A 56,284-nucleotide genomic window follows, 5' to 3' on the forward strand; every position below is an offset into this window, starting at 1 on the left:
CGCGCCGTTCGCGATCACCGTTCCTTCTGGAAGAAGCGCCGGAAGGGCCTTCACGACGTTTTCAAGCTTGACCGTGCCGGGCGATTCCACCGGCTGCAACCACGCCTCGTAGCCCCTGCGCAGCCCTTCGCGCCACGCCGCCCAATCCGCGCGTCCCTCGCGGTTCTGCGCAGCCAGCGCCGCGAGCATCGCCGGTGCCGGGGCGACGACCGACAGATCGGGGCGAAACACCCGGCCAAGCTCGTCGGGGTCGGGATGCACATGGATGATCGTCTTTCCCGGGTGCGCCGGGTTCACCGCATAGCCCCCCGAGGCCACATCGCCGAAGCGGGTGCCGAGCAGGAGCAGGAGATCGGCCTCCTGCATCGCCGCTTTCAGATCCGGCCGCATCCCGACGCTGAGATCACCGACGTAGTGGCGGTGCCGGTTGTCGACGTAATCCTGACGCCGGAACGAGGCCGCCACCGGCAAGCCCTGCGCCTCGACGAAGCGCACCAGATCGGCGCTCGCCTCCGGCGTCCAGAGCGGCCCGCCCACCACGACGAGCGGTTTTCTCGCCTCCGCAAGCCGCGCCATCACCGCCTCTGCCTCGGCTTGTGTCACCTGCGCGCGCATCGGGGCCACGGCCGGCAGATCAGGCACGTCCGCCTCGGCCGAAAGCATGTCTTCCGGCAGCGCCAGCACCACCGGGCCGGGGCGGCCCGACAGCGCGACGTGGAAGGCGCGGCTGATGTATTCCGGCAGCCGGGCGGTGTCGTCCACCTCCGCCACCCACTTGGCGAGGCCGCCGAACATCTGGCGGTAGTCCACTTCCTGGAACGCCGCCCGGTCGCGATGGGCACGATCGATCTGGCCGACGAACACCACCATTGGCGTCGAATCGTGCATCGCGACGTGAATCCCCGAGGAAGCATTCGTCGCCCCCGGCCCGCGGGTGACGAACAACACCCCCGGCCTGTTGGTAAACTTGCCATGGGCCTCGGCCATCATCGCCGCCCCGCCCTCGTGGCGGCAGACGACATTTTCGATCCCGCTGTCAAAAAGCCCGTCGAGTGCCGCGAGAAAGCTCTCGCCCGGCACCGAGAAAACCCGTTTCACACCCTGTATTGCCAGCGCATCCGCGAGGATCTTGCCGCCGTGCCGCATTCTGAACCCTTTCGCCTTGCGCCCCGTAGCCTTGTCCATACATTCGAGCCAAAGAATATGGAGGCGTCATGTCTACGTTCACACTGCTTGGCATTTCAGGTTCGCTCCGGCAAGACGCCTGCAACCGAAAGCTTCTGCGCGAAGCGGTGCGCCTCTTTGGCGATGCCGAGTTCACCGAGGCGAACCTGCGCCTGCCGCTCTACGACGGCGATCTCGAAGATGCCGAGGGCATTCCGGCCGACGTCACCAGGCTCGCCGACCAGATCAAGACCGCCGATGCCATTCTGATCTCGACCCCGGAGTACAACAAGAACATTTCGGGTGTGCTCAAGAACGCCCTCGACTGGGTGAGCCGGGTCAAGGGCATGCCGTGGAAAGACAAGCCCGTGGTGCTCATGGCCGCCGCCGACGGGCGCGCGGGCGGCGAGCGCTCGATGCACTCGCTCATCCTGTGCATGATGCCGTTCCGGGCGAAGCTGGTCTACGGCCCCGAGGTCTTCATCGCCAATTGCCGCGAGGCCTTCGACGAGACCGGCGAACTCAAGGACGAGGGTGCGCAGAAGTTCCTCGGGATATTGATGAAGAAGCTGCGGGGGGAGTTGGAGGGGTGAGGGCGACAATGGCAAGGCCATGGCGCGCAGCCGGGTCGAACGTGGTCGCGCGCCGGCTGCGGCCCGGTTACAGGCCGCAAGTGGACGATCCGGACGGGAAAGAGACTTTTCTGCGAAACGATCAACGTCCGCTCTGCGGGGCGAATCCGCCGTTCACCTCCAATGTTCAAATGTCTGCTTCCATGAATCTGGCTAGATAGACTTGGACCTTGGGTGTTGATTGGAATTCATTTTAGCCACCCAATGGCAGCGACGATCGCGAAGAAAATCGCGATCCAAGCCCAAAATGCTCTGCCAATTTGAAGGTTGCGCAGTTCGCTGCTGTACATGGCTGCGTACCAGTTTGCATCTTCGAGAGATGTCATTTTTTTGAAGGGTGGAAGGGAGCGCGGCACAAGAAAATTGTACCAAGGCACTTGAGCTGCTTCTTTGACCGCTTCCTCAGGATCAAATGATTTCATTCCGTTCTCCGTCCACAATGCAGAAGCATGGAATATGCTACTTCCATATTTCCAGGAGCAGACATTGGTACACGGCGCAGCATGTCGCAGTCGGGCTCAAACCAGCCTTTCGCGGCAATGAGCGTCTAGGTCGGCCCAGGGTCGCAAACGCTCCGCCCACTCCCTCTCGGCCTGACAGACCCGCCACCCAAGCCGTTCCCCCCAAAAAAAACAACAAACCCCCGGGGCGCGGGCCACGGGGGTCGTCGTGGCGGCAACCCCGGGGGGCTGCGCCGTGTTCGTGCGTCAACGCCTCAGAGAAGGCCTTCGCGCTGGGCTTTCTTGCGGGCCAGCTTGCGCGCCCGACGGACGGCTTCGGCCTTTTCGCGCGCTTTCTTGACGGAGGGCTTCTCGAAATGTTGCCGAAGCTTCATCTCGCGGAAGACGCCCTCACGCTGCAGCTTTTTCTTCAGGGCACGGAGCGCCTGATCGACGTTGTTGTCGCGAACGGATACCTGCATGTGGTTGTCACCACCTTTCTAGGTTTGTGTTGCATGAAATTGCAGGAGCGCGCCGTATAGCAAAGGATCGGCGGTTTGTCCAGATCTTCGGATGCAAGGCGCCGACGCCGCTGGAATTGTCGGCCAGCGGGGTTTATGCAGGGGGCAAATCAAGGGGGCCGAAAATGACAGCGACAGACAGATTGCTCGACGCGGCGCTCAATCACGCGCTGTTCGATGGCTGGAGCGCGGCGGCGATCGAGGCCGCGCGGGCGGATATCGGCATGAGTGCCGAGGAAGTGCACGCGCTTTTCCCGCGCGGCGCCGTCGATCTCGCGCTCGTCTACCACCGACGCGGCGATGCCGAGATGATCGCGGGCCTCGCAGGTGAAGACCTTTCCGCCATGCGCTTTCGCGACCGCATCGCGCTGGCCGTGCAGATCCGCCTCGAAGTGGCCGACAAGGAGCTGGTGCGCCGGGGGTTCAGCCTGTTTGCCCTGCCGCAGCACGCCGGCGACGGGGCGCGCGCGCTTTGGGAAACCGCCGACCACATCTGGACCGCCCTCGGCGACACGTCGCAGGATATCAACTGGTATACCAAGCGGGCCTCGCTCTCGGCGGTCTACTCGGCCACCGCGCTTTTCTGGCTTGGGGACGACAGCCCCGGCAACGCCGAAACCTGGGCCTTCCTCGATCGGCGAATCGAAAACATCATGCAGTTCGAGCAGGTGAAAGCGAAAGCGCGCAAGAGCCCGCTCTACGAGGCCTTCATGAAAGGACCGGGACGGGTGCTCGACCATGTCCGCGCGCCCGGCACCGGGCGCGAGGGCTATCCCGGACACTGGAAATCGGGAACCGGTGAATGACCCTGCCTGCCACCATGCGCGCAGTCGAGATTTCCGCCCCCGGCGGACCCGATGTGCTCACCCCCTGCACCCGTCCGGTGCCGGTGCCCCGCGCCGGCGAAATCCTCATCAAGCTTGCCCATGCCGGGGTCAACCGCCCCGACGCGCTGCAACGCGCGGGCAGTTACGCGCCGCCGCCGGGTGCCTCCGATCTGCCCGGCCTCGAAGGCGCGGGCGAGGTCGTCGCCCTTGGGGCCGGGGTGTCGCACTGGCAGCTCGGCGACCTTGTCACCGCGCTCCTCCCCGGCGGCGGATATGCCGAATACGTCGCCACGCCCGCCGTCCATGCCCTGCCGGTCCCCGAAGGCCTCACGCTCGCCGAAGCCGCCTGCCTGCCGGAAACCTTCTTCACGGTCTGGTCCAACGTCTTCATGCGCGGGGGCCTCAGGGCGGGTGAACGCTTTCTCGTGCATGGCGGTTCGTCGGGCATCGGCACCACGGCAATCCAGCTTGCCAGCATCTTCGGCGCGCGGGTGTTTACCACCGCCGGTTCGGACGAGAAATGCACGGTCTGCCGCGAGCTCGGCGCGGAAGTGGCGATCAACTACCGCGAGGCGGATTTCGTCGAGGTGCTGCGCGCGGCGGGCGGGGCCGACCTGATCCTCGACATGGTCGGCGGCGACTACATCGCGCGCAACATCCGCGCGCTGGCCGACGACGGCCGCATGGTGCACATCGCGTTTCTCGCCGGCCCCAAGGCCGAGATCAACTTCGCCCAGATCATGGCCCGCCGCCTCACCGTCACCGGCTCGACCCTGCGGCCGCAATCCGACGCCGCCAAGGCGCGCATCGCCGCAGAGCTGCGCGAAAAGGTCTGGCCACTGATCGACGCCGGCCGGATCCGCCCGGTGATGGACAGCGCGTTTTCGTTGGAGGAAGCGGCAAAGGCCCACGCGCGGATCGAAAGCGCCGGGCATATCGGCAAGATCGTTCTCAATATCTGACGCGAGGAAACCATGGCGAAAACCGTCATCATCGAGCAATTCGGCGGCCCGGACGAACTCAAGATCGTCGACCGGCCGGTGGGCGAACCCGGCCCCGGCGAAGTGCGTATCCGCCACGAGCGGGTCGGGCTCAACTTCATCGACATCTACCAGCGCACCGGGCTTCACCCGCTCGAATTGCCGCATGCCCTCGGCATGGAAGCAGCGGGGGTGATCGAGGCGGTGGGCGAGGGTGTGACCCATCTCAAGCCCGGCGACCGCGCCGCCTATGCCGCGATGCCGCCCGGCGCCTATGCCGAGGCGCGGGTGATGCCCGCGCGCCACGTCGCGCCCCTGCCCGACGAGATCAGTTTCACGCAAGGTGCCGCGATGATGCTGCAAGGAATGACGGTGGAATACCTCTTCCAGCGCACCACCCCGATCAAGGCCGGCGATACCGTGCTGTTCCACGCCGCCGCCGGGGGCGTCGGGCTGATCGCCTGCCAATGGGCGAAGTCGGAGGGGATCACCCTGATCGGAACCGCCGGGTCGGACGAGAAGTGCCACGAGGCCCGTGCCAACGGGGCGGCCCATTGCATCAACTACCGCACGGAAGATTTCGTCGACCGGGTGCGCGACCTGACCGACGGCAAGGGCGTCGACGTGGTGATGGATTCGATCGGTGCCGATACCTTCTTCGGCTCGCTCGATTGCCTTAAACCGCTCGGCATGATGGTCTCCTTCGGCAACGCCTCCGGCCCGGTGCCGCCTTTCAGCCTGTCCGAACTGGCCTCGCGCGGCAGCCTCAAGGTCACCCGGCCCACGCTCTTCACCCATATCGCGCAACACGAGACCTGCATGGCGATGGCGAACCGGCTGTTTGACAAGGTGATCTCCGGCGCGGTGAAGATCCATGTCGACCAACGCTTTCCGCTCGACGCGGTGGCCGAGGCCCATCGCCTGCTGGAAGCGCGCAAGACGACCGGCTCCACCGTCCTGATCCCCTGAGGCCCCCAAAATGACCATGACCGGCTGGATCCTCGCGGTCCTCGCATTGTTCTTCGTGCAAACCCTGCTGCCCTCGATGGCGCGCGCGGCCAACGGCGCGCCCGAGCAACTGCGTTTCCTGCGCGGCCCGCGTGACGAGCGCCCGGAGTCCACGCTCATGGTGGGCCGCATGGAACGGGCGCTGCGCAACATGTTCGAGGCGCTGCCGATCTTCCTCGCGCTCGCCCTGCTCGCCGAGGTCCGCGGCATCGCCGAGGGCTGGGCGCTCACCGGTGCCGCCGTCTTCTTCGTCGCGCGACTGGCCTACGTGCCCGCCTACGGCACCGGCATCGTGCTCCTGCGCTCGGGCGTCTGGGCGGTGGGACACGCAGGCCTCGTGATGATGATCGTCGGGGTTCTTTGATCCGGCGCATGGCACGCACGCCCCGACCGCGCCATAATCCGCCGCGAAAGGAGAAGCGTCATGGCTGAAAAGACCATTCGTGTGCAGAACGAGTTCGGCTTGCTGTGGTTCGCAGGCTGGCTGTTCACGCTGGGCTGGCTCGGGCTTGGCTTCTGGAAGGGCGTCCTCGCCCTCGTGGTTTGGCCCTATTACATCGGGATTGCGCTGAGCGCCGCGGGCGCAGGCTGACAATTTCCTCACCCGGCGCGCGGATTCCACCCGGCAATCGCACCGTCGAGCATGTGTTCCAGGAGCAGGCCGTGCCCGGTATCCCAGACCGCGCGCATGAGAATGTCTTGCCCATGATGCTGCACCAGCAGAAGGGTGACACGCAGATCGCGCCCAAGCGCGCTGCCGCTGTAGTCGCGCCGCAAGGCGGGCAGGCCCGCGATGTCGATTGCGGTTGCAACAAGCAGGTCATGCACCGGCGTTCCGTCCGCTGCAACGAAGTCTTCATAGCCGTCGAGCGCCTCGGGCAAGCCCCGATCCTCGATACTGGCGAATCGCTCGACCTGGATCACGCTTGCCCCCATCGGCGCGATGCACTGGGCAGAATCGCATCCCTCCGCCACATGATCCCAGCCGGGCGGACAGGGAAACTCCGCCCCGAACGCAGGCAGGGCCAGAAGCGCGACAGGCGCGATCGCGGGGAAGATTCGCATGGCTCAGCCTCCGGAAACACGCCCGCACGCTACCGGGGCCCGCCGGGGCCGCCTTGACTTCGGTCAGTCCACCGAGGCTGCCGGCGCGGCCCTGTGGATCGGTTCGAGCCGCGCATCCTCCATCGCGCAGTCGCGCACCACGTCCGTGCCGCAGTCTCGCGGTTCGAGATCGCGTGTCAGGCAGATCCGCGCTTCCTGGATATGCCCGGCCTTGCAGGTGATCGTCACCATGTCGGCACCCCAGCCCGGGTTGGCTTGCAGAAAGGCCGCCTCGACCACCTCGGCGGGGAGCTTCACCACCCGGTCAAGCTGGCGCAGCACCTCGGGGCGGTTGACCCGGTCCCAGGCTTCGCGCGCCAGCCGGTAGTAATTCTCCGCCGAAAGCCCGGAACAGACGCCATGTTTGCGCCACTGATACCAAGCCGCGCCCGCGGCCCCGAACAGGTCGGCCTGCGCCGCCGTCAGGTTTCTCGACGGCGGCCGCGCGCCGGTCGGGCAATAGGCGGGCCAGCCTGCCTCGTATTGCGGCCAGAGCCCGTGCAACACCCAGCCGAAGCTTTCCGCGCATTGCTCCGCCCCGCGGGACTCCCCTTCCAGCGCGCACCAGTTGGGCGACCATGACAGCGCGAGAACGTAGTAATCGAACGCCCCGGCGCGCTCCCCATCGGCGCGGGCCGGGCCGGCGAGCAACAACAAGGCAACAAGGAACAGGCGCATTTTCTCTTTCCTAACCGGCACGCGCGCACTATATAGCCCCCGAGTTTCCCGACAATGGTAACCCGACCCGGCCCGCCGGGAGCCCATTTCAGGGCGCTGGACAATCGTATTCGCAAGGAGTGCCGAGATGGACAAACCGATCATGGCCAAGGCCACCGCCGTCTGGCTGGTGGACAACACCACGCTGAGCTTCAAGCAGATCGCCGAGTTCTGCGGGTTGCACGAACTCGAGGTGCAGGGCATTGCAGATGGCGACGTGGCCGCCGGGGTCAAGGGCTTCGATCCCGTGGCCAACAACCAACTTACCCAGGACGAGATCGAAAAGGCCGAAGCCGACCCGCTTCACGCCCTCAAGCTGAAGTTCAACCCCGCCGCCGTCGGCGAGGAAAAGCGTCGCGGCCCGCGCTACACGCCGCTGTCGAAGCGGCAAGACCGGCCCAACGCGATTCTCTGGCTGGTGAAGTTTCACCCCGAGCTGGCCGATGCCCAGATCGCCAAGCTCGTCGGCACCACCAAGCCCACGATCCAGTCGATTCGCGAGCGCACGCATTGGAACATCCAGCAGATGGAACCGATCGACCCGGTGGCGCTCGGTCTGTGCAAGCAATCCGAGCTTGATGCCGCCGTGCAGAAAGCCGCCGCCAAGCGCATCGCCGCGGGCGAAGTGATGTCGGACGACGAACGCCGCAAGCTGGTTTCGACCGAGCAGAGCCTCGCGATGGACACCGAGCCGAAGATGCCCACCGCGATCGAAGGGCTCGAAACCTTCACGCTTTCCGGCGACGACAAGAAGGAAAGCGAGGTTGACGCCGACAGCCTGTTCAACCTGCCCGACGATGATGACGACGAAGACGACGACGACGATCATCGCTGATCCGGTTCAAACCGCGTCCAAGCCCCGGGGATGAAATTTCCCGGGGCTTTTTCATGCCGCGCATGTCTTGTCGCACCCGGCGCGCAACGACCGCTTCGATCTCGCCCCGCGCGGCTTTCGTGCTATCGTGATGCCATGCACCCCCGGGAGGCAACCATGCTCCGTCCTGCGCTCATCGCCCTCGCCCTTCTGCCCGCCCACCCGGCGCTCGCCTTCGACCCCTGCGACGATCTGTGGTTCTCGCGCAACCAGCTCTACGACCGCGCGGGCTATTGCTTCTCGACCCCGCTGGGACAGGCGATCTTCGACAATGCCGATTGCACCGGCACCGAGGTTACGCTCGAACCGGGCGGCACCGATCTCGTGGCTTACGTGCGCGAGATGGAAGAGCGACTGGAATGCGCGGTGGACACCAGCGCCACCAGTCTCGATATCGCCAATATTCCCCTGCGCCTGAAACTGGACTCGGTCGTGGCGCTGTCTGAATTCGCTTCCGGCTGCCTCGGCTGGACCGGCGAGGCGATCCCCCTGCGCGCAGGCCCGCAAGACGAGGCCGAGGTGATCTCGGTCGCCATGCCCGGCGATGATCTGGTCTGGGAATACGAGGGCACCAACTGGCCCGAAGGCTGGAGCTTCCTGACCGTCTACCGCGACGAGGCACAGGTTTCCCTCGGGTTTGCCCGCGACGATCTCGATTACGATCTCTGCACCGGCCTCGCGGGCTAGCGCAGTTCCACCTCGGCCCGCGCCGCACGACCCTTGGCGTCGATCACCGAAAGCGTCACGTGCCCGGGGCCGAGCGGCAGCGACGCCGTGCGCGCCGGTGTCGCCACCAGGATCGGTGCGCCATTGGCCAGCAGGGTGAACGGCGGCTGTCCACCCTCGATCCGCAGCGCCAGCGGCGCGCCGCCAGTTTCCACCAAGGCACCATCCGGTGGAAACGCCAGTTCCGGCTTGTCCGCGGCGGCAAACACCGCGCCCCGCGGGCGAAACTCCCGCAGCGGCAAGGGCAAGCCGGTGGTGGACAGAAGGAGCGTGCCCGGCGGCGGCGGCGGCAGCGGGTCGAGCACCGATTTCACCCGCGCGAAGGCTTCGAACAGCACCGGCGCGGCCACGTCACCGCCGAAGGCGCCGGGCACCGGCGTGCCATCGGGCCGCCCCATCCAGACCGTCACCACGTGCCGCCCGTCAAAGCCCACCGCCCAGGTGTCGCGGTGACCGTAGGAGGTGCCGGTCTTGTAGGCGAGCCGCTGGCGTGCGGCATTGGGCGGCGGCGGCATCCCGGCGAGGATATGCCCCACCTGCCAGGCCGCTTCCGGCGAGACGATCCGACCGCCCGTTTCTACCTCCCCCGCTCTTTCCCTCAGCACAACCGCCTCGCCGCCGCGCGCCAGCCCGGCATAGAGCGCGGTCAGGTCGCGCGGGCTGATCCCGACGCCGCCCAGCGCCACCGCGAGCCCCGGCGGGGCGGTGCCCGGCAGCACCGGTGCGGCCCCGGCCCGCGCCAGCCCCGCCATCAGCCGCGCCGGTCCCAGTTCGGCGGTCAGCGCCACCACCGGAATGTTGAGCGAGAACCGCAGCGCCTCGGCCACCGTGACCGGTCCGCGATAGGTGCCGTCGAAGTTTTCCGGCGCATAGCCGCCAAAGCGCATCGGCCGGTCGTCGATCATCGTCTGCGGGTGGGCAAGCCCCTCGTCGAAAGCCAGCGCATAAACCAGCGGCTTCAGCGTCGAGCCGGGCGAGCGCAGTGCCATGGTCATATCGACGAACCCGGACCGCGCATCGACATCGTAGCCGCCCGAGCCGACGCTGGCGAGAACCTCGCCGCTGGCGTGATCGGCCACAAGGAGAGCGATGGAGAGCGCGCCCTCACCGTGGTCGCGCACCGCCTGCGCCGCGAGGGTTTCCAGCCGGGCCTGAAGGCTCGCGTCCAGAGTCGTCAGGTGCAGACCGGCTCCCGGACTTTCCTGCCGCAGCCGGTCGGAAAGATGCGCCGCCATTATCGGCATATCGCGCCGGGCCTCCGGCAACGCCTCGCCGAGTGCCGCGCGCGCCGCCTCCGCCGCGATCACCCCCGCTGCCTCGGCCCGCGCCAGAACCCGCGCCCGCGCCTCCCGCGCAGCCTCAGGATGACGGTCGGGTCGGCGCATCTCAGGCGATTGCGGCAAGGCCACCAGTAGCGCCGCCTCGGCAGGCGTCAGCCGCGCGGGCGGCTTGCCAAACCAGGCCCGCGCCGCCGCCCGGACACCCTCGATATTGCCGCCGTAAGGTGCCCGGTCGAGATAGAGCGCGAGGATCTCGCCCTTGTCCAGCCGCCGCTCCAGTGCCAGCGCCACGCGGATCTGGCGCAGCTTGCCCGCGCCCGTGCCCGTTGGTCCGTCCTCCAGAAGCCGCGCGGTCTGCATGGAGAGCGTCGACGCGCCCGAAACGATCCGCCCCTGCCCGATCGCCTGCCCCGCGGCCCGGACCATCGCCAGAAGATCGACGCCCGCGTGGCGATAGAACCGCTTGTCTTCGTAGGCGACGAGCATCCGCCGGAACACCGGATCGACAGCACCGGGGTCAACCGCCAGCCGCCAGCGCCCGTCAGCCACGGTGTAGGCCCGCAGAAGCGCGCCCTTCCGGTCCAGAACCTCGACGGAGGTTTCCACCGCGAGCGGCGGCAGAACCGTCTCCGCCACCCAGGCGTCGAACCGGTCGCGCGCAAACCCGAGGGCAAAGAGCGCGACGGCCAAGGCAAGGAACAGGTGGCGTCTCATCTTGTCCTACGTGCGTCGCACCATCGCTACTCCGTCACCCGCACCCTGCCGGCCTCGCCCACCGCCCGATAGGCCGGGCGATACATGTCTTCGACCGAGGCCGCCGGATGATGAAACACCCCCGGCGTGACCGCGCGCACCACGTAGGCCAGCCGGATCGGCTTGTCCGACGACCAGTTCACCGCCGCGAGGAAACGATCCTGTCGGAACTCGGTGGTCTCGGTATCGGCGGTCACCTGCATCCAGTCGAGCGCCTTGATGTCGCCGGCGCGGAGCAGGTTGGGATTGTCGATCTCGAAACCGGCGGGCAGCGGGTCGGTGATCATCAGCCGCCCCTCGGAATAGTCCCAGGGTGTCACCGTGATCAGGGCAACGAGCCGCGTGCCATGCGCCACCTCGCCGGGGTCGGCGGGTTCGCCCTCCATGGTGAAATATCGCCGCTCGATGGCATAGCCATTGCCCTCCGGCGGCGGGGCCACGTCGGGCACGCCGATGATCGTGGTGGTGAGCAGGGTTTCAACGCTGCCCTCGTTGACGATTTCCCGGTCGCCCGCGAGATCACCATGGCCGAGGATACGCACCAGCGGGCCGTCGAGCGCCGCGCCGTCAAGGGTCAGCCCCGCGCCGGGATCTTCGTCGAGCAGCGCGTTCGCGGCAAGCAGCGACCACGCCGCTTCCTGCGTCGATTGCCGTCCGGCGTCACCGCCCAGACGGCCGAGCAAGGCGTCGCGGTCGATCACCTCGCTGCCCGCCTCGACGCCCAGCGCCAGCACCGCCGCAGCATCGCGCCGGGTGGTGCCGTAATCGGCGCGCCAGACCTGCCCTTCGTCCGATACCGTTTCGATCTGGCGCATGGCACGGGCAAACAGGCCATCGGCCCGGCCCTGATCGCCGTAGGCCGCCAAGGCCGCCCCGATCTGCGCCGAGGCAAGCGGCGAGGCGAAGGCCTCGGCCTTGGTATCGGCGTAATAGCGCAAGTCGCCCATTGCCGCCGCGCCCTCGCGGGCGAGCACGTAGAGCGCATAGGCCAGATCCTGCCCGCCTTCCTCGAAATCGGGATAGTAGTTCACCCGGTTGCGCAGGTTGTCCATCGCGGCGCGGAAGGCGCTGTCGGGCACCGCGTAACCCTGCGCACGGGCGCGCGCGAGGAAGTCGGAAGCATAGGCATCGAGCCAGAGATCGCCCGATCCCGGCCGCCAGACCCCGAAGCTGCCCGACGACGACTGGTTCGCGAGAACCGCGGTGATTGCATCCTGCACCCGGTCCGGCAGATCGTCGCGATCCGCAAGCCCCATCGCCTCGGCGATCCCGTCCATGTAGAGCAGCGGCAGCGCGCGCGAGGCCTGTTGCTCGGTGCAGCCGTAGGGATAGGCATCGAGCTTGTCGAGCAGCCCGGCGGCATCGACCCGCGCGAGCGGCCCGGCGGTGATCGTGGCCCGCGCGGTGCCTTCGTCGAGCCCTGCGAGCATGTCGCGTGTCACCGAGAAGCGCTGCCCCGGTGCGAGGCTGAGACGGGTGGTCCGCGCGACTTCAGGGTCGAGCCGTTCCACCGGCAGGTTCAGGCTCTTGGTCAGCCGCGTGCCATCGGGGATTTCAAGCACGAGGTCGATCCGGTGAACGCCAACCCCCGGCGCGGTGACCGGCACCGAGAGCCGCGCGGTCTCGCCCTCGCCGAGCGTCACGTCACGGGCGAAATCACCGCCCGCAATGGCCACGCTGTCGGAGGCGGCGCTGAGCCGCATCTCGCCCGCCGGGCCCTTGGCATGGGTCAGTTCCAGCAGCATCCGCGCCTCGTCGCCGGGCGCCATGAAGCGCGGCAGCGAGGCGGTCAGCACCACCGGGTCGCGCACCAGAACGTCGGCCTCGGCATTGCCCACGCCGGTCTTCGACCAGACCACGGCCATCAGCTTCACCGACCCGTTGAACGCGGGCAGGTCGATGCGTGCCACCGCCTTGCCGTCGATCACCTCGACCGGGCCGGAGAACTGCGCCATCAACTCCTCGGTGGGCGGCGGGGCCTCCATCCGCATCTGCGCCATGGCATCACCGCCTGAACGGATCGCGCCCATCGCGCCGGATCGTCCGTCGATCAGCCGCCCGTAGAGATCGCGCACGGCCATGCCGAGGCGGCGCTGGCCGAAATAGTGATCGGAGGGGTCGGGGGCCTCGAAGGAGGTGAGGTTGAGGATACCCTCGTCCACCGCCGCGATGGTCGCCCATGCGGTCTCGCCTTCGGCAACGCCATCGACATCCAGCACCACCTCCAGCGGCCCGCGCGGCGCGGCCTCGGCGGGCACATCGAAGCTGGCGGCGAGCCGGTGATCGCCCGGGTCGATGCTGGCATGGGTCAGCCCAAGCGCCCGCGTGGGCTCACGCCCCTCGGCCGCGTCGAGCGGGCGGATCATCGTTGCCATAACGTAAACCCCTGCGCCCCAGTCGTCCGTTACCGGAAGGGTCACGGTGTTCTCCCCCGCCACCGCATCGACCGCGACCATGTCGATCAGCCGGTTCGAGACCACGGTCACGAGCGCCTTGCCTGCCGCGCGGGGCACGAAGCGCAGCGTGGCGGTATCGCCCGCCGCATAAGACGGCGCATCGAGCGAGACATCGAGCATGTCGGGCGTGGTGGTCGCATCGGCGGGCGCATACCAGCCGGCATTGAACGCGACGCTGGAGGCGACGTAATCGCCACCCTTCTCGGAAACCACAAGCTCGTAGCGCCCCCAGTCGGTCGGGGCAGAAACCCGCAGCGGCTCGTCCCCGAGCCTTGCCTCGCCGGAAGCCACCCGGGTGCGGGTGGTGGTCGGTTCCCAGTTCCAGTTGCCATGCATCGAATACCATTGATAACGGGTTTCGACACGATTGAGCTCCCAGCTCACGTCCATCTCGCGCAAGCTCAGATCAGGAGCGAGCGCGACCAGATCGAAGCCCGCCTCCGCGCCTTCCGGCACGGTGCCGTCGAAATCCGGGCGGATGCCGATCAGAGGTTCGGCCGGGGCGACCGGCACCGACAGGCTGCGTTCGACCGGACGGCCGGAGCCTTCCTTCACCCGGATGTTGAACTCCGCCACCAGCGGGGCACCCCGGCTTTCCGCCTCGGGGAAGCCCACGGCAAACTCCACCTGGCCCGCGGCATCGGTGCGGACTTCGGGGATCATGCCCCATTGCGGGCCAAAAAGGTCTTCATGCGGGCCGAAGAGATACCCTTGCCAGCCCTCGACCTCGCGGCTCACCCGGAGCCGCAGATCGCCCTCGATGGCAAGGTCCGCCGCCGGCGCGCCGAACAGGTAGCGCGCCTCAAGGCTCAGGCGCGGCCGCTCGGTGACGCGCGGCCGGTCGCTGGAAAGCGCAAGATCGAAGTCGATCCGCTCGGGCAGGAAATCCTCGACCAGCAGGGTCGTCGAGGCCAGCGGGGGTGCATCCGGATCGGCGAACAGATCGAGCCGCCAGGTGCCGCGCGGCGCATTGCCCGCGAGCGGCATGGCAAAGACATGGCCGCCGGCACCAGCCCCGTCTGAGCGGTGCCGGGAATACTCCACCCCGTCGGGCCGCGACAGCACCGCGATCAGCGGCAGGCCCTCGATCGCCTCGGCCTTGCCATCACGGGCAAGCGCGGTGGCGTGGACGGTCTCCCCGGCGCGATAGGCGCCCCGGTCGGAGGCAAGGAACGCGTCGATCGGCGGCGCGGCGGGGTGGCCTTCCACCCCCCGGTCCGACAGGTCGAAAGCCGGGCCGGTGAGCGACAGGAAGGCGATATCCTCGCCCTTGGTCAGCGTCAGCATGGCAGGCTCGGCAGCGCCCCGCCCGGTGGTCATCCCCTCGGGAAAGCGCGCATAGCCCGCCGCATCGGTCACCGCCTCGCCCAGCACCGCGTTGGCGCGCGAGGTGAGTTGCACGCTGGCACCCTCGATCGGATCGGCACTTCCCAGCGCTCGGGCGAAAACGTGCAAGCCGTCGGTGCCCATCATCGTGGTCAGCCCGATATCCGAGATCACGAACCATTGCGTGGCGGGCGGGCTCGTGTCCTGGGTCTCGCCCGGCACTTCGGCGTGCAGCACGTAGATCCCCGGCGGCTGACCGGTGAGCGCCTCGCCGATCGGCAGCCGCGTGGTGACATCGCGGTTGAGCTCGCGCGCCACGTCGGCGGTGCCTTCCCAGATCGGCTCGGCAAGGGTTTCATTGAACCACGACACGTCCCATGTGCTGAGGGCACGGCCGAACCAGTCTTCGGCATGGGCGCGCACGAGGTTGCGGTCAGGCAGGCGCGACAGCGTGAGGTCTACCTCGGAGGCATTCACCGAGACGATCGGCAAGCCCGCATCCGGGGTGGCGGGCAGAACATAGGCCCGGCCCGGGAAGCGAACCGAGGGCGTGCGGTCGCGCACGTAGTGGTTCAGTTGCACCGGCTTGGCCAGTTCCTCGCCAGAGGCCGCAGGCAGGCCCGCACGCAGGGTCATCGCGTAGCGGTTGCCGTGGCTCACCCCCTCGACGCAAAGCTGGCTGCCGCGCGCGGTGACGGCAAGGCCGGAGACATCGGATTGCACGAAGGGCGCATAATCCACCCCGGTTTCGACCAGGGATTCGGAGAACTGAGCGCAGATACGCGGGCTCGCGGCGTCGCTCTCGACGCTCGAATCGGTCACCCGGAAGCCGTACAGGCCCACCGCGCGGTCGATCGCCGCCGCGGTGTCGTCTCGCGGGCTTGCTGCCTGCGCCAGCCGCAGCGCCGGGATCATCTGCCGCCCGCGCCCGAGGTTTTCGAGCGCCGTGGCCATCTCGGTCAGCGCATTGGCCTCAACGGCCGGGGAGGCGGCGCGCAGGTAGCCCGACACCGCAGCTTCAAGCGCGGTCTGGTAGAGCTTGTTGCGCTCTGACTGGTCCGACGTGGCAAAGCCAACGGCATTGGCAAGGCGGGCGTAGTCGGCCCAGTCCTGCCCGGCGTCGGTCAACACCGTGGCCGCGGCGGTATAGCGCATCGCTGCGACGATATTGGCATCGGCCTCGGCCTCGCGCGCCCAGTCCATGAGCTCGCCAGCCGCCCAGCCGCCCGAAAGAAACTCGCGCGGCAGGGCGCGGGCGCGGGCCTGCGCCTGGACGAGATCGCTTTCATAGAGAAACCCGAGCCGCTCGGCGCGTGTTTCGGCACCGGCAACGACGGCAGGTGGCACGGTGACAACCTCGGCCGAAAAGGCACCGCTGTAGCCCTCGCGCTGACCTGCGCGATCTTTCAGAAAACAGGCCTGCGAGCGGGTGTTGTAGGTGAAGGCACCGCAATCTTCGCGCGCGAGGCAGGCCGATTCGCAGACCTCCAGGGTGGTATCGAAGATCGACTGGATGTCGCCGCCGGGAAAATCCGTGTCGCGGTGCAGAATCACCCGCTTTTCGGGCACTGGGCCCGCGGCGAAGGCAACACTGGAAAAACTGAAGATAAATGCAAAGAAAATCAAAATGAGTCGCATCGGGTCCTCCCTCGCGCGCAATCCCATGCTGGCACTTCGCAGCCCGTCGCGCAACTTTCGTTGGCGGGTTTCAATGCACGTTAAGCCCCTGTTCACCTTGATTGGCGATGCTTTGCCCATGGGCACGATGCCCGTGACGGATGGAGAGGGCGATGAAGGCGGAAAACCTGTTTACCGAGGAGCGCCGCGCGCGGCTGGCGGCGGAGCGCTTGCTGGCTCAGAAAGAGGCCGAACTGCACCAGGCCAACCGGATGCTCTCGCGCCACGCGATCTCGCTCACCGAAAACCTCGTGGAAACCCGCGAGGAGGTCGAGGTGGTGCGCGGAGACCTCGCCCGCGCGCATACCGAGGTCGATATCGCCAAGCGTCGGCTATGGAATTCGATCCAGTCGATCGAGGACGGCTTCGCGGTGTTCGATGCCGACAATCGGATGATCGTGGCGAACTCGGCCTATCTCCAACCCTTCGACGGGCTCGAATGCATCCGCCCCGGCGCGCATTACCAGGAAGTCATCGAGGCCGCGCTTGCGGAGGGCGTGGTTGATACCGAGGGCAAGCACCCCGGCCAGTGGCGCGAGGAAATGCTGGCGCGCTGGTTTTCGCCCGCCCCCGAACCGCGCGTGATCCGGCTCTGGGACGGCACCTGGATCCGCCTTGTCGACCAGCGCGCACCGGGGGGCGATACCGTCTGCCTTGGCCTCAACATCACCGAGGCGATGCAGCGCGAAGCCGCGCTGGAAGTGGCACGCAACCATGCCGAGGCGGCCAACCGCGCCAAGTCGGCCTTCCTCGCCAACATGAGCCACGAGATCCGCACCCCGATGAACGGCGTCGTCGGCATGGCCGACCTGCTCGCCGAGAGCGGGCTCGACGACGACCAGCGCATCTATGTCGAAACCATCCGTTCCTCGGGCACCGCGCTGCTGTCGATCATCAACGACGTGCTGGATTATTCCAAGATCGAGGCCGAGAAACTGACCCTGCGTCCCGAGCCCTTCGACCTCGAACGCACCGTTCTCGACGTGATCCAGCTTATGGACCCGTCGATCCGCGAAAAGGGCCTCAAGATCATGCTCGACTACGACATGTTCCTGCCCACCCGGTTCGAGGGCGACCCGGTGCGCATCCGGCAGGTGCTGACCAACCTCGTCGGCAATGCGGTGAAATTCACCAAGGCGGGCCACGTCCTGGTGCGGGTTATCGGCGTGCCCGAGGGGGCCCGGCGGGCCTCGCGTATCCACATCGTGGTGGAGGACACCGGGATCGGCATCCCGGCCAACATGCTCGATCACGTCTTCGGGGAGTTCAACCAGGTGGAGGACGAGCGCAACCGCGCCTTCGAGGGCACCGGGCTCGGGCTCGCGATCACCCGCCAGCTTGTCGGCCTGATGGGCGGCAAGGTCTGGGTCGAGAGCGAGGAAGGCGTCGGCTCGGCCTTCGGCGTGCAGCTTTCGCTGCCGGTACTCGATAGCGCTGACTTGCCGAAGCCACCTGGCTGGATCTCAGGGGTGCTTCTGGTGATGCAGGACGATCTTCACCGCGCGATTCTCGAAAAGCGCCTGGCCGCGCTCGGTCTCTCCGTGCGCTGCACCGCGACCGCCGCAGGCGCGACCAGCGAAAGCCTGGCGGATATCGACGTGATCATCGCCGATCACCGCCTTCCCGATATGGGCGCCGCCGCCTTCCTCGCGGTGTTGCGCGCTGAAGGTGTACGGGCACCGCTGGTTCTTGCTGCCAGCCCCGGCGAGGGGCGCACGCCGGAAAGCGGGGTGGCGGCGGTTCTCACCAAGCCGATCGCCCGGACCGAGTTGACCACCGTTCTGGCCGCCCTCGAGGCCCCGCTGCCCCCCCCAGGCATCGATCCTGAGCCCGATGCCGGTGCCGCGCCGATGTTCGGAACCTGCCGCGCCGTGCCGCCTGCCCGGGCTGAAGCGCAGACCCCGGTTTTCGGCTCGTCTCGCCCTGCGCACGCCCCGACCCCGGCAACCGGGACGACAAACCATCCTCCCGCCGATGCCAACGGTCCGGAGGCGCGCGCAATGCGCGTTCTCGCCGCCGAAGACAACAAGACCAACCAGTTGGTGTTTTCCAAACTCGTCAAGGCCTGCGATATCGAACTTACCTTCGCCAATGACGGTGCCGAGGCCGTGGCCGCGTTCGAGACCGTGCGGCCCGACCTCATCTTCATGGATATCTCGATGCCCGGGATGGATGGCAAACAGGCCACCCGCCGGATCCGCGCGATCGAGGCCGAGCGCGGCCTCGACCCGGTGCGCATCGTGGCGTTGACCGCACACGCCATGGCCGGCGACGCCGAGGAAATCCTCGCGCACGGTCTCGACGAACACCTCACCAAGCCGCTCAGGAAACCCGCGATCCTCGCCGAGATCGCCGCCGCCTGCCCCGACGGGGCGCGCCCGCCTCTGCCGGAAGCCATCCCGGAAAACGGCGTCAGCCCGCGTTGAGAAACACCAGCCGGTTGCCCGCGCTCATCTCCGGGCGGTAGCGGTAGCAGCCTGTATCGAAATCCTTGAGCGCCTCGGGGTCCTGCAACCGGTTCTGGATGATGAACCGCGCCATCGCCCCGCGCGCCTTCTTGGCGAAGAAGGAATTGATCCGCGGGCCCTCGGGATGATCCTCCAGAAACACCGGGGAGATCACCCTGAGCCGCAGCGCGGGCCGGTCGGCGGCGGTGAAATACTCGACGGAGGCGCAGTTGACGAGCACATCGGTGCCCGCCTCGGCGGCATCGGCGTTGAGTTGTTCGGCGATCCGGTCGCCCCAGAAGTCATAGAGGTTGCGCCCGCGCGGATTGGCCAGCCGCGAGCCCATTTCCAGCCGGTGCGGCTGGATCACGTCGCACGGGCGCAACAGCCCGTATAGCCCCGAGAGGATGCGGAAGTGCCGCTGGGCATAGGCGACTTCCTCGGCGTCGAGCGAGGCGGCTTCAAGCCCGCTGTAAGTATCGCCCGCGAAAATCTCGATCGCCTGTTTCTCGCCAAGCCCCGAGCCGAAGGCCGCGAACCTGTCGACATTGAGCGACGCGAGCTTCGGCGAGATGTGCATCAGCGATTCCAGCGCGCCGGCATCGAGGCCCCGCGCCGTGTCGGCAAGCCGCGCCGCCTCGTCTAGAAAGCGCGGCGTGGTGCCGCCTTCGGCGCGCGGCGCGGTTTCGTTCAGGCGTTTGGCAGGGGAGACGACGATCAGCATGGGAGCCTTCAGAAGTTGGTGAACTCGGCCACCTCGGCGGCGGTGAAAAGATCGCTTTCCGGCGCACCGTCGAGATGTTTTGCAAGAAAGGTATGCAGCCCTGAACGGATATCGCCCTCGGTCAGGCCGACATAATCGGGATCGGCGGCCCGGGCGTGCAGGTGCTTGGCAAAATAGAGCGCGGCGTAGCCGCTGGTATCGCTCTCGGGCGTGTCGCATTCGCGCCCGAGAAACGAGACCCGCGCCAGCAGCTCGCCGCCATCGACATTGTCCGCAGCATGGGCCGCGAGCGCCGAGGCTTCCTCGGCCGGGTAGAGCCCGCAGCCGATCCGCTCGATCCGGCCGGGTGTATAGAGGTCCGCATGCACGCCAAACACCAGGAAATCCGCCGACAAGGCAAACATGAGGTCCCAGTAGGCATTGCGCTCGTCGATCGTGCCCCATTCAAAAGCCGCACCGTCCGGTCCGACCAGCGTAACCGGCGCAAAGCTCTTGCTGCCCATGCCCTTGGCACCGTCAACCGCGCGCAGTGCGTTGGCATGCGAGCCGAACCGCATCGCATCTGGCGGCTCCCGGGTCAGCCCTGCCACGGTGAACAGTTCCAGAAGCTGGGCAAAAACGACGCGGTTGCGCCCGCAGCCTTGCAGAACTTCCGTCACCGCCTGCCCGGCATCCGCAGGCGTTACCTCCGCTGCGCGCGCCTTCCCGGTGATCTCGAAAAGCTGCTGGTGCACATCTGTCGGGCAGCCGAAATCCTGAGCCGCGCCGGGCAAGGCCGGAACGATCAGGGGCAGGGCAAGGAGGAATCGGCGCATCATGGGAGCCTCGGGTGGCGGTGTCATGAAGCTAGGCATCGCGCGGCCCTGCCTCAAGCGTCCGACAGGATTTCGAGGAAGGCCGCACCGAACCGCTCCAGCTTCGGCTCCGACATGCCCGCCAAGCGGGCCAGCGCCTCGCGCGAGCCGGGCCGGCGTTCCGCGATCTGACGCAAACTTGCCGGGCTGAGCGAGAGCGGCTTTGCGGTGCCATCCTCGCCCCGGGCAAGCGCACGCGCCGCGGCTTCCAGCCGGTCATAGAGCGCACCCGAGTCGCGCCCGGCAAGACGGCGACGGCTGGGGTGCATCTCAGGCGCATCTCCCGCGATCACTTCGAGGAAGGCGCGGCCATAGGTTTCGAGCTTCTTCGCGCCAACACCCGAAACGCCGGCCATCTCGTCGAGCGATCTCGGCCGGGTTTCGGCCATCTCGATCAGCGTCCTGTCGGTGAACACGACATAGGCCGGCACCCGCGCCGCCTCGGCCAGCGCCCGGCGCTTGGCCTTCAGCGCCGACAACAGCGGCGCATCCTCCTCCGCCACCAGCGCCCGCACCACCGGGCGGCTCTTGCGCGCCTGCCGGATCGCGTCGCGCCTCAACGTCACCTGTTCCTCGCCGCGCAGGACCGGGTGGGCCTTCTCCGTGACCCTCAGCGCGCCGTGTCGGGCCGGGTCGGGGCGGACCAGGTCGAGCCCCATCATCTGGCGAAACACCGCCTGCCATTCGCGCCGCGACATGTCCTGCCCCACGCCCCAGGTCGGCAGGTTGATGTGGCCGCGCGCGCGGGTCTTGTCGGTCTCGTTGCCGGTGAGAATGTCGATCAGGTGGCCCGCGCCAAACCATTCCTCGGTGCGCAGTGCCGCCGAGAGCGCCTTCATCACCGGCACGGTGCCGTCGAAGGTGTCCGGCGGGGTATCGCAGGTGTCGCAATTGCCGCAAGGCTCCGCCGCCTCGCCGAAATAGGCCAGCAGCGTCTGCCTGCGGCACCCCGGTGCCTCGGCCAGACCCAGAAGCGCGTTCAGCCGGGCATGGTCGGCGGCGCGGCGCTCCTCCGGCGCCAGCCCCTCGTCGATCTGCGCGCGGCGCAGGCGGATATCGTCGGGGCCGAACAGGGTGAGCGTTTCGGCAGGCGCACCATCGCGCCCGGCGCGGCCGATCTCCTGGTAGTAGGCCTCGATCGACTTCGGCAGATCGGCCTGCGCCACCCAGCGGATGTCGGGCTTGTCGACCCCCATGCCGAAGGCCACCGTCGCCACCACGATCAACCCGTCTTCTTGCTGGAACCGGCGCTCGACCTCGCGCCGCGCCTCGGCCTCCATGCCACCGTGATAGGCCGCCGCGGCGTGCCCTTCCTCGCAGAGCGCCTGCGCCAGAGCTTCGGTCTTGGCCCGGGTCGCGGTGTAGACGATGCCGGGCTGGCCGCGCCGGGCGGCGGCAAATCCGAGGATCTGGGCGCGCGGGCTGTCCTTCGCGGCGAAGGCAAGGTGGATGTTCGGCCGGTCGAAGCCACGCAGAAATTCGCGCGGGCGCGCGCCGTCGAACAGCTTGGCGACGATCTCGGTGCGGGTCTCCGCATCGGCGGTGGCGGTGAAGGCGGCGAGTGGCACATCGAGCGCTCGGCGCAGATCGCCGATCCGCAGGTAATCGGGCCGAAAGTCGTGGCCCCACTGGCTGACGCAATGGGCCTCGTCCACCGCGATCAGCGTCACGCCCGCGCGCCGCAAGAGGTTCAGCGTGCCCCCCGAGGCGAGCCGTTCCGGTGCCATGTAGAGCAGCTTCAGCCGTCCCTCTGAAAGCGCGGCGAACACCGCGTCGGTCTCTTCCTCGGTGTTGCCGGAGGTGAGCGCCCCGGCCTCCACGCCCACGGCCCTCAAAGCGCGCACCTGGTCGCGCATCAGCGCGATCAGAGGCGAGATCACCACGGTGACGCCCTCGCGCAGCACCGCCGGCAACTGGAAACAGAGCGATTTGCCGCCCCCGGTGGGCATGATCGCGAGCGTGTTCTCGCCTGCCGTCACCGCCTCGACGATCTCCGCCTGTCCGGGGCGGAAGGCATCGAACCCGAAAACGGATTTCAGAAGGTCAAGGTCGCGGGGCATGGGCAGGCTGCTCGGTTATTGGGCGGCACAATCCCATGCCGCCCGCGCCGGGGCAACCTCGATCACACGAAGGCGTAATAGTAATTCGCCGTCAACTGCCGCAGGAAGAACAGGATCAGCAGCACCACCAGCGGCGCAAGGTCGATCCCGCCCAGATCGGGCAAGAAGCGGCGGATCGGGCGATACATCGGCTCCACCAGCCGGTTCAGACCATACCAGATCTGGCTCACCAGCGGTTGGCGCAGGTTCAGCACCTGGAAATTCACCAGCCACGACAGGATGATATGAGCGATCACGACGAACCAGACCACGCCGAGCACCGCGACGAACAACTGGAAGATGGTGGCGAGGAGTGGAGACATCTGGCGGCACCCTTGTTTGCTTCGCCTCCCAACTAGGGGCAAGACCGGGCCAGTGCAAGACTGACGCGCCGTTGTGGTTGACCATGTCGCGCGCGCCGGGCACGAGAGGGAAAAAGGAGGCCCGCCCGATGTATCCCTTCGTGCGCATGATGAAAGAGCTCGTGGTGCACAGCCGCGCCGAGAGCCTGCCGCTCGACGGCACCCACGTCAGCCATCACATCTGCTGGCCATGGGATCTCGACCTCTGGCGGGAACTCAACAACGGCCGCACCCTCACCCTGTTCGACCTCGGACGCATCCCGCTCGGGCGGCGCACCGGGCTGGAGTCCGAGTTGCGCGGCAGGGGCTGGGGGCTGACGGTCGCGGGCGTGTCGGTGCGCTACCGCCGCCGCATCCGGGTGTTCGACCGGGTCGAAATGCGCTCGCGCGCGGTGGGCCACGATGCCCGCTTCCTCTACATCGAGCAAAGCATGTGGAAACGTGGCGAGGCCACCACCCACGCGCTCCTGCGGATCGCCGTAACCGGCCCGGACGGGATCGTATCGCCGTCGCAGGTTGTCGCGGCCCTCGGCCACGATCCCGCGCCGGGAGATTTGCCCGACTGGGTGCATGCCTGGATCGAGGCCGATGCCCGGCGCCCCTGGCCGCCCGAGATGTAGCTTGCCCAATCGCCCTATTTGGGGTCTGTTTCCGGCAAACGGAGAGGGGCAGGCATGGCGGCGATATCGCTCAGGAAACGGGTCTGGGGCTGGTGGTGGTTCGACTGGGCGAGCCAGCCCTACAACACCCTGCTCATCACCTTCATCTTCGCACCTTACGTCAAGGAACTGATCGGCGACGGGGCGCAGGCGCAATCGGCATGGGGCTTCGGCATCGGCGCGGCCGGCTTCATCATCGCCCTGCTCGCGCCCATCCTCGGCGCGATGGCCGATATCTCGGGCAACCGGATGCGCTGGATCTGGGGCTTCTCGGCGATGTATGTCGCCGGGGCCTTCGGGCTGTGGTGGGCCGCGCCGGGCGATTTCAACCTGCTGCTCGTGCTCGTCTTCTTCGCGATCGGCATGATCGGCATGGAATTCGCCACGATCTTCACCAACTCGATGCTGCCAGATCTCGGCACCCGGGAGGAGATCGGCCGGATCTCGGGCAACGGCTGGGCCTTCGGCTACCTCGGCGGGCTGGTCTCGCTCGTCATCATGCTGGCGCTCTTCGCGGAAGGCGCGGAAACGGGGAAAACCTTCATCGGTATCGACCCGATCCTCGGGCTCGACGCCATCCAGCGCGAGGGCACCCGCGCGGTCGGGCCGCTCACCGCGCTCTGGTATGCCGTTTTCATGATCCCGTTCTTTCTCTGGGTGCGCGACCCCAAGCCCACCGCCCCGCCGCGCGGCGCGCTCAAGCGCGCGCTCGTCGATGTCGGGCAGACGCTGCGCGGATTGCCGCGCAACCGCTCCCTGTTTGCCTACCTCGCAAGTTCGATGTTCTACCGCGATGGGCTGAACGGGATGTATGTCTTCGGCGGCATCTATGCTGCCGGTGTGCTGGAATGGTCGGTGATCGACACCGGCGTGTTCGGCATCATCGCCATCATCACCGGCGCGCTCTTTGCCATGTTGGGCGGGCGCGCCGACCAGGCATTCGGGCCGAAGCCGGTGATCACGATCTCGATCCTCGTGCTCACCGGCGTCGCGATCACCATCGTCTTCATCTCGCGTGACGCAATCTTCGGCATCGCCCTGCCCGAAGGCTCGACCCTGCCCGACGTGATGTTCTACGTCATCGGTGCCCTGATCGGTGCGGCGGGTGGCACGATCCAGGCCGCCAGCCGCACGATGATGGTGCGCCAGGCCAACCCGGCGCGGATGACCGAAGCCTTCGGCCTCTACGCTCTCGCCGGAAAGGCCACCTCGTTCATCGCGCCGCTGTCCATCGGCGTGGTCACCTCGATCAGTGGCAGCCAGCAAATCGGCGTAACCCCGTTGATCGCGCTGTTCCTGCTCGGGCTGGTTCTGCTATTCTGGGTCAAACCCGATGGCGAAAAGGTCTGACAGATGCGCTTGTCCCTTCTTCCGTCCCTTGCACTCGCCCTCGGGCTGACCGCCTGCGGCAGTGGCGGCGATACCACCACGAGCACCCTGCCCCGCGCCACCGCTGCGGGCATCGTGTTCTCAACCTCGAACGAGCCCGCCAAGCTGCTTTTCGGGCCCGTCGAGGCACCCTCGCGGCAGGCACCCGAAGCCTTCGGCGGCTACTCCAGAGGCTGCCTCGCCGGGGCGGCGCAACTGGCCGAAACCGGGCCGACATGGCAGGCCATGCGGCTCAGCCGCAACCGCAACTGGGGCCACCCCGAGCTGATCTCCTACGTCCAGCGTCTCGCCGCCAAGGCCGCGGCCCAACCGGGATGGGCCGGGCTCTATGTCGGCGACATGAGCCAGCCGCGCGGCGGGCCGATGTCGTCGGGCCATGCCAGCCACCAGATCGGACTTGATGTCGATATCTGGATGCTGCCGCCCAAGCGGCTCGATCTCAGCCCGGCCGAGCGCGAAAGCCTGTCATCGATCTCGATGCAGCGCACGGGCGGGGCTTTCGTCAATGCCGACTGGACACCGAGCCACCACGAGGTGATCAAGGCCGCCGCCTCCGATCCGGCGGTCGACCGGATATTCGTGTTCGCCGGGGCCAAGGTGCAGATGTGCAAGGATGAAACCGGCGACCGCGCCTGGCTGCGCAAGATCCGCCCCTGGTATGGCCACCACTACCATTTCCACGTGCGCCTTGCCTGCCCGAAGGGCGACAAGGCCTGCACGAACCAGGCCCCGCCGCCCCCGGGCGACGGCTGCGCGGACGCCGAACAATGGGTGGCGAACATCCTCGACCCGCCGCCGCCCGACCCCGATGCCAAGCCGGTACCGCCCCGCCCGCCGCTCACGCTGGCCGACCTGCCCGGCCAGTGCACCTCGGTTCTGAAGGCGCAATAGGCTCAAGGCCCGCAGGATAACGGCGGGAATGTCTTGACGGCGTACCCGCCGAGGCGTAGGTGCCGCGCGTTCCCGTGACGGGAGCCAAGTCTCCGCAACCTTGTCAAAACGGATACATCATGGTTCGCATCCTTCCCGGCATCATCGCCATGGCCACCGTCGTGGTGGCCTCCAACGTCCTCGTCCAGTTCCTGTTCGGCAACTGGCTCACCTGGGGCGCCTTCACCTACCCGATCGCCTTTCTCGTCACCGACGTGATGAATCGCGTCTACGGCCCCGGACCGGCGCGCAAGGTGGTGTTCGCGGGCTTCGTCGTCGGGGTGCTGTGCTCGCTCGTCGGCAGCCAGATCATGCTGGAGGGCGACGGCTACAGCTATGCCGCGGTGCCGCTTCGGGTTGCGGTCGCCTCGGGCGTGGCCTTCCTCACCGCGCAGCTTCTGGACGTGGGAATCTTCAACCTGTTACGGCAACGCCAGTGGTGGCTGCCACCGCTTGCGTCCACGCTGGTGGGCTCGGCGGTCGATACCGCACTGTTCTTCAGCATCGCCTTCGCCGCGTCGGTCACGCTCTTCGGTGCAGACGCCGATGCCGCGATCAACTGGGCCTGGGAGGAACTTCCCTTCCTCGGTGTCGGCGCTGTGGTGCCGCTCTGGGTCAGCCTCGCTTTCGCCGATTGGCTGGTGAAATTGTCGCTCGCTCTGCTGGCACTTGTGCCTTTCCGGCTGCTTGTTACGAAACTTTCACCAGATGCAGCGTGATTTTTGTTGACCCACACAAAATCTGTGGCAGGCTTTCCTTATCGCAACATTCAGAAAGGAGGTGTCCATGTCTAGAGAACAAATGGAGCGAGGTGCCGGGACAAAGTAGTCGCGCCATGTCGGGGCAGCCCCCGGCACGGTATGCGGGCTGATCTGGCGCAAGCCTAACCGGCCCCACCTCCAGACTTCTCGAAGGGCCACCCGCGCGGTGGCCCTTTTCGATTGCGCGCGCCCCAGATAGGTTCGCGGCCATGATCCGCATCAACGACGATATCGTGATCCACGACTGGGAGCTTTCGGAAAGCTTCACCCGGTCGTCCGGCCCCGGCGGGCAGAACGTCAACAAGGTGTCGACGGCGGTGGAACTCCGCTTCGAGGCCGCCCGCAGCCCCGCGCTCACCCCCGCCCAGAAGGCCCGGCTGAAGCGCCTCGCGGGCCGCAAATGGACGAGCGAGGGCGCGCTCCTGATCCGGGTGGAAGACACCCGCAGCCAGGCCCGGAACCGCGAGATCGCGGAAGACCGGCTGGCCGAAATGATCCGCGCCGCGCTGGTGGCACCCAAGCGGCGCGTGCCGACCAAGCCCACGCTGGGCAGCAAGAGGCGCCGGATCGAGGCGAAAAAGCAGCGCGGCGAGGTGAAGGCGATGCGGGGGAAGATTTCCGATGAATGACCTGATGAGCCGCCGCGAGCACGTTCTCGGCCCCCGCATGACGACCTTCTACCGCGAGCCGGTGGAGATCGTGCGCGGCGAAGGGGTCTGGCTTTGGGATGCGGCGGGGCGGCGGTATCTCGATGCCTACAACAATGTGCCGCATGTGGGCCATGGGCATCCCCGGGTTGTCGAGGCCATCGCCAACCAGCTCGCCACGCTCAACACCCACAGCCGCTATCTGCACGAGGGGATCGTGGTGTATGGCGAGCGGCTGACGGCGACGCTGGGGCGTGGGCTGGACGTACTCACCATGGTCTGCACCGGCTCGGAGGCCAATGACATCGCGCTCAGGATGGCCTGGGCCGCCACCGGCAAGACCGGGCTGATCGGCACCGATGCGACCTATCACGGCAACACCCACCTGGTGAGCCAGTTCTCGGCCGGTCGCACCCCGATCGGCGGGCGGGTTGACTGGGTAAGCCGCGTGCCCGCGCCCGATTCCCTGCGTCCGCTCGGGGGCAGCGCCGGAGGGCAGGCGGAGGCCTTCGCGGGCGAAGTGGCGCGCGCAATCGAGGAATTGGAGGCGGCGGGGCATGGTTTCGCCGCGCTGATCCTCGATCCGTTCTTCGCCAACGAGGGCTTTCCCGATCTGGCTCAGGGGTTCCTCGCGCCGGTGCAAGCGGTGGTGCGCGCGGCGGGCGGGCTGATCATCGCCGACGAGGTGCAGCCGGGGTTCGGCCGGACCGGCGGGCATTTCTGGGGCCACGCGCGGATCGGGCTGGTGCCCGACATCGTGACCATGGGCAAGCCGATGGGCAATGGCTACCCGGTGGCGGGGGTGGTGACCGCGCCGGAGATCGTCGAGGCCTTCCGCCGCGATTTCGGCTATTTCAACACCTTCGCGGGCACGCCCGTCGCCGCTGCTGCTGCATCCGCCGTGCTCGACGCGATCGCGGACGAGGGCTTGCAGACCAATGCCGCCGAGGTGGGGGCGCACCTTCTGGCGGGCCTGCGCGCGCTCGATCATCCGCGCATCGCCGATGTCCGCGGCGCGGGGCTGTTCGTGGGCGTTGAGTTCACCGAGCCGGGCGGGCTGGAGCCTGCCCCTGAGTTCACCGCCGAAGCGGTGGAGCGGATGCGGGAACGCGGCGTGCTGATGAACCGGATCGGTCGTGGCGGAAATATCCTCAAGATCCGCCCGCCGATGGTGTTTTCGCGCGAGAACGCCGAGCTACTGGTTTCGACGCTCGGGGCGGTTCTGGAGGGGATGGATTGAGCGAGATCGACGAGGCGCTTGCGCTGTTCGGCGGGCGCGCGGCCCGGCTGGTGAGCGAACGGGAGAACGCGGTGTATGAGGCCGATCTGCCCGGGGGCCGGGCGGCGGTTCGGCTGCACCGGCCCGGCTACCAGACGGAAGCGGCGATCCACTCGGAACTCGACTGGATGCGCGCGCTGACATCTGCCGGGGTGGCGGTGCCGGAGCCATTGGCCGGGCCGGTGGTGCTTTCCACCGGGCGGGTGGCCACGGCGGTGGCCTGGGTGGCGGGGGCACCGCTGGGCGAAGGCGGCACGCCGCTCGGGGGCGACCTTGCCACCCAGACGGCGCGGTTTCGCGCCGTGGGCCGGGCGGTCGCCGATCTGCACAACGCTTCCGACGGGCTCCGCCTTGGCGCGGGCTTCACCCGCCACGCCTGGGATGCCGAGGGGCTGCTCGGCGAGGCCCCGCTCTGGGGGCGGTTCTGGGAAAGCCCGGCGCTGAATGCAGAGGAGCGCGCGCTGGTGGATGCCGCCCGCGACAGGGCGCGGGGGATGCTCGAAGCTTTCGCCGCGCGCGGGGGCGACTATGGCCTGATCCATGCCGACGTTCTGCGCGAGAACGTGCTTTTCCACGGGGACAAGGCGATGTTGATCGACTTCGACGATGCCGGCTGGGGCTTCCGGCTCTACGATCTCGCCACCTTCATGACCCAGAACGAAGATGAACCCGACGCCGAAGCCCTGCGCGATGCCGCCCTGCAAGGCTACCGCGAACTGCGCGAACTTGCACCGGCGGACGCCGCACGCCTGCCGCTGTTCGTGCTCCTGCGCCGCTTCGCCTCGATGGGCTGGATCGTGCCCCGCGCCGATGCGCGCGACCCGAGGGTGCGCGGCTACGCGGCGAAGGCGGTGGCGGCGGCGCGGGGTTTCATGGCGCGCGGTTAGCCGGGAAACCAGGGGTCGGCTTCCTCGAGAAAGCGCTCGTGATCGGGCTCGGGAAACATCGGGTCGGGTTCGAGGATTTCGTCGGGGTCATAATCGGGATCTTCCATGCACATCTCGGGATAGAAGCCGATCCGGCCGGTCATGTAGTGCCGGAACGCCACCACGCTGATCGCCTCCCAGGCCTCGGCACAGAACATCGCCTGCGCGCCCGGCATGGCGTCGAACACGTGATGCAGCTCGCAGGTGGCGGCGAATTGCTCCAGCCGCGGGCCGGTTACCCCCGCCTCGCGGTAGGCCTCGACGAGGGCATGGCAGCACTCGGAGTAGAAACCGCAGTCGAAGGCGGGGGCCTGCGTGGGGGTCAGGGCGAGACTGAGGGCTGCGGCGAGGGTAACGGATAGACGGGACATGGCGGCCTCCCTTGCGGGAAGGATAGCGCGGGAGGGGTGGGGGTGTCGATTGGGCGCGGGGTCGCGGGGTGTGAACACGTATTGATTGAATGCCCCTAGCTGCTAAGGTGGCACTACATGTTGTGTGAGATGCCATGACTGCCGAAATCGCCATTTTGAACAAGACCGCAGTCGCGTTGGCATCCGATAGTGCCGTAACGATCTCTTCCGGTAATCAAACGCTGAAGATCTTTGAATCTGCAGACAAGCTGTTCGAGCTTTCCAACAAGCAACCACTTGGCGTAATGGTCTACAATGGCATGCAGTTCATGGGCGTGCCAGTCGAAGCCGTCGTCAAGAGCTTCCGGGCGAAGTGTCAGGAGTTCCAGACAGTTCGTGCTGCTGCCAACGCTTTTCTGAAGTATCTTTATCACTACGTCGATGGCGCGCCCCCCGACGAGATCAAGGGGAGCATATCAGGAGTTGTGGTTCCAATTGCCCATGAAATTAATGATGCCATGGAGAAGGCGCTACTTGATCTGATCAGAACGGACGGCGTGCCCGGAAGCGCGGACGACTTCCAGGAGGCGCAACGCAAAAAATTCAATGAAGTCTTGTCTAGCTATCGAAGTCGCGTCGCAGATTTGGGGCCTGCTTCATTCTTGCAGCGCGATGATCGGAAACAACAGAAGCGAACCTACGAGCAGTTGATAGACGAAATCGTCCGTGAGTCCGTGGGGCCCATCGCTCATGCATACGCAGGTGAGATAGCGGAAATTTGCAAAAACGTGCTGAATTCAAGCTACATCTCAAGCAGCAAAACTGGCATCGTCTTCGCTGGTTTCGGTGAGGATGAAATCTTCCCTACACTCATTTCTTACGAAGTCGATAGTGTCTTCGAAGCCAAGATCCGGGCCTTTCAAACAGACGAATGTGATATTGATCGCAACGGCAAGAAAGCCTTTGTGAGGCCTTTCGCGCAAAAGGAAATGGTGGATCGGTTTCTTCATGGCCTCGATGAGCGTTTGCAACAAGACATAACAAGATTCTCCAGAGAGGCCGTCCAAAAAATCTCTGACGGTATCATTGATGCGCTCGACCTAAAAGATGACGACCGCGGCGGACTGAATGACCTAGCACGAAGGGCGGAAAAAAAGTTCATTCAGCAACTGCAGAAGGACGCCTTCACGAGTTTTCAAGAAAGATCGCGTAGAGAAATCGAAAGCATGATAGAATTCATGCCAAAGCCTGAACTCGCGAAGATGGCCGAGGCGCTGATTGACCTGACTTCAATCAAACGCAAGGTGACACAGGGCATGGAAACCGTCGGCGGCCCTGTAGATGTAGCAGTCATCTCGAAGCATGATGGTTTTGTATGGGTGAAACGCAAGCACTACTTTCCGAAAGACTTGAACTCGCGGTACTTTGAGCGCAACAACTTGCCCAACGAACCGCACGAAACGCAGGAAGAAGACTAGGGAGACGGCAGTATGGAATACGATCCATCAGAGAGATCATTGTTGGAGGGTAACTTGGGGTCGGGCACGCTCTCGGAGCGTGATGTTCACGCAGACGCCGTGCTCAGGAATGTGATTTCGCGGGCGATTTCCGAGATCGAGTCTGTGTTTGAAGACACAAAAGGTCGCTTTCCAGTTTCGACGGAGGCGAAGCAGAAAAAGCATTCCCAGAAAGAAGCAGCCTAAACCACAACCTCCCGCGCCACCTGCTCGCCCACCCCGAACACCCGTTTGTAGCGGGCGATCTCGTCTTCGGGGCCCATCGCCTTGTTGGGGTTGTCCGACAGTTTCACCGTGGGCCTGCCCTCCGCCGCCACCGCCTTGCAGACCAGCGAGAAGGGGGCGAGGCTGTCATTCGGGGTCAGGCCGCGGAAATCGTTGGTCAGCAGGGTGCCCCAGCCGAAGCTCGGGCGCACCCTCCCTGCGAACTTGGTCTGAAGCTCCACGATTTTGTCGGCGTCGAGCCCGTCGGAGAAGATCACCATCTTCTCGCGCGGGTCTTCGCCGCGCGATTTCCACCAGTCGATTGCCGTTTCCGCCCCCTCGACCGGATCGCCCGAGTCGACGCGGATGCCGGTCCAGCCCGCCAGCCAGTCGGGCGCGTTATCGAGAAAACCCTTCGAACCGAAGGTGTCGGGCAGGATGATGCGCAGGTTGCCCTCGTGCTCCTCGTGCCAGTCGGCAAGCACCTTGTAGGGGGCTTCCGCGAGGTCGTCGTCGGTTTCGGCCAGCGCGGCATAGACCATCGGCAACTCGTGGGCATTGGTGCCGATCGCCTCGAGATCGCGGTTCTTGGCAATCAGGCAGTTCGAGGTGCCGACGAATTTTTCGCCCAGCCCTTCCGTCATCGCCTGCACGCACCAGTCCTGCCAGAGGAAGCTGTGCCGCCGACGGGTGCCGAAATCGGCGATGCGAAGGCCATCGACGGCCCGCAATGTCTCGACCTTCTGCCACAGCTTGGTCATTGCGCGGGCGTAGAGCACCTGAAGCTCGAACTTGTCCATGCTGTTCAGGACGGCGCGCGAGCGCAGTTCCATCAGCACCGCGAGGGCCGGGATTTCCCACATCATCACCTCGGGCCAATTGCCCTCGAAGGTCAACTCGTACTGGTCGCCGACACGTTCGAGGTGATAGGGCGGCAGGCGCAGGTTTTCGAACCATTCGACGAAATCGGGGCGGAACATCTGGCGTTTGCCGTAGAACATGTTGCCGCGCAGCCAGGTGCTTTCGCCCCGGCTGAGCGAGAGCGTGCGGATGTGATCGAGCTGTTCGCGCAATTCGCCCTCGTCGACCAGGTCGGCCACCGGGATCGAGGTTGTCCGGTTGATCAGCGAGAAGGTCACCTGCGTGTCGGGCTTGTTACGAAACACCGACTGGCACATCAGGAGCTTGTAGAAATCGGTGTCGATCAGCGACCGGACGATCGGGTCGATCTTCCAGTGATGATTGTAGACGCGTGTGGCGATGTCGACCATGGTATACTCCGGCTATGACCCATGTTGGACCACAGCCGGGCGGTTGAATGCAAGGAGTTCGGTCGATGCGCGCGCTGGTTTGCCACGGCTACGGCACCGGGGAAAACCTCGCGCTGGAACAGCGCCCGGTTCCCGAGGCGGGGCAAGGGGAAATCCGGGTGAAGGTTCTGGCCTGCGGCGCCAACGCCTCGGACTGGGAGTTCATCACCGGCCGCCCTGCCTATGCCCGCATCGCGCGCTTGTTCATGCGCGGTCGCAATGTCTTCGGCTCCGACGTGGTGGGGATCGTCGACAAGCTGGGCGCAGGCGTTTCCGGGTTCGAGCCGGGCCAGCGGGTTCTGGCCGACACTTTCGAGATCTTCGGCGGCTTTGCCGATCATGCCGTCGCCAAGGCCGGGCTCTGGGTGCCGGTGCCCGATGGCATCAGCGACGTTGACGCCGCCGCCCTGCCGCAATCGGGGGCCATCGCGATGGACGGGATCGCGCGCCGGGTGCGGCCCGGCATGAAGGTGCTGATCAACGGTGGTGGCGGCGGGTCCGGCCCGCTGGCGATCCAGCTTGCAAAGGCGGGCGGCGCGCAGGTCTGGGCCGTCGATACCGCAGGCAAGGCCGGGGTGATGGCGGAGGCCGGCGCCGACCACCTGATCGACTTCGAGACCGAGGATTTTGCCCGTGGTGCCGAGCGCTTCGATCTGGTGCTCGATCTCTGGGGCACGCGCCCGGTTCGTGCGGTGCGCCGGGTCCTGGCACCCGGCGGGCGCTACATGCTGGTTGGCGCGCCGATGGCCCGCCTGCTCGGGATCGCGGTATGGGGCGGTCTCACCTCGCTGGTCTCATCGCGCAAGGTGGGCCTGCTCATGGTCCGGCAAGGGCCGAAACACCTGCCCGCGCTGCTCGACATGGTGAAGACGCACCGCCTCAAACCGCGCGTCGGCGAAGTGGCCACGCTTGACGACGCCGCCGAGGCACTGAAGCGGATGGGCGCACGCAAGATCGCCGGCAAGCTGGTGATCGTGCCCTAGGCGATCAACATCACCCCGGCCGCTTCCATCTCGGCCAGCGCCGCGTCGAGCGAGCCGTCAAGGTCGATGGCGCGGCAGGCTTCAAGTTTCAGGTTCACCTCGAACCCAAGCCGGGCGGCGTCGAGCGCCGACCATGCGACGCAGAAATCGGTCGCGAGGCCGGTCAGGGTCACCCGGCGCACCCCGCGCGAACGCAGGTAGCCTTCGAGCCCGGTGGGGGTGATCTGATCATTCTCGTAGAACGCGGAATAGCTGTCGATCTCGGGGCGGAACCCCTTGCGCAGGATCACGTCGGCGGGCTCAACGTGGAGGTCTTCGTGAAAATCCGCGCCGTCGCTGCCCTGCACGCAATGATCGGGCCAAAGCACCTGTGGCCCGTAGGCCATGTCGACCAGCTCGAACGGCACCCGACCCGGGTGCGACGAGGCGAAGGAACTGTGCCCCAGCGGGTGCCAATCCTGGGTGAACACGCGTACCGGGAAGTCGCGCAGGATCCGGTTGATCTCGGGCACAACCTCGTCGCCGCCCGCAACCGCGAGCGCCCCGCCGGGGCAGAAATCGTTCTGCACGTCGATCACGAGAATAGCTTCGGTGCTGGCTACAGACATCGACATTCCCCCTTTGCTTCAATGGGTAAGCGGGCGGGCGACAGCGGTCAACCGGGCTCAGCCGCGCCAGGTGAGAAAGACCCGACCGCCGCGCCGCTCGATCATCACCTGCCAGGTGCGGCGCTCGTCTTCGGCGGCGGCGAGGAACTCGGCGAGCGAGCGGATCGGCTGGCCATTGACCTGGCTGATCACGTCGCCGGGCTGGAAATTGCGGGCGCGGCCGGCGTTTTCTATCCCGAGCACGATCACACCTTCGAGGTCGGACCGCAGCCCCAGTTGCTCGGCAAGCTGTGGGGAGAACTCCTGCACCACAAGGCCCTGGAACGGGCCGGGACGGGTGATGGTTATCGGTGCCGTGCCGAGCGCCGCACTCGCCGTCGCGGCGGCGCGCATCTCGACCCCGACGACCCGTCGTTCCCCGTTTGACAGCAGCGTGACCGGCACGATGCTGTCAAGTTCCTGCAACGAAAGCCGGAAACTGAGTTCGCCCGGCGCGTCGGTGGTCTGGCCGTTGATGTCGAGGATCACGTCGCCGGGCTGCACCCCGGCCTCGGCGAAGGGGCTTGCAGGCGCCAGCGAACGCACCAGCAGCCCCTGTGGGCGATCAAGGCCGAGCGCGTCGGCAATGTCGGCGTCGATCGGCTGCACCTCGACCCCGGCCCAAGGCCGGGTGAAACTCGCCGCGCCCTCCTCCGCCTGCGCCACGACGCGCGAAACCAGGTTGGCGGGAATCGCGAAGCCGATGCCGATGGAGCCGCCCGAACGGGTGACGATCTGGGTATTGATGCCGACGAGCCTGCCTTGCATGTCGACCAGAGCGCCGCCGGAGTTGCCGGGGTTGATCGGCGCGTCGGTCTGGATGAAATAGCCGCCCGCGTTGAAGGCACCGCCGCCGCGGCCGCTGCGCGCAAGCCCCGAAACGATGCCGGAAGAAACGGTCTGCCCGACGCCGAAAGGGTTGCCGATGGCGAGCACCAGGTCGCCCACTTCCAGCGCGTCGCTGTCGGCGAAGTCGAGGGCGGGCAGGTCGGCACTCCCTTCGAGGCGGATCACCGCGATATCGGCCTCCTCGTCGGCGAGCACGAGTTGGCCCGCGAATTCTCGCCGGTCGGCCAGCACGACCCGGATATCGGTTGCGTTCTCAACGACGTGGAAATTAGACACCACCAGCCCGTCGCCAACGATCACGCCCGAGCCGAGCGAGTTCTGCTCGCGTTCCCGCGGCATCGCGAAATCACGGAAGAACTGGGAGAAGAACGGGTCATCGAAAAATGGGCTCATCCGTTCGGCGACGAGACGGGTGGCGTAGATGTTGACCACCGCGGGCGCGGCGCGTTCGACCACGGGCGAAAAGCTCAGTTGCACTTCGGCAAGGCTTTCCGGCGCGCGGGTTTCACCCGCGAGACCGGCGGGGACGAGGGCGAGTACGAAAGCGAGGCTCTGGATGATCCGTTTCATGTATTCCTCCATCTGCTTCAGGATTTGGCGTTTGTGCGCCCGGGATCAAGCGCCAATGCGCCTTTCCCCGGCGGATGGCCGGAATTGGCCTGCGCGCCGGGTCTCGCTGGACTTTCGCGGGCCTTCTGCGGACCTTGATCCCACCCGTCCATCGCTATAGCCCATAGCCATGTTCGATGTTTGCGCGCTCTACCACTTCGCCCGGTTCGACGACCCCGCCACGCTGGCCGGGCCGTTGCGCGATCTTTGCGCCGCCGAAGGCATCACCGGCACGCTGCTGCTTGCCCCGGAAGGGATCAACGGCACCGTGGCCGGTCCGCGCGCCGGGCTGGAGCGGCTGCTCGCCCATGTCCGCGCCCTGCCCGGGTGCGCCGGGCTGGAGGCGAAGTTTTCCACCGCCAGCGCGCCGCCGTTCGGACGAATGAAGGTGCGGCTCAAGCGCGAGATCGTGACGATGGGGCAGCCAGATGTCGATCCGCGCGCCGCCGTCGGGCATTATCTTTCGCCCGAGGCATGGAACGAACTCATCCGCGAAGGCGACGTGGCGGTGATCGACACGCGCAACGACTACGAGGTGGCGATCGGCAGCTTCGAGGGCGCGGTCGATCCGGGGACGAAGAGCTTCCGGGAGTTTCCCGACTGGTGGGAGGCCAACAAGGCGCGGTTTCACAACAAGCGCATCGCGATGTTCTGCACCGGCGGCATCCGCTGCGAGAAATCGACCAATTACCTGCTCGGGCAGGGGATCGAGGAGGTCTATCACCTCAAGGGCGGCATTCTGAAATACCTCGAAGACATGGACGAAGCGCAAAGCCTATGGCGCGGGGATTGTTTCGTTTTCGACGAGCGGGTGAGCGTGGGGCACGGGCTGCGGGAAGGGCCGCATGTACTGTGCCGGGCCTGTCGCCGTCCGCTGGCACCGGAAGATCTGGCGCACCCGGACTACGAGGAAGGGGTTTGTTGCCATCGTTGCGCGGGGGAATACACTGACACCCAGCGCGGCCGGTTTCGCGAGCGGCACCGGCAGGTTCGGCTTGCCGAGGCGCGCGGGCAACGCCACATCGGCCCTCAGCCGCGCGAAGACATGCGATGAAACGTCAAAGGAGCACACGATGAGATATCTGCACACGATGATCCGGGTGAGCGATCTGGACGAGAGCCTTGATTTCTGGGTCGGCAAGGTCGGCCTTGTCGAGACCCGGCGCAAGGAGGTGCCCGAGGGCAAGTTCACGCTGGTCTTTCTGGCCGCACCGAAGGACGAGGGCCGGGCGCAGACCGAGAACGCACCGGAACTAGAGCTGACCTACAACTGGGATAGCGACGAAAAGCTCGAAACCGGCCGGAGCTGGGGGCATCTCGCCTACAAGGTCGACGATATCTATGGCTTCTGTCAGAAGCTGATGGATGCAGGGGTGACCATCAACCGGCCGCCGCGCGACGGGCGCATGGCCTTCTTCAAGTCGCTCGACAACATCTCGGTCGAACTCCTGCAGGAAGGCGAGGCGCTGGAACCGCGCGAGCCATGGGCCTCGATGCCCAACACCGGAACCTGGTAGCCGCTACAAAATGCCCTGATTTGGGGGCTTTTCGCATGCATGCTTCCATTGTATACCGTCGCACACATTGACTTTCGCCGCCATGCCGACTAGGCGGGCGGTGATGCAGAGCGCCGAAAACCCGCGCAACAGCGAAGGACGACCCCGACCATGGCCAAGACCGAAACCCCCGACATCATCTACACCACGGTAGACGAAGCCCCCGAGCTTGCAAGCGCCTCGCTGCTGCCGATCGTCCGCACCTTCGCCGCCGCCGCCGGCATCAGTGTCGAGACCCGCAACATCTCGCTGGCGGGGCGGGTGCTTGCCTCCTTCCCCGACTACCTGTCGGAAGATCAACGCCTGCCCGACGACCTTGCCGAGCTTGGCGAACTGGTGAAGACGCCCGAGGCCAACGTGATCAAGCTGCCCAACATCTCGGCCTCGGTGCCGCAGCTTGCCGCGACGATCCGCGAGCTTCAGGCCCAGGGCTACGCACTGCCCGACTACCCCGAGGAGCCGAAGACCGATGCCGAACGCGACATCAAGGCGCGCTACGACGCGGTGAAGGGCTCGGCGGTGAACCCGGTCTTGCGCGAGGGCAACTCCGACCGGCGCGCGGCCAGGGCGGTGAAGAACTACGCGATGAAACACCCCCATTCGATGGGCGCATGGTCCGCTGACAGCAAGACCCACGTTGCCTCGATGCCGGGCGACGATTTCTTCGCCAACGAGACATCCACCACGATCAGCGCCGCGCAGGCCGGGGGCGCGAAGATCACCTTCACCGACGAGGCTGGCAACGAGACCGTGCTGAAAGACGGGCTGTCCTACCTCGAGGGCGAGGTGGTCGATGCCACCTTCATGAGCGCGCGGACCCTGCGCGCCTTCATCCGTGACGAGATCGCCGCGACCGCGCCGGGGGTGTTGTTCTCGGTGCACCTGAAGGCCACGATGATGAAGGTCTCCGACCCGATCATCTTTGGCCATTTCGTTTCGGTGTATCTAGAGGATTTCATCGCCAAACACCGCGCGAAGCTCGACGACCTCGGCTGGAACCCGAACGACGGAATCGGCGATCTCGAAGCCCGGATCAAGGGCGACGCCGCGCTGGAAGCCGACCTCAAGGCGGCGCTCGCTGCCCGCCCGCCGCTCTACATGGTCGACAGCGACCGCGGCATCACCAACCTGCACGTGCCTTCGGACGTGATCATCGACGCCTCGATGCCCGCGCTGATCCGCGCCGGCGGCAAGGGCTGGGGTCCGGATGGCAAGGAGGCCGACGCCAAGTGCTGCATTCCCGACAACAGCTATGCCCCCGTCTATGACGAGACGATTGCCTATTTCAAGGAAACCGGCACGCTCAACGTGACCAGTTGCGGCGCGGTCTCAAACGTCGGGCTGATGGCGCAGAAAGCCGAGGAATACGGCTCGCACCCCACCACCTTCGAGATCAAGGCCGATGGCGTGGTGCGGATCGTTCTCGACAGCGGCGAGGTGCTGCACGAGCACAAGGTGGAGAAGGGCGACATCTGGCGTTCGTCCACGGCCAAGAAGGCCCCGATCCTCGACTGGATCAAGCTCGGCATCGCCCGCACCAAGGCAACCGGCAAGGCCGCGTTCTGGCTCGACGGAGCCCGCGCGCATGACCGCGAACTGATCGCCTACGTCAAACCCGCGCTGGCAGCGGCAGGCATCGACATCCCGATCATGGCCCCGCGCGAGGCCACCCGCTTCACCCTTGTCGAGATGCGGGCTGGGAACGACGTGGTGACGATCACCGGCAACGTGCTGCGCGACTACCTCACCGACCTGTTCCCGATTCTCGAACTGGGCACCTCGGCCAAGATGCTCTCGATCGTGAAACTGATGAACGGCGGCGGGTTGTTCGAGACCGGCGCCGGCGGCTCGGCGCCCAAGCACGTCACCCAGCTTGTCGGCCAGAACCACCTGCGCTGGGACAGTCTCGGCGAATTCTGCGCGTTGGGCGAGAGCTTCAAGTTCCTCGCCGAAGCCAAGGGCAAGACCAGCGCGGAAATCCTTGGCGAAGCGGTCGAGGTGGCCACCCAGAAGGTGCTGGAGAACGGCCACAGCCCGCAATACAAGCCCGGGCAGAACGACAACCGCACCTCGCATTTCTACTTCGCGCTCTACTGGGCCGAGGCGCTTGCGGCGCAATCGGATGACGCGGCGCTCGCTGGCAAATTCGCCCCGATCGCCAAGGCCCTGGCGGACAAGGAAGACACCATCGTGGCCGAACTCATGGCGGACCAGGGCGAGCCGGTGGATATCGGCGGCTATTATCACCCGGATACGGCGAAACTCGCCAAGGTGATGCGGCCGAGCACGACGCTCAACGCGATCATCGGCTGATCGGACGGAAGGACGAGGGGGAGCCGGTGGTTCCCCTTCTCTGATCCTGGGCCCCGACCGGGCCCCCCGCCCCGATCACTGCGGGGCGAGATCGGGGAAGGCCGCGGCCAGCGCCTGCGGCTCGGCCGCCACCACGCCGCGCTCGGTGATCAGCCCGGTGACAAGCTCTGCCGGGGTGACATCGAAAGCGGAGTTGCGCGCGCCGGTGCCGTCGGGCGAGATCTGCACCGAGATGATCCGCCCTTCCGGGTCGCGGCCCTGAACATGGGTGACTTCCTCTGCCCCGCGCTCCTCGATCGGGATTTCCTTCACCCCGTCCTGCACCGTCCAGTCGATCGTCGGCGAGGGCAGCGCGACGTAGAAGGGCACGCCGTTGGCCTTGGCGGCGAGCGCCTTGAGATAGGTGCCGATCTTGTTGCACACGTCGCCGCGCGCGGTGGTGCGGTCGGTGCCGACGATCACGAGGTCGATCTCGCCATGCTGCATCAGGTGGCCGCCGGCGTTGTCGACGATCAGATCATGGCTCACGCCGTGCGACTTGAGCTCCCATGCGGTGAGCTGCGCACCCTGGTTGCGCGGCCGGGTTTCGTCGACGAACACGTGCACATCGATCCCCGCCTCGACCGCGTGGTAGATCGGCGAGGTGGCGGTGCCCCAGTCGACGGTGGCAGGCCAGCCGGCGTTGCAATGGGTGAGCACGTTGACCCGCGCGCCAGCCTTTTTCGCGGCGATCTCGCGGATGATCTCGAGCCCGTGCAGGCCGATCTGCCGGTTGATCTCCACGTCCTCGTCGCAAATCCCGGCGGCGCGCTTGTAGGCGGCCTCGGCGCGCGCCTCGGGGGCGAGCGGGCGCAGCACCCGGGTCATCTCGTCGAGTGCCCACTTGAGGTTGATCGCGGTGGGCCGGGTGGCGTGCAGCACTTCGCAGGTTTCATCGAGCGCGGCATCCGATGGATCTTCCGCCATCTGCACCGCCACGCCGTAGGCCGCCGTGGCCCCGATCAGCGGCGCGCCGCGCACCCACATGTCGCGGATCGCATCAGCGAAATCCTGTCGGTTGGCCAGCGTCGCAATCCGCAACTCGTGCGGCAGCCAACGCTGGTCGATCACCTGCACCGCACCGCAAGGCGCGCGCCAGATCGCGCGGTAATGCTTGCCGTTGATCTTCACAGGTCGTCCCCCTCGACATTCCGGCGGACGAACCCGCTCTTGCGCCCGCAAGGGCGGAGGTGAGCCCACTTGCCGAGACGGGCCCGAACCGCACGTTTCAGGCTTTTCACCCGATTGTCCAGAGCCAGGAACCAGCACCGTTGCGCGGTGCGGCCCGTCGGCGGAGCTTGTCCATTGATCGCGGATTCTCGCCGCGGCACTGGCAACCACGGCATGGCATGCTAGACTCCGGATGTGGCGAATTCTTTCGCCGCATCGCACGGCTGCTGGTGCACGAGGTAAGGGCATGGCCCATCGGGGGAAATCCATCAGGATCGCGCTGCTGGCGCTTGCGGGGCTGATCGCGCCGGGCATCAGCTTTGCGCTCGACCGCGTCGATTTTGATCTGCGCGGTGGTGCTCCGGCGCTCGCCGATGCCCTGCGCAATGCCTCGCTGCTTGGCGGGCTGGAGACCAACGGGCAGAGCGACCCGCGCGACGTTTTTGCCGCGGCGCTCGCCGATTACGGACGGCTCCTCGATGCGCTCTATGCCGCCGGGCATTATGGCGGGGTCATCAATATCCTGATCGACGGCCGGGAGGCCGCCGGGATCGCGGCCTTCGACGTGCCCGAGCGCATTTCCCGCGTTTCCGTCCGGGTCGAACCCGGGCCGCAGTATCGTTTCAACACCGCCCGGCTCGCCCCCCTGCCACGCGAATCGCGGCCCGTGGACGGCTTCGCGCGCGGCGCGCCGGCGCAGAGCACGACGATAAGGAGCGCCGTGGAGGCGGGCGTTGCCGATTGGCGCGACGCGGGCCACGCCAAGGCAAACGTGGCCGGGCAACGGCTTGTCGCCAATCACCCCAACGCCACGCTCGACGCCGATATCCAGCTCGCGCCCGGTCCGCTGGTGCGCTTCGGGGCCTTGCGGCAGACCGACCCTTCCGCCGTGCGCGCCGAGCGGATTGCGCGGATCGCGGGGCTGCCCACGGGCACAACCTTCTCGCCCGACGCGCTCGACCGCGTGGCCAACCGGCTGCGCCGCACCGGTGCCTTCGCGTCCGTTGCGCTGAGCGAAGCCGAAGAGCTTGGGCCAGGCAACAGCATGGATATCGACCTCGCCCTTGCCGACCGGAAGCCCCGCCGCTTCGGCTTCGGAGCGGAGATCTCGTCGCTCGAAGGCGCGATGGTTTCGGGTTTCTGGCTTCACCGCAATCTTCTCGGCGGCGCCGAACGCTTGCGACTCGACGCCGAGATTTCCGGGATCACCGGCACGATCCCAGGCATGGATGCCTCGGTCTCGGCCCGGCTCGACGTGCCCGCCGCCTTCGGCACCGATACCGATGCTTTCGTGTTCGCCAACGCGGCCTACCGGGACGAACCCGCCTATCGGCTCCTGCAGGGCGGCGGATCGTTCGGGGTACATCGCTACTTCACCGACCGCCTCGACGGCGAGATCGCGGCCGCCTACCGCTACACGATCACCGATGACGATCTCGGAACCCGGCGGTTCTCGATGATCTCGCTGCCCGCCGAAATCACCTGGGACGGGCGCGACAATACGCTCGATCCCGCCCGCGGGGCCTATCTCAATGCCGAGTTCGAACCGTTCTACGACCTCGAAGGCGGCGCATGGGGGGCCCGCGGCTGGCTTGATGCCCGGGCCTATCGCGGCTTTGGCGACGATGATCGCTTCGTCTTCGCCGGGCGCGCGCTCGCGGGATCGGTGGTTGGCGCGGGCGCGGCCGACGTGCCCCCGGACTACCTCTTCTTCTCGGGCGGCGGGGGCACCGTGCGCGGCTTTCCCTACCAATCCCTCGGGGTCGATCTCGGCGGTGGCACCATCGTCGGCGGTCGCGCCTTTCTCGGCCTTTCGGCGGAAGCGCGCTACAAGGTGAGCGATAGCTTCGGTGCCGCGGCCTTCGTCGATGCCGGACACCTCGGGGCAGACGGGTTTTTCGACGCCGGCAGCGACTGGCAGGTGGGTGCGGGGCTGGGGCTGCGCTACTACACCGGGATCGGCCCGGTGCGGCTCGACGTGGCGCTTCCGGTCAGCGGGCCGGGCGGTGACGGGGTGCAGTTCTACGTCGGGATCGGACAATCGTTTTGACTCGCTTCATCGCCCTCCTTGCCACCGTGCTGGCGCTCAGCGCCCTGCCCGTGACGGCGCAGGAGACGGTTTCGGATGGCCCGGGTTTTCTGGAAAACTGGCTTGAGAAGAACCTTTCGGCAGCGGGCCGGGAGGTTCAGGTGCGCGGCTTTGCCGGGGCCCTGAGCGCACAGGCGACGGTTGAGGAGATCACCATCGCCGACGACGACGGGATCTGGTTCATCCTGCGCGACGCGGTGCTCGACTGGACCCGCTCGGCCCTGCTCACCGGGCGGCTCGAAATCGAAACCCTTTCGGCGCGCGAGATCGAGATTCGGCGCATGCCCGTCGCGATCACCGACGGGCCACAGGCCGAGGCTTCGGATTTCGCCCTGCCGGAATTGCCGGTGAGCATCAAGATCGGTCAGGTCACCGCCGAACGGGTGGACCTCGGCGAAGACCTTCTCGGCACCCCCGCCGTGGTGCGCCTGGAGGGCGGCGGGCGGCTCGACGGCGGTGCCGGCGAGGCGCGGTTCACCATCGAGCGGATCGACGACAAAGAGGGCGTGCTGCGCCTCGATGGTGCCTATGCCAACGACACCCGCACCCTCGCGCTCGACCTGGCGCTGAACGAGGGGCCGGGCGGGATCGCCGCCGGGCTGATCGGGCTGGAAAGCGGCGGCCCGGTCGATCTCGAAATCAGCGGGACCGGGCCGATCGACGATTTCGACGCCACCATTGCGCTTGCCACCGACGGCTCGCAGCGCCTTGCCGGGCAGGTGGCGCTGCGTCCCGGCCAGATGCCGCAGGATATCGCCTTCCAGGCTGAGCTTTCCGGCGATCCCTCGGCGCTACTCCAGCCCGAGACCCGCGAATTTTTCGGAACCGACGTGCGCCTTGCGGTCGATGGCGTTCGGCGCGGCAACGGGCTGACCGAAATATCCGCCTTCGCGCTCGATGCCGGGGCGATGTCGCTCTCGGGCGACGTGGTGCTGCGCGAAGGCGGCTGGCCGCTGAAGCTCAACATCGCGGGCCGGATCGCGCGGCCCGATGGCACCCCCGTGCGCCTGCCGCTCGATACCGGGATGCGCGCCAACGAAGTGGATCTGGCCTTCGCCTACGATGCCCGCAGCAGCGATGACTGGAGTGGATCGCTGCGTCTTTCCGGGCTCGACCGGCCCGATATCTCCGCCGAAAGCGTCGAGTTGCGCGGGGCGGGCAGCCTGTTTCCCGGCGGCGCAGACCGCGCGCCGAACCTCTCCGGCACGGTGGATTTCGCGGCGCGCGGGCTTGGTGCAACCGACCCCGCGCTCGAGGGTGTTCTGGGCCGGGACATCACCGGGCAGACCCGTTTTGCCAAGGCGGGCGGCACGCCGCTGAGGCTCAGCGCGCTTCGACTCGAGGGCGAGGATTACGGTGTGACCGGCGCGCTTTCGCTCGGCACCGACCTTGCCCGGCTCGACCTGCTCGCCCGGGGAGACATCACCCTCCGGGCCGACGATCTCGCCCGTTTCGCCCCGATCGCGGGCCTGCCGCTCACCGGGCAGGCGCGGCTCGATATCGGTGGCGACGCGGCCCTGCCCGGTGGGCCTTTCGACATTGCCATTCGGGGCGACGCGCAGGATATCGGCATCGACGAGCCGCGGCTCGACGCGCTGTTCGACGGCGCGAGCAGGCTTGAGGTCAATGCCCGGCGCGACGCGGAAGGCACCCGGATCGAGCACTTCGCGATCGTCTCGGAGCATGCCCGCGCCGAGGGTGCTGCCACGCTGAAAACCGGGGCCAGCATCGTGGACGCGCAGTTGGAGATCACCAACGCCGACCGCCTTGCCGAAGGGCTGGACGGCCGGGTGGCGCTGTCAGCAACCGCGCGGCAGGCCGGGCAGGACTGGGCCTACGATCTCGACGCCAGCGCGCCCGGTACGGCCACCGCCAAGGCGACGGGCACGCTGCGCAGCGGGCGCAACGGGATTGAAACGGTGAGCGCGGATCTGCGCGCACAGATCGAAAGCCTCCGGCCCTATTCCGGGCTTGCGGGGCAAAACCTGAACGGTGGCCTGACGCTGCAGACCGAGATCGAATTCGCACCCGAGAGCGGGGATTTCGAGGCGTCTGGCACTGCCGAGGGGCGCGAGCTTGCGCTCGGGGTCGACTTTCTCGACGACCTGATCGGCGGGGCGAGCGATCTGGCCTTTGCCTTGCGCCGGGAGGGCGGTATTGCCGTGCTCGACCGGCTCGACCTGACCACGCGCGAGGTGACCATCGCGGCCACCGGGCGCGACGAGGGAAGTGCGCCGGAGGTCACTTTCACCGCGCGGCTGCGCGATCTCGGTCTCTTGGTGACGGGACTTGACGGCCCGGCCGAGGCCTCGGGCGACGCGGTGCTGGGAGGTGGCCGCTGGCGGGTTGCCGCGACGGGCACCGGGCCGGGCGGCACCACGCTTTCGGTTCGCGGCGATCTCGGGGCCGACGGCACCGATCCGGCGCTCGGCCTGGAGGGACGCGCGCCGCTCGCCCTCGCCAACCGCTTGATCGCGCCGCAACAGCTTGCCGGGACGGCCAGCTTCGATCTCGACCTGAACGGGGATTACGCGCTGGCGGCACTTTCCGGGCAGGTCACGACCTCCGACGCGCGGCTCGCCTTGCCGGGCCTGCGGATGGCGCTCGACCCGATCACCGGCAGCGCCCGGATCGCGAATGGCCGCGCGACACTTGATCTCGGCGCGGAGTCTTCGTCCGGGGGCCGCCTCGACGTTACCGGCCCGGTCGCACTCTCGGCCCCGTTTTCGGCCGATCTCGCCTTGCGCCTCTCGGCGCTTGGCCTCACCGATCCAACGCTGTTCGACACCAGCGTGAGCGGGGAGGTTGCGCTGGACGGGCCACTGACCGGCGGCGGACGGATCTCGGGGCGCCTCGCGCTCGGCGCGGTGGAGTTGCGGGTGCCGGAAACCGGCTTCGGCGCAAGTGGCACCCTTCCCGACCTTCAGCACCTTGGCGAGCCCGCAACCGTGCGCGAAACCCGCCGCCGGGCCGGGCTGATTTCGCAAAATGGCGGGGGCGGCGCGCGCCCCTACGCCCTTGATCTCACCGTCGACGCTCCGTCGCAGATCTTCCTGCGCGGGCGCGGGCTCGACGCCGAGTTCGGCGGCTCGGTCCGGATCGGCGGCACCACGGCGAGCGTGGTCCCGCAAGGCGGTTTCCAACTCGTCCGGGGGCGGCTCGACCTGCTCGGCAACCGCCTCGTGATCACCGAGGGGATCGTGACACTGGCGGGCAGCCTCGACCCGTATCTCAGGGTCGTCGCCGAAACCCAGGCCGACGACACGCAGGTGCGGATCACCCTCGAAGGCCCGGCCTCGGAACCGGATGTGCGTTTTTCCTCCTCGCCCGACCTGCCGGAGGACGAGATCCTCGCCCGCCTCGTTTTCGGACGCGGGATCGAACAGATCTCGCCGTTCCAGGCGCTCAAGCTCGCCAGTGCCGTGGCAACTCTCGCCGGGCAGGGCGGCGCGGGCACCGTCAATGACTTGCGGCAGGGCTTCGGCCTCGACGATCTCGACGTGACCACCGACGCCGAGGGCAACACCGCGGTGCGGGCCGGCACCTACATCAACGAGAATATCTACACCGATGTCACGGTGGGGCAGGACGGCAATGCCGAGATCAACCTCAACCTGACGATCACCCCCAACATCTCCGCGCGCGGGAGCGTTTCGGGCAGCGGCGATACCGGGCTCGGGGTGTATTTCGAGAAGGACTATTGAGCGCGGAGGGCCACAGCTTGGCACGCACCACAATCGGCCATGGCCCGAGACGCGGCGGTAAACCCTTAACCAATGCTCGATATTCACCGGGCGCGCGCCGGGCACCACCGCACGCGGCCGCTCGACCGCGGTGTAGATCTTCGCGCCGCAGTTGAACCATGCGAGCCTGATCGCGGTTCGGCCAACATCAGGGGGCGCAGGGCGAACCCGGCGGGCAGCAGCCCGTCGAGATCGCCCTGAGGCGGGCTTAAGTCTCGGCTTCGGTCGCGTTCGATTTCGCGGCCTTCTTGCCTTTCTTCACAGGCTTCTGGGAGGGTTGTTCGGGGAGTCTCTGAACGAGGCCCCCCATGTGCCCGAGTGATGCGAGGTGGAAGTAGATCAGCGCCAGCGAGTCGTTCCCGAACAGCTCTGCGACCCTGTCCGCCCCGAGCGCGGCGAGCTTGGCGCGGTTGACCCGGCGAAAGCCGGTCAGCGAATGCGACTGGCCATCGGGCAGTTTCATCGTGGCCACCGCCGGTTCGAGCAGATCGAGTTCGATCAGCCGGGCGCAGAATGAGCGCGTGAGCATGTGCTGGGTCTGATAATCCGAAGTGAATTGCAGCATATTCTCAAGATAGCGCGTGCGTTCGCCCTCGCTGTCGAACAAGCGCTCGCCGCGGCCCTCCCTGTTGAGCCCCTCGAAGCCTTCGTCGATGCAAAGCGTCAGGGTTTCGCCGTTCTCACCGGTGGCCGCAAAAACGAAGGGATAGCGCCGCAGGAAAGCAGGCACGTAGGTGCCGATCCAGTCGCCCTCGGGCGAGACGAACAGGTTTTCCTCTGCCCGAAGCCCGAGCAGCGCCACCGGCGCGATATCATCGCCCTCGCCGGCGAAGACGATCGGCATCTCGATACAGGCGGGCTCGAATTCCGCCACGACGATCGGAACCGAGTTCAAGGTCTTGGCAAATTTCCAGTTCGCGCCGGTCCGAACCGAGATATCGCGGTGGGTATCGGCCGAGATCGGAACGGCGTTTTCGTAAATCAAAAGCTGGTTGGTCATATCGGGTCTGCCCTCATGGATTCTGCCTGCACCTTCTGGACGTTGGCGCAGATCTGGAAAGTCGGCTCTGGAAAAGCCTCCCAAGGATTGGGAAACGCGGTCAAAAGTCAAGCCGCCCGCGCTCCTACGAAATCCGTTCCGCAGCCACCGTGCCGGTCAGGAAAGGGCGAGCCCGCCTTCATCTTCGAGGAAGCCCAGCACCTGTTCAACCCCGACACCGCGGTGCAACTGGGCCAGGACGTAGGGCCGAGCCCCCCGCGCCCGCGCGGTGTCGGCTTCCAGCAGGGCTAGATCGACGCCGACGTGCGGCGCGAGATCGGTCTTGTTGACCACGAGAAGATCGGATTTCGTCACCCCCGGCCCGCGCTTGCGAGGAATGTCCTGCCCGGCGGCGGTGTCGATCACGTAGATCGTGAGGTCGGCAAGCTCGGGGCTGAAGGTGGCGGCCAGGTTGTCGCCGCCCGATTCGATCAGGATCAGGTCAAGATCGGGAATGGCGGCATTGAGCTCGGCCACGGCGGCGAGGTTGATCGAGGCATCCTCACGGATCGCGGTATGCGGGCAGCCGCCGGTTTCGACACCCCGGATGCGGTCGGCGGGCAGCACCTGCGCCCGCACCAGGAACTCGGCATCCTCCCGGGTGTAGATATCGTTGGTGATCACCGCCATCGAGCAGCGCGTGGCCAGCGCGCGGGCGAGGTGCTCGGTCAGCGTTGTCTTGCCCGCGCCAACAGGTCCGCCGATGCCCACCCGGAGCGGGCCGCTCATTTTCCCAATGCTCATGTGCGAAAGATCCTCACATCCATGGTTTCGTGCTGCAGCGCCGCAAGATCGCCCGCCAGAGCGCAGCCGCCGAGATCGTCGAGCGGCGCAGTGGTGGCTTGGGTGGCCAGCGTGGCGATCACCGGGTGCAGCCGGTGCAGCACCGCTTGCGCCGCGCTCTGACCAAGCGGCACGTGGCGGGTGGCGATGGTGACGAGGTTGCCCGCGAAACCTTGCAGATAGAGCGCGACCACATCGGCCTTGGGCAATCCTGGCGTGCGGGCAGCCTCGGCCAGCGCCACCGGCAGCATCCGCGCGGGCAAGGCGCGCCCGGTGATCGCCGACACCGTTCGGGCGAGCGCCGCCCCCTGTTCGCGCCCCTCGCGCAAGCGCTCGGCGGAGGGTTGCAGCGCCCGGGCGAGATCGTCCAGCGCGTCGAGATCGGCATCGTTGTCCAAGGCATGGCAGAGCAGCACGGCATCCTGCCAGCCCGCGCCGAAGCGCAAGATATTCGCCAGCCACGCCTCGAAATGCGCAGCGTCGGTCACGTGGCCCAGCGCGATCTCGCGCTCAAGCCCGTGCGAATAGGCGAAAGCACCGGTGGGAAACCCCGGTGAGAGCCATTGCACGAGCGCGAGGTGGGCCGGTGTCAGCATATCAGGCGTGGTGGTGATCGTGATCGTGGTCATGCCCCATCGTGCGGCCCGCGCCATAGGCACCGCCCTCGGGGCGAAACGGGCCGGTCACCGGGCGCAGCCGCGCGCCGAGCCGGGCGAGCATCGCCTCGATCACGTGGTCGCGCCGAATGCGCAAGGCGTTCGCGCCGATCTCGCAGGGCGTGTGCCGATTGCCGATATGCCAGGCCAGGCGCGCCAGATCGCCGGTCACTTCCACCAGCTCTTCCGGCGCGGGCTCAACGCCGATCGCCCGCCCGTCGTCGAGCCGGAAGCCCCAGTGATCGTCGAGGTTGGTCACCGCGGTGAGATCGGCGAGAAATGCCACCCCGCCCCTGGTCACCAGCCTGCGGCGACGCAGGAGCCGCTGGTCGTAATCCAGCACCACGTGATCGGCGACCTGCGCCGGGGGATGCGCCAACAACTCGCGGGCAATCGGAAGTTCGGTCATCGGCGCGCCTCAATACATGAAATAGCGTTGCGCCAGCGGCAACTCGCTGGCCGGTTCGCAGGTGAGCAGCACCCCGTCGGCACGCACCTCGTAGGTTTCGGGATCAACCTCGATCCGGGGCGTGGCGGTGTTGAGCTTCATGTCGGTCTTCCGCAATCCCCGGCAGCCCTCGGCGGCAACGGTGTCCTTGGCGAGCCCCAGCCGTGCGCCAATGCCGTCGGCCTGTGCTGCGGCGCTCACGAAGCTGACCGAGGACCGCTCAAGGCTGCGGCCAAGCGCGCCGAACATCATCCGGCCATGGACCGGCTGCGCCGGAATCGAGCCGTTGGGATCGCCCATCTGCGCCATCACGATACTGCCGCCCATCAGCACCATGTCGGGCTTGGCGCCGAAGAACGCGGGCGACCACAGCACGAGATCGGCGCGCTTGCCCGGCTCGATACTGCCGATATGGGCCGAAATGCCATGCACGATGGCCGGGTTGATGGTGTATTTCGCGATGTAGCGGCGCACCCGAAGGTTGTCGTTGTCGCCGGTCTCGCCGTCGAGCGGACCGCGCTGGCGCTTCATCTTGTGCGCGGTCTGCCATGTCCGGGTGATCACCTCGCCGACCCGACCCATGGCCTGGCTGTCGGAGGAAATCACCGAGAAGGCCCCGAGATCGTGCAGGATATCCTCGGCGGCGATGGTCTCGCGCCTGATCCGGCTTTCGGCGAAAGCCACGTCCTCCGGGATCGCCTTGTCAAGGTGGTGGCAGACCATCAGCATGTCGAGGTGCTCCTCGATGGTGTTGACGGTGTAGGGCATCGTCGGGTTGGTCGACGACGGCAGGATGTTCTGCGACGAGACCACCTTGATGATATCGGGCGCATGGCCGCCACCCGCCCCCTCGGTATGAAAGGCGTGGATCGTGCGCCCCTTGATCGCGGCGAGGGTGTTCTCGACAAAGCCGGATTCGTTGAGCGTGTCGGTGTGGATCATCACCTGGATGTCGGTTTCCTCGGCCACGCTCAGGCAGCAATCAATCGCGGCGGGGGTGGTGCCCCAATCCTCGTGCAGCTTCAGCGCCGAAGCCCCGGCGCGCACCTGGGCATAGAGCTCGTCGGGCAGGCTGGCGTTGCCCTTGCCGGCGAAGGCGAGGTTCATCGGCAGGGCGTCGGCGGCTTGCAGCATCCGCCCGATGTGAAACGCCCCGGGCGTGCAGGTGGTGGCCAGCGTGCCGTGGGCCGGGCCGGTGCCGCCGCCGAGCATCGTGGTGATCCCCGATTGCAGCGCGTCGTCAACCTGCTGCGGGCAGATGAAATGGATATGCGCATCGAAGCCGCCCGCGGTGAGGATCTTGCCCTCGCCCGCGATGATCTCGGTTCCCGGGCCGATGAACACGTCGACACCCGGCTGGGTATCGGGGTTTCCGGCCTTGCCGATCACCGCGATCCGGCCATCGCGCAGGCCGACATCGGCCTTGTAGATGCCGGTATGGTCGACGATCAGCGCATTGGTGATCACGGTATCCATCGCCCCGGCCTCGCGGGTGATCTGGCTTTGCCCCATGCCGTCGCGGATCACCTTGCCGCCGCCGAACTTCACCTCCTCGCCGTAGGTGGTGAGATCCCGCTCCACCTCGATGATCAGATCGGTATCGCCCAGCCGCAACCGGTCGCCGGTGGTGGGGCCGAACATGGCCGCGTAATCGCGGCGGGAAATCTGGACTGGCATCAGCTACCTCCGAAATTCTGTGGCCAACTTTGCTTGGATTGCGGCGTGGACACCCGCAGGCGTCCATGTTCGATTTGTGGAGTTCGGCGGTGCATCGGGTTTCCGCTGAATATGTGAATCTTGGGGGGCTCCTGCGCGGGACGGGACCGCGCTGCTTCTTTCAGTTCCGGCGGTTCTCGTTTCCGAAGAGCGCGGCGATCGATTTCGTCGCCCGGGCCGCAAGCGGCCCGGTTCGCCCCCCACCCTCGGTCCGGGGGCGAACCTCCGTTTGGAGCAAAGCCGATCATGCCGGAAACACTTTGGCCATCACAAATCCCCCATCACGCCACCGTTGAACCCGAACACCCGCCGCGCCCCGCGATAGGGCACCAGCCGAACCTCGCGCGCCTGCCCGGGCTCGAACCGCACCGCCGTGCCGGCCGGAATGTCGAGCCGCTGGCCGCGTGCGGCGGCGCGGTCGAAGTCGAGCGCCGGGTTGGCCTCGGCGAAATGGTAGTGGCTGCCCACCTGCACCGGGCGGTCGCCGGTATTGGCGACCATCAGCACCGTCACCGGCGCGCCCGCGTTCAGGGTGATCTCACCCTCGGCGGGCAGGGTTTCTCCGGGGATCATCGGCGCCTCCTATCGGATCGGGTTGTGCACGGTGACGAGCTTGGTGCCGTCGGGAAAGGTCGCCTCGACCTGCACCGAGTGGATCATCTCGGGGATGCCCTCCATGCATTGCTCGGCGGTGATCACATGCGCGCCCGCCGCCATCAGGTCGGAGACGGCACGCCCATCGCGCGCGCCCTCGACCACGAAATCGGTGATCAGCGCCACCGCCTCGGGGTAATTGAGCTTCACGCCGCGCGCCAGCCGCCCGCGCGCCACCATGGCGGCGAGGCTGATCAGCAGCTTGTCCTTTTCCCGGGGAGTGAGGTTCATCTCGTCGGTCTCCTAGATCTGCCATACCCGCGGCGGCGGGCCGGGCCTGAGCACCGCCAGCAGCCGCAGGATCTGTTTTCTGAGCGGCCAGCCATCCGCCGCCATCAGCCGGATCACCAGCTTGCCGTCGAAGCCGGAAGCCCCGCCCGACACGCCCGGCTCGTCGAGTTGCGCACGCACCGGCCCGGTGGCGTCTTCCGCCCCCGGACCAACCATCGCGAGCGTCGCGAAGGCCCGCGCGCCGTGCAGAACCGCCACCCCGGCGGTGAGCGCCTCGGAGGTGAGCCGCAGCGGCTCGACCAGCACCGGCCGCCCCGCGCGCAGGATGCGGCGACGATCATCGAAGGCGACGCGCGCGAGGGTTTCGCCCATCGCGGCACGGCCCAGAACCACCGCCTCCAGCATCAGGCAGGAGGCCCGCGCGCCGAGGTCGATCAAGGTTTCGCGCTCAAGTGCGCTCTGGTCGAACAGGATGGTCTCCTGTGGCAACCAGTCGAGATGCGCGCCCTCCCCCAGACTGTGCACGACGCGGACCCGCGCCTTCGGGCCCGTGCTGCGATAGGCGCGCTCGGCGGTCTGGGTCGTGGCGGTGGCGCGGCAGCCGGCGTCCAGATCGAGCCGGTAATTCAACCGGTCGCCCCCCGCCAGCCCCCCCGAGGTGTTGAGAAACACCACCTCGGGCCCGCAGGTGGCGCCATGAATGAACGCCTTTGCCGATCCCGACTGCACAAGCCCGTCGATCCGGGCACCGGCAGGACCGGGCCGCAGCCGCACATGGGCCGAACCATGACTGCGCTCGAAACGCGGGTCTGACGTGAGGGTGAGGGTCATCGAACGATCCGGCTGTGTCTGCCCGAACGCTAGCGGCTTCACCCGGGCCTGCCAGCCAAGGCCGGGCCGGAAGTGCCCGCAAGGGCGCAAGCCGGGCGTGTTTGCCTAGATTTCGGGCAGGCCGCCCATAACGACGCCACTTTGCGCAAGACGCCCGGACGTCGAAAAAGGAATGCTCAGCGGATTTCCGGCGCGGGGAAATCGCCCCGCTTGTAGGGCGTCCAGTCGGTGATCTCGGGGTAATGATCCTTGCGCCATCTGCGCACCCTCGGGTTCATCACCCGGCGCCACAGCGGCGGCACCATCGCGGCCAGTGCCATCAGCGGATAGCCCAGCGGCAGTTGCGGCGCTTCCGCGTCCGGGTAGGTCTGCAACAGCGGATATCGCCGAGCGGGCTTGTAATGGTGATCGGAATGGCGCTGGAGGTTGATGAACTGCCAGCTCGTCGCCTTGTGGTCGGCGTTCCATGAATGATGCGGGCGGACGGGTTCATACTTGCCGTTGCCGAGATACTTGCGGGTCAGCCCGTAATGCTCAACGTAATTCGTCAGCTCAAGCTGCCAGATCGCCACGAAGGCCTGGAAGATGAACAGCCCGAGCCCCTCCCATCCGCCGATGAGCAGCGCGAGGATCAGCGCCCCGGCCTGCAAAGCGGCATAGCGCCAGAACGGGTTGGCACCGTCGAAGGGCGAAAGATCGCGCCGCGCCAGCATCGCCTTCTCGGCGGCCCAGGCCGAGGCCGGTCCGCTCACGAGCACGCGCAGGAAATAGCGGTGGAACCCCTCGTTGTAGCGCGCCGTCACCGCGTCGCGTCTTGTACCCACCCAAGGGTGATGGACGAGCAGGTGTTCGGTGCGGAAATGGCTGTAGAGCACGGTGGCGAGCAGAAGGTCGGCCAGCCAGCGCTCGAACCGGTCGGACTGGTGCAGGAGCTCATGCGCGTAGACGATGCCGATAGAGCCGGTCAGCACGCCGACACCGAAGAACACGCCGAGCTTCTCCCAACCGGTGAGATGGCTCGCGCCGGTGACATACCAGATCGTGCCGTAGATCAGCACGATCTGGATCGGCAGCCAGATCCAGGTGATGAGCTTGTACCACAGCAGGTAGCTGTCGGGGGTCTCGGGGTCGGGGTTCTCGGTGTTGCGCCCGAGCACCGCGTCGAGCCCGGAATAGAGCCACCAGGCCCCGAGCGGCGGCAGGATCATCGCCCAGCCGCCGTAACGGGCCGAGAGGATCACCAGCGGCAGCAGCAGCAGCGAGACCCAGAACGGCAACGCGGAGGAAAACCGCGCGATCACGGGAGCGGGGATCATGGCACGACCTTTCGAAGCCCTCGGTTGCAAGCATACGCCGCGTTGCGATCACACTCAACGGGTGTGGCGGTATGACTCAAGCAAGGTCAAGCGTGCTTCGGGCCATATCGAATGCCTTGCGCATGACCGTCGGCAGATCGGAGGGGCGCAAACCCACCACGAAATCGCCGCGCTCGGGCCGGCAATCGGCGGGCAGCTCGGCCACCCGCAACGCGAGCCGCAGGTGAAAATGCGTGAAGGTGTGGCGCACCTCCGCCCCGGGGTCGCGCCAGTCGGCCTCGGCGGGCGGAACCGGTGCGTGCGTGTCGTCCCAACCGCCGCCGGGCCAGCCGAGCATCCCGCCCAGCAGCCCGCCATCCGGGCGCCGTTCAAGCAGCCAAGCGCCATCGCTACGCCGCCCGACAAAGGCCACGCCATGGCGCACGGGTTTGGGCTTTTTCGCCGCTCGGGCGGGCAGGTCGGCGGCAACGCCCGCCGCCCGGGCGCGGCAATCGGCCTGCCACGGACAGATTCCGCAGGCGGGACGCTTGGGCGTGCAGATCGTTGCGCCTAGGTCCATCACCGCCTGGGCATAGTCGCCGGGGCGTGCGCGCGGCGTCATCTCCGCCGCCCGGTCGCGCAACTCGGGCTTGGCCGTGGGCAGCGGCGTTTCCACCCGGAAGAGCCGCGCCATCACCCGCTCGACATTGCCATCCACTACCGCCTCGGGCCGGTCGAAAGCGATCGCGGCAATTGCCGCCGCGGTATAGGGACCGATGCCGGGAAGCGCGCGCAGCCCCTCGGCGGTGTCGGGGAAGGCACCGTCATGCGCGCCCGCCACCACGCGGGCGCATTTGAGCAGGTTGCGCGCACGGGCGTAGTAGCCAAGCCCGGCCCATTCGCCCATCACCTGCGCGTCATCCGCCGCCGCGAGCGCCCCGACATCGGGCCAGAGTTCGAGAAACCGGGTGAAATAGCTCTTCACCGCCGCAACCGTGGTTTGCTGAAGCATCACCTCGGAGAGCCAGACGGCATAAGGATCGGCCCGCTGCCCCGCGCGCCCCGCCTCGGGGGCCACCCGCCAGGGCAGATCACGGGCGTGGCGATCATACCAGCCGAGGAGATCCGCCGCCATAATCGCCGCGTCACGCATGTTTTATTCGCTCCCGCCGGTTTGAAGTGGCACAGCCGCGCCATGGGCCCTAGTATCGCGTGGGTGAGAGGACATGCCAGTGAGCACACGAAAAAATGAGCCGGACCGCCGCATGCGGGGCTTTGAGCGCACCGCGAGCCTGTTGGTGCCCCGCATCCGCAAGGCGGGCGAAACCCGGGGCTTCGCCGTGACCCGGCTGCTCACCCATTGGGACGAGATCGCCGGGCCGGAGGTGGCGCGCATCGCCCGCCCTGTCGAGGTCAACTACGGGCATCGCGGCGGCTTCGGGGCCACGCTGGTATTGCTGACCACCGGGGCAAATGCACCGATGCTGGAAATGCAGAAGGAAAAGATCCGCGAGAAGGTGAACGCCACCTATGGCTATGCCGCGATCTCGCGGATTCGTATCACCCAGACCGCCCCCACCGGATTTGCGGAGGGCCAGGCGCAGTTTGTCCGACCGCCGCGCAAACCCGCCACCGGGCCCGACCCTGAAATTGCCTCCCACGCGCGGGAAGTCGCGGAAGGTGTGCACGA

51 protein-coding genes (2 of these 51 only partly in view) are annotated in these 56,284 nt (G+C 66.9%); 25 read left to right on the top strand and 26 right to left on the bottom strand.

Annotation, left to right across the window (positions count from 1 at the left end; translation table 11 throughout):
• On the bottom strand, nt 1-1,146 hold the 5' portion of the coding sequence (locus tag B9Y97_RS06185) for a thiamine pyrophosphate-binding protein (RefSeq protein ID WP_085528133.1). The gene continues 492 nt to the left of window position 1, outside the view; the window shows 1,146 of its 1,638 coding nt (coding positions 1-1,146); its start codon is at nt 1,144-1,146; its stop codon lies beyond the left edge, outside the window.
• A gap of 68 nt (nt 1,147-1,214) precedes the next feature.
• Between B9Y97_RS06185 and B9Y97_RS06190 the strand changes: the two genes are divergently transcribed.
• Nucleotides 1,215-1,757: an NADPH-dependent FMN reductase gene (locus B9Y97_RS06190; protein ID WP_085525923.1), complete on the top strand. Its 543-nt coding sequence runs from the start codon at nt 1,215-1,217 to the stop codon at nt 1,755-1,757.
• A gap of 227 nt (nt 1,758-1,984) precedes the next feature.
• Here B9Y97_RS06190 and B9Y97_RS17905 read toward each other — a convergent pair whose 3' ends face one another.
• Together B9Y97_RS17905 and rpsU are read right to left on the bottom strand one after the other, a co-directional pair.
• The gene (locus B9Y97_RS17905) at nt 1,985-2,218 is read right to left on the bottom strand and encodes a hypothetical protein (protein WP_139828242.1); all 234 of its coding nucleotides are present in this window, start codon (nt 2,216-2,218) and stop codon (nt 1,985-1,987) included.
• Between the two features lie 293 nt (nt 2,219-2,511).
• Nucleotides 2,512-2,718 carry a 30S ribosomal protein S21 gene (gene rpsU / locus B9Y97_RS06195; RefSeq protein ID WP_085525924.1) on the bottom strand — a complete coding sequence of 69 codons (207 nt, stop codon included), beginning with the start codon at nt 2,716-2,718 and terminating at the stop codon, nt 2,512-2,514.
• 164 nt (nt 2,719-2,882) lie between these two features.
• Between rpsU and B9Y97_RS06200 the strand changes: the two genes are divergently transcribed.
• The 5 genes from B9Y97_RS06200 to B9Y97_RS18100 are packed head-to-tail and all read left to right on the top strand — an operon-like array spanning nt 2,883 to nt 6,164.
• Nucleotides 2,883-3,563, top strand: a complete 681-nt coding sequence (locus tag B9Y97_RS06200; protein WP_085525925.1) for a COQ9 family protein — start codon at nt 2,883-2,885, stop codon at nt 3,561-3,563.
• A gap of 2 nt (nt 3,564-3,565) precedes the next feature.
• Nucleotides 3,566-4,546, top strand: coding sequence for an NAD(P)H-quinone oxidoreductase (locus B9Y97_RS06205; RefSeq protein WP_139828401.1), 981 nt, complete (start codon nt 3,566-3,568; stop codon nt 4,544-4,546).
• Nucleotides 4,547-4,558: 12 nt separating this feature from the next.
• A complete protein-coding gene (locus B9Y97_RS06210; RefSeq protein WP_085525927.1) occupies nt 4,559-5,533 on the top strand; it encodes a quinone oxidoreductase family protein in 975 nt (324 codons plus the stop codon).
• A 10-nt stretch (nt 5,534-5,543) separates the two neighbouring features.
• On the top strand, nt 5,544-5,936 hold the full coding sequence (locus tag B9Y97_RS06215; protein ID WP_085525928.1) for an MAPEG family protein: 393 nt from the start codon (nt 5,544-5,546) through the stop codon (nt 5,934-5,936).
• Between the two features lie 60 nt (nt 5,937-5,996).
• On the top strand, nt 5,997-6,164 hold the full coding sequence (locus B9Y97_RS18100; RefSeq protein ID WP_176224313.1) for a hypothetical protein: 168 nt from the start codon (nt 5,997-5,999) through the stop codon (nt 6,162-6,164).
• Nucleotides 6,165-6,172: 8 nt separating this feature from the next.
• Here the strand turns inward: B9Y97_RS18100 and B9Y97_RS06220 are convergent, their stop codons facing one another.
• Nucleotides 6,173-6,637 (bottom strand): hypothetical protein, encoded by a 465-nt coding sequence (locus B9Y97_RS06220; protein WP_085525929.1) that lies wholly within the window; start codon nt 6,635-6,637, stop codon nt 6,173-6,175.
• 63 nt (nt 6,638-6,700) lie between these two features.
• Nucleotides 6,701-7,354 (bottom strand): ribonuclease T2 family protein, encoded by a 654-nt coding sequence (locus B9Y97_RS06225; protein ID WP_085525930.1) that lies wholly within the window; start codon nt 7,352-7,354, stop codon nt 6,701-6,703.
• A 127-nt stretch (nt 7,355-7,481) separates the two neighbouring features.
• Here B9Y97_RS06225 and B9Y97_RS06230 point away from each other — a divergent pair, with 127 nt between their 5' ends.
• A complete protein-coding gene (locus B9Y97_RS06230; RefSeq protein WP_085525931.1) occupies nt 7,482-8,228 on the top strand; it encodes a DUF1013 domain-containing protein in 747 nt (248 codons plus the stop codon).
• A gap of 156 nt (nt 8,229-8,384) precedes the next feature.
• Entirely contained in the window at nt 8,385-8,954 is a 570-nt protein-coding gene (locus B9Y97_RS06235) for a DUF4453 domain-containing protein (RefSeq protein WP_139828243.1), read from the top strand.
• Here B9Y97_RS06235 and pbpC read toward each other — a convergent pair.
• Together pbpC and B9Y97_RS06245 are read right to left on the bottom strand one after the other, a co-directional pair.
• Entirely contained in the window at nt 8,951-10,987 is a 2,037-nt protein-coding gene (pbpC, locus tag B9Y97_RS06240) for a penicillin-binding protein 1C (RefSeq protein WP_085525933.1), read from the bottom strand. The two genes, B9Y97_RS06235 and pbpC, sit on opposite strands and share 4 nt — an antisense overlap.
• A gap of 26 nt (nt 10,988-11,013) precedes the next feature.
• Nucleotides 11,014-16,446, bottom strand: coding sequence for an alpha-2-macroglobulin family protein (locus B9Y97_RS06245; RefSeq protein ID WP_085525934.1), 5,433 nt, complete (start codon nt 16,444-16,446; stop codon nt 11,014-11,016).
• Nucleotides 16,447-16,598: 152 nt separating this feature from the next.
• Here B9Y97_RS06245 and B9Y97_RS06250 point away from each other — a divergent pair, with 152 nt between their 5' ends.
• Nucleotides 16,599-18,911 (top strand): ATP-binding protein, encoded by a 2,313-nt coding sequence (locus tag B9Y97_RS06250; RefSeq protein WP_085528134.1) that lies wholly within the window; start codon nt 16,599-16,601, stop codon nt 18,909-18,911.
• On the opposite strand, the gene yaaA is transcribed toward B9Y97_RS06250, so the two are convergent.
• From yaaA to B9Y97_RS06270, 4 genes are all read right to left on the bottom strand, one after another.
• Complete coding sequence (yaaA, locus tag B9Y97_RS06255; protein WP_085525935.1) at nt 18,898-19,656, bottom strand: peroxide stress protein YaaA; 759 nt, start codon at nt 19,654-19,656, stop codon at nt 18,898-18,900. The genes B9Y97_RS06250 and yaaA overlap by 14 nt on opposite strands.
• 8 nt (nt 19,657-19,664) lie before the next feature.
• Nucleotides 19,665-20,474: a hypothetical protein gene (locus B9Y97_RS06260; protein ID WP_085525936.1), complete on the bottom strand. Its 810-nt coding sequence runs from the start codon at nt 20,472-20,474 to the stop codon at nt 19,665-19,667.
• Nucleotides 20,475-20,524: 50 nt separating this feature from the next.
• The gene (gene recQ / locus B9Y97_RS06265; RefSeq protein WP_085525937.1) at nt 20,525-22,570 is read right to left on the bottom strand and encodes a DNA helicase RecQ; all 2,046 of its coding nucleotides are present in this window, start codon (nt 22,568-22,570) and stop codon (nt 20,525-20,527) included.
• A 62-nt stretch (nt 22,571-22,632) separates the two neighbouring features.
• Nucleotides 22,633-22,932: a YggT family protein gene (locus tag B9Y97_RS06270; protein WP_085525938.1), complete on the bottom strand. Its 300-nt coding sequence runs from the start codon at nt 22,930-22,932 to the stop codon at nt 22,633-22,635.
• A 128-nt stretch (nt 22,933-23,060) separates the two neighbouring features.
• Here B9Y97_RS06270 and B9Y97_RS06275 point away from each other — a divergent pair, with 128 nt between their 5' ends.
• The 7 genes from B9Y97_RS06275 (at nt 23,061) to B9Y97_RS06305 (ending at nt 29,523) form a co-directional block, all read left to right on the top strand.
• The gene (locus tag B9Y97_RS06275) at nt 23,061-23,591 is read left to right on the top strand and encodes an acyl-CoA thioesterase (RefSeq protein WP_085525939.1); all 531 of its coding nucleotides are present in this window, start codon (nt 23,061-23,063) and stop codon (nt 23,589-23,591) included.
• A 54-nt stretch (nt 23,592-23,645) separates the two neighbouring features.
• Entirely contained in the window at nt 23,646-24,980 is a 1,335-nt protein-coding gene (locus tag B9Y97_RS06280; protein ID WP_085525940.1) for an MFS transporter, read from the top strand.
• 3 nt (nt 24,981-24,983) lie between these two features.
• A complete protein-coding gene (gene mepA / locus B9Y97_RS06285; protein ID WP_085525941.1) occupies nt 24,984-25,910 on the top strand; it encodes a penicillin-insensitive murein endopeptidase in 927 nt (308 codons plus the stop codon).
• A gap of 119 nt (nt 25,911-26,029) precedes the next feature.
• The gene (locus B9Y97_RS06290; protein WP_085525942.1) at nt 26,030-26,668 is read left to right on the top strand and encodes a queuosine precursor transporter; all 639 of its coding nucleotides are present in this window, start codon (nt 26,030-26,032) and stop codon (nt 26,666-26,668) included.
• 251 nt (nt 26,669-26,919) lie between these two features.
• Complete coding sequence (gene arfB / locus B9Y97_RS06295; RefSeq protein WP_085525943.1) at nt 26,920-27,339, top strand: alternative ribosome rescue aminoacyl-tRNA hydrolase ArfB; 420 nt, start codon at nt 26,920-26,922, stop codon at nt 27,337-27,339.
• On the top strand, nt 27,332-28,597 hold the full coding sequence (locus tag B9Y97_RS06300) for an aspartate aminotransferase family protein (RefSeq protein ID WP_085525944.1): 1,266 nt from the start codon (nt 27,332-27,334) through the stop codon (nt 28,595-28,597). Before arfB ends, B9Y97_RS06300 begins: the two co-directional genes overlap by 8 nt.
• Entirely contained in the window at nt 28,594-29,523 is a 930-nt protein-coding gene (locus B9Y97_RS06305; RefSeq protein WP_085525945.1) for a phosphotransferase enzyme family protein, read from the top strand. Before B9Y97_RS06300 ends, B9Y97_RS06305 begins: the two co-directional genes overlap by 4 nt.
• Here B9Y97_RS06305 and B9Y97_RS06310 read toward each other — a convergent pair.
• Entirely contained in the window at nt 29,520-29,933 is a 414-nt protein-coding gene (locus tag B9Y97_RS06310; RefSeq protein ID WP_085525946.1) for a hypothetical protein, read from the bottom strand. The genes B9Y97_RS06305 and B9Y97_RS06310 overlap by 4 nt on opposite strands.
• Nucleotides 29,934-30,067: 134 nt before the next feature.
• Here B9Y97_RS06310 and B9Y97_RS06315 point away from each other — a divergent pair, with 134 nt between their 5' ends.
• Together B9Y97_RS06315 and B9Y97_RS06320 are read left to right on the top strand one after the other, a co-directional pair.
• Complete coding sequence (locus B9Y97_RS06315) at nt 30,068-31,390, top strand: hypothetical protein (protein ID WP_085525947.1); 1,323 nt, start codon at nt 30,068-30,070, stop codon at nt 31,388-31,390.
• 12 nt (nt 31,391-31,402) lie between these two features.
• Entirely contained in the window at nt 31,403-31,615 is a 213-nt protein-coding gene (locus B9Y97_RS06320; protein WP_139828244.1) for a hypothetical protein, read from the top strand.
• On the opposite strand, the gene pncB is transcribed toward B9Y97_RS06320, so the two are convergent.
• Entirely contained in the window at nt 31,612-32,904 is a 1,293-nt protein-coding gene (pncB, locus tag B9Y97_RS06325; RefSeq protein WP_085525949.1) for a nicotinate phosphoribosyltransferase, read from the bottom strand. The two genes, B9Y97_RS06320 and pncB, sit on opposite strands and share 4 nt — an antisense overlap.
• 65 nt (nt 32,905-32,969) lie before the next feature.
• Here pncB and B9Y97_RS06330 point away from each other — a divergent pair, with 65 nt between their 5' ends.
• The gene (locus B9Y97_RS06330; RefSeq protein WP_176224314.1) at nt 32,970-33,926 is read left to right on the top strand and encodes an NAD(P)-dependent alcohol dehydrogenase; all 957 of its coding nucleotides are present in this window, start codon (nt 32,970-32,972) and stop codon (nt 33,924-33,926) included.
• On the opposite strand, the gene pncA is transcribed toward B9Y97_RS06330, so the two are convergent.
• Together pncA and B9Y97_RS06340 are read right to left on the bottom strand one after the other, a co-directional pair.
• Complete coding sequence (gene pncA, locus B9Y97_RS06335; RefSeq protein WP_254900865.1) at nt 33,923-34,540, bottom strand: bifunctional nicotinamidase/pyrazinamidase; 618 nt, start codon at nt 34,538-34,540, stop codon at nt 33,923-33,925. The two genes, B9Y97_RS06330 and pncA, sit on opposite strands and share 4 nt — an antisense overlap.
• A gap of 51 nt (nt 34,541-34,591) precedes the next feature.
• The gene (locus B9Y97_RS06340; protein ID WP_085528136.1) at nt 34,592-35,992 is read right to left on the bottom strand and encodes a trypsin-like peptidase domain-containing protein; all 1,401 of its coding nucleotides are present in this window, start codon (nt 35,990-35,992) and stop codon (nt 34,592-34,594) included.
• A gap of 169 nt (nt 35,993-36,161) precedes the next feature.
• Here B9Y97_RS06340 and B9Y97_RS06345 point away from each other — a divergent pair, with 169 nt between their 5' ends.
• The 3 genes from B9Y97_RS06345 to B9Y97_RS06355 all read left to right on the top strand — a co-directional run bounded on the left by B9Y97_RS06345 (nt 36,162) and on the right by B9Y97_RS06355 (nt 39,900).
• On the top strand, nt 36,162-37,085 hold the full coding sequence (locus B9Y97_RS06345) for an oxygen-dependent tRNA uridine(34) hydroxylase TrhO (protein WP_085525951.1): 924 nt from the start codon (nt 36,162-36,164) through the stop codon (nt 37,083-37,085).
• A gap of 19 nt (nt 37,086-37,104) precedes the next feature.
• Nucleotides 37,105-37,548 (top strand): VOC family protein, encoded by a 444-nt coding sequence (locus tag B9Y97_RS06350; RefSeq protein ID WP_085525952.1) that lies wholly within the window; start codon nt 37,105-37,107, stop codon nt 37,546-37,548.
• 150 nt (nt 37,549-37,698) lie between these two features.
• Nucleotides 37,699-39,900, top strand: a complete 2,202-nt coding sequence (locus B9Y97_RS06355) for an NADP-dependent isocitrate dehydrogenase (RefSeq protein WP_085525953.1) — start codon at nt 37,699-37,701, stop codon at nt 39,898-39,900.
• 75 nt (nt 39,901-39,975) lie between these two features.
• Here B9Y97_RS06355 and mtnA read toward each other — a convergent pair whose 3' ends face one another.
• Nucleotides 39,976-41,070, bottom strand: coding sequence for an S-methyl-5-thioribose-1-phosphate isomerase (mtnA, locus tag B9Y97_RS06360; RefSeq protein ID WP_085525954.1), 1,095 nt, complete (start codon nt 41,068-41,070; stop codon nt 39,976-39,978).
• A 286-nt stretch (nt 41,071-41,356) separates the two neighbouring features.
• On the opposite strand from mtnA, the gene B9Y97_RS06365 reads away from it, so the two are divergent.
• Nucleotides 41,357-43,159: an autotransporter assembly complex protein TamA gene (locus tag B9Y97_RS06365; RefSeq protein WP_085525955.1), complete on the top strand. Its 1,803-nt coding sequence runs from the start codon at nt 41,357-41,359 to the stop codon at nt 43,157-43,159.
• Nucleotides 43,156-46,902: a translocation/assembly module TamB domain-containing protein gene (locus B9Y97_RS06370; protein WP_085525956.1), complete on the top strand. Its 3,747-nt coding sequence runs from the start codon at nt 43,156-43,158 to the stop codon at nt 46,900-46,902. Before B9Y97_RS06365 ends, B9Y97_RS06370 begins: the two co-directional genes overlap by 4 nt.
• A 247-nt stretch (nt 46,903-47,149) precedes the next feature.
• On the opposite strand, the gene B9Y97_RS06375 is transcribed toward B9Y97_RS06370, so the two are convergent.
• From B9Y97_RS06375 to mutY, 10 genes are all read right to left on the bottom strand, one after another.
• Nucleotides 47,150-47,941: a SapC family protein gene (locus B9Y97_RS06375; protein WP_085525957.1), complete on the bottom strand. Its 792-nt coding sequence runs from the start codon at nt 47,939-47,941 to the stop codon at nt 47,150-47,152.
• Nucleotides 47,942-48,097: 156 nt separating this feature from the next.
• On the bottom strand, nt 48,098-48,709 hold the full coding sequence (gene ureG, locus B9Y97_RS06380; protein ID WP_085525958.1) for an urease accessory protein UreG: 612 nt from the start codon (nt 48,707-48,709) through the stop codon (nt 48,098-48,100).
• Nucleotides 48,710-48,720: 11 nt separating this feature from the next.
• Nucleotides 48,721-49,356 carry an urease accessory protein UreF gene (locus B9Y97_RS06385; protein ID WP_085528137.1) on the bottom strand — a complete coding sequence of 212 codons (636 nt, stop codon included), beginning with the start codon at nt 49,354-49,356 and terminating at the stop codon, nt 48,721-48,723.
• A gap of 4 nt (nt 49,357-49,360) precedes the next feature.
• Complete coding sequence (locus tag B9Y97_RS06390) at nt 49,361-49,828, bottom strand: urease accessory protein UreE (protein ID WP_085525959.1); 468 nt, start codon at nt 49,826-49,828, stop codon at nt 49,361-49,363.
• A 9-nt stretch (nt 49,829-49,837) separates the two neighbouring features.
• On the bottom strand, nt 49,838-51,544 hold the full coding sequence (gene ureC / locus B9Y97_RS06395; RefSeq protein ID WP_085525960.1) for an urease subunit alpha: 1,707 nt from the start codon (nt 51,542-51,544) through the stop codon (nt 49,838-49,840).
• Between the two features lie 306 nt (nt 51,545-51,850).
• Nucleotides 51,851-52,156, bottom strand: coding sequence for an urease subunit beta (locus B9Y97_RS06400; protein WP_085525961.1), 306 nt, complete (start codon nt 52,154-52,156; stop codon nt 51,851-51,853).
• 9 nt (nt 52,157-52,165) lie between these two features.
• Nucleotides 52,166-52,468 (bottom strand): urease subunit gamma, encoded by a 303-nt coding sequence (locus tag B9Y97_RS06405; RefSeq protein WP_085525962.1) that lies wholly within the window; start codon nt 52,466-52,468, stop codon nt 52,166-52,168.
• Nucleotides 52,469-52,480: 12 nt separating this feature from the next.
• A complete protein-coding gene (locus B9Y97_RS06410; RefSeq protein WP_085525963.1) occupies nt 52,481-53,299 on the bottom strand; it encodes an urease accessory protein UreD in 819 nt (272 codons plus the stop codon).
• A gap of 176 nt (nt 53,300-53,475) precedes the next feature.
• Complete coding sequence (locus tag B9Y97_RS06415; RefSeq protein ID WP_085525964.1) at nt 53,476-54,615, bottom strand: alkane 1-monooxygenase; 1,140 nt, start codon at nt 54,613-54,615, stop codon at nt 53,476-53,478.
• A gap of 76 nt (nt 54,616-54,691) precedes the next feature.
• Nucleotides 54,692-55,747, bottom strand: a complete 1,056-nt coding sequence (gene mutY / locus B9Y97_RS06420) for an A/G-specific adenine glycosylase (protein WP_085525965.1) — start codon at nt 55,745-55,747, stop codon at nt 54,692-54,694.
• Between the two features lie 112 nt (nt 55,748-55,859).
• On the opposite strand from mutY, the gene B9Y97_RS06425 reads away from it, so the two are divergent.
• A protein-coding gene (locus tag B9Y97_RS06425; RefSeq protein ID WP_139828245.1) for a DUF721 domain-containing protein crosses the window boundary here: on the top strand, nt 55,860-56,284 show its 5' portion. The gene runs 73 nt beyond the window's last position; the window shows 425 of its 498 coding nt (coding positions 1-425); the start codon lies at nt 55,860-55,862; its stop codon lies off the right edge, out of view.

The organism is Maritimibacter sp. HL-12 (assembly GCF_900177545.1).
Taxonomy (GTDB): Bacteria; Pseudomonadota; Alphaproteobacteria; order Rhodobacterales; family Rhodobacteraceae; genus Sinisalibacter.

Bases quoted from the DNA above. Each gene is read 5' to 3' on its own strand.
- B9Y97_RS06190 (WP_085525923.1), top strand. From the start codon at position 1,215: ATGTCTACGTTCACACTGCTTGGCATTTCAGGTTCGCTCCGGCAAGAC.
- B9Y97_RS17905 (WP_139828242.1), bottom strand. From the start codon at position 2,218: ATGAAATCATTTGATCCTGAGGAAGCGGTCAAAGAAGCAGCTCAAGTG.
- rpsU (WP_085525924.1), bottom strand. From the start codon at position 2,718: ATGCAGGTATCCGTTCGCGACAACAACGTCGATCAGGCGCTCCGTGCC.
- B9Y97_RS06200 (WP_085525925.1), top strand. From the start codon at position 2,883: ATGACAGCGACAGACAGATTGCTCGACGCGGCGCTCAATCACGCGCTG.
- B9Y97_RS06210 (WP_085525927.1), top strand. From the start codon at position 4,559: ATGGCGAAAACCGTCATCATCGAGCAATTCGGCGGCCCGGACGAACTC.
- B9Y97_RS06215 (WP_085525928.1), top strand. From the start codon at position 5,544: ATGACCATGACCGGCTGGATCCTCGCGGTCCTCGCATTGTTCTTCGTG.
- B9Y97_RS18100 (WP_176224313.1), top strand. From the start codon at position 5,997: ATGGCTGAAAAGACCATTCGTGTGCAGAACGAGTTCGGCTTGCTGTGG.
- B9Y97_RS06220 (WP_085525929.1), bottom strand. From the start codon at position 6,637: ATGCGAATCTTCCCCGCGATCGCGCCTGTCGCGCTTCTGGCCCTGCCT.
- B9Y97_RS06225 (WP_085525930.1), bottom strand. From the start codon at position 7,354: ATGCGCCTGTTCCTTGTTGCCTTGTTGTTGCTCGCCGGCCCGGCCCGC.
- B9Y97_RS06230 (WP_085525931.1), top strand. From the start codon at position 7,482: ATGGACAAACCGATCATGGCCAAGGCCACCGCCGTCTGGCTGGTGGAC.
- B9Y97_RS06235 (WP_139828243.1), top strand. From the start codon at position 8,385: ATGCTCCGTCCTGCGCTCATCGCCCTCGCCCTTCTGCCCGCCCACCCG.
- pbpC (WP_085525933.1), bottom strand. From the start codon at position 10,987: ATGAGACGCCACCTGTTCCTTGCCTTGGCCGTCGCGCTCTTTGCCCTC.
- B9Y97_RS06245 (WP_085525934.1), bottom strand. From the start codon at position 16,446: ATGCGACTCATTTTGATTTTCTTTGCATTTATCTTCAGTTTTTCCAGT.
- B9Y97_RS06250 (WP_085528134.1), top strand. From the start codon at position 16,599: ATGAAGGCGGAAAACCTGTTTACCGAGGAGCGCCGCGCGCGGCTGGCG.
- yaaA (WP_085525935.1), bottom strand. From the start codon at position 19,656: ATGCTGATCGTCGTCTCCCCTGCCAAACGCCTGAACGAAACCGCGCCG.
- B9Y97_RS06260 (WP_085525936.1), bottom strand. From the start codon at position 20,474: ATGATGCGCCGATTCCTCCTTGCCCTGCCCCTGATCGTTCCGGCCTTG.
- recQ (WP_085525937.1), bottom strand. From the start codon at position 22,570: ATGCCCCGCGACCTTGACCTTCTGAAATCCGTTTTCGGGTTCGATGCC.
- B9Y97_RS06270 (WP_085525938.1), bottom strand. From the start codon at position 22,932: ATGTCTCCACTCCTCGCCACCATCTTCCAGTTGTTCGTCGCGGTGCTC.
- B9Y97_RS06275 (WP_085525939.1), top strand. From the start codon at position 23,061: ATGTATCCCTTCGTGCGCATGATGAAAGAGCTCGTGGTGCACAGCCGC.
- B9Y97_RS06280 (WP_085525940.1), top strand. From the start codon at position 23,646: ATGGCGGCGATATCGCTCAGGAAACGGGTCTGGGGCTGGTGGTGGTTC.
- mepA (WP_085525941.1), top strand. From the start codon at position 24,984: ATGCGCTTGTCCCTTCTTCCGTCCCTTGCACTCGCCCTCGGGCTGACC.
- B9Y97_RS06290 (WP_085525942.1), top strand. From the start codon at position 26,030: ATGGTTCGCATCCTTCCCGGCATCATCGCCATGGCCACCGTCGTGGTG.
- arfB (WP_085525943.1), top strand. From the start codon at position 26,920: ATGATCCGCATCAACGACGATATCGTGATCCACGACTGGGAGCTTTCG.
- B9Y97_RS06300 (WP_085525944.1), top strand. From the start codon at position 27,332: ATGAATGACCTGATGAGCCGCCGCGAGCACGTTCTCGGCCCCCGCATG.
- B9Y97_RS06310 (WP_085525946.1), bottom strand. From the start codon at position 29,933: ATGTCCCGTCTATCCGTTACCCTCGCCGCAGCCCTCAGTCTCGCCCTG.
- B9Y97_RS06315 (WP_085525947.1), top strand. From the start codon at position 30,068: ATGACTGCCGAAATCGCCATTTTGAACAAGACCGCAGTCGCGTTGGCA.
- B9Y97_RS06320 (WP_139828244.1), top strand. From the start codon at position 31,403: ATGGAATACGATCCATCAGAGAGATCATTGTTGGAGGGTAACTTGGGG.
- pncB (WP_085525949.1), bottom strand. From the start codon at position 32,904: ATGGTCGACATCGCCACACGCGTCTACAATCATCACTGGAAGATCGAC.
- B9Y97_RS06330 (WP_176224314.1), top strand. From the start codon at position 32,970: ATGCGCGCGCTGGTTTGCCACGGCTACGGCACCGGGGAAAACCTCGCG.
- pncA (WP_254900865.1), bottom strand. From the start codon at position 34,540: ATGTCGATGTCTGTAGCCAGCACCGAAGCTATTCTCGTGATCGACGTG.
- B9Y97_RS06340 (WP_085528136.1), bottom strand. From the start codon at position 35,992: ATGAAACGGATCATCCAGAGCCTCGCTTTCGTACTCGCCCTCGTCCCC.
- B9Y97_RS06345 (WP_085525951.1), top strand. From the start codon at position 36,162: ATGTTCGATGTTTGCGCGCTCTACCACTTCGCCCGGTTCGACGACCCC.
- B9Y97_RS06350 (WP_085525952.1), top strand. From the start codon at position 37,105: ATGAGATATCTGCACACGATGATCCGGGTGAGCGATCTGGACGAGAGC.
- B9Y97_RS06355 (WP_085525953.1), top strand. From the start codon at position 37,699: ATGGCCAAGACCGAAACCCCCGACATCATCTACACCACGGTAGACGAA.
- B9Y97_RS06365 (WP_085525955.1), top strand. From the start codon at position 41,357: ATGGCCCATCGGGGGAAATCCATCAGGATCGCGCTGCTGGCGCTTGCG.
- B9Y97_RS06375 (WP_085525957.1), bottom strand. From the start codon at position 47,941: ATGACCAACCAGCTTTTGATTTACGAAAACGCCGTTCCGATCTCGGCC.
- ureG (WP_085525958.1), bottom strand. From the start codon at position 48,709: ATGAGCGGCCCGCTCCGGGTGGGCATCGGCGGACCTGTTGGCGCGGGC.
- B9Y97_RS06390 (WP_085525959.1), bottom strand. From the start codon at position 49,828: ATGACCGAACTTCCGATTGCCCGCGAGTTGTTGGCGCATCCCCCGGCG.
- ureC (WP_085525960.1), bottom strand. From the start codon at position 51,544: ATGCCAGTCCAGATTTCCCGCCGCGATTACGCGGCCATGTTCGGCCCC.
- B9Y97_RS06400 (WP_085525961.1), bottom strand. From the start codon at position 52,156: ATGATCCCCGGAGAAACCCTGCCCGCCGAGGGTGAGATCACCCTGAAC.
- B9Y97_RS06405 (WP_085525962.1), bottom strand. From the start codon at position 52,468: ATGAACCTCACTCCCCGGGAAAAGGACAAGCTGCTGATCAGCCTCGCC.
- B9Y97_RS06410 (WP_085525963.1), bottom strand. From the start codon at position 53,299: ATGACCCTCACCCTCACGTCAGACCCGCGTTTCGAGCGCAGTCATGGT.
- B9Y97_RS06415 (WP_085525964.1), bottom strand. From the start codon at position 54,615: ATGATCCCCGCTCCCGTGATCGCGCGGTTTTCCTCCGCGTTGCCGTTC.
- mutY (WP_085525965.1), bottom strand. From the start codon at position 55,747: ATGCGTGACGCGGCGATTATGGCGGCGGATCTCCTCGGCTGGTATGAT.